31 protein-coding genes and 3 pseudogenes are annotated in these 41,779 nt (G+C 68.2%); 12 read left to right on the forward strand and 22 right to left on the reverse strand.

From position 1 onward, the window contains the following. Positions 1-31 precede the first annotated feature (31 nt). Together HMPREF0975_RS15955 and HMPREF0975_RS01075 are read right to left on the reverse strand one after the other, a co-directional pair. The gene (locus HMPREF0975_RS15955) at positions 32-730 is read right to left on the reverse strand and encodes a hypothetical protein (RefSeq protein WP_009232234.1); all 699 of its coding nucleotides are present in this window, start codon (positions 728-730) and stop codon (positions 32-34) included. Positions 731-889: 159 nt separating this feature from the next. After that, the gene (locus tag HMPREF0975_RS01075; RefSeq protein ID WP_009232235.1) at positions 890-1,672 is read right to left on the reverse strand and encodes an SDR family oxidoreductase; all 783 of its coding nucleotides are present in this window, start codon (positions 1,670-1,672) and stop codon (positions 890-892) included. Positions 1,673-1,789: 117 nt separating this feature from the next. Between HMPREF0975_RS01075 and HMPREF0975_RS01080 the strand changes: the two genes are divergently transcribed. The 10 genes from HMPREF0975_RS01080 to HMPREF0975_RS01120 all read left to right on the forward strand — a co-directional run bounded on the left by HMPREF0975_RS01080 (position 1,790) and on the right by HMPREF0975_RS01120 (position 11,993). After that, positions 1,790-3,157: a Na+/H+ antiporter family protein gene (locus HMPREF0975_RS01080; RefSeq protein ID WP_009232236.1), complete on the forward strand. Its 1,368-nt coding sequence runs from the start codon at positions 1,790-1,792 to the stop codon at positions 3,155-3,157. A 138-nt stretch (positions 3,158-3,295) separates the two neighbouring features. Continuing rightward, positions 3,296-4,120 (forward strand): pyrroline-5-carboxylate reductase, encoded by an 825-nt coding sequence (gene proC, locus HMPREF0975_RS01085; protein WP_009232237.1) that lies wholly within the window; start codon positions 3,296-3,298, stop codon positions 4,118-4,120. Between the two features lie 470 nt (positions 4,121-4,590). Next, the gene (locus HMPREF0975_RS17220) at positions 4,591-5,592 is read left to right on the forward strand and encodes a nitrite/sulfite reductase (RefSeq protein WP_009232238.1); all 1,002 of its coding nucleotides are present in this window, start codon (positions 4,591-4,593) and stop codon (positions 5,590-5,592) included. A 61-nt stretch (positions 5,593-5,653) separates the two neighbouring features. After that, positions 5,654-6,295: a nitrite/sulfite reductase gene (locus HMPREF0975_RS17225; RefSeq protein WP_009232239.1), complete on the forward strand. Its 642-nt coding sequence runs from the start codon at positions 5,654-5,656 to the stop codon at positions 6,293-6,295. Next, positions 6,292-7,086, forward strand: a complete 795-nt coding sequence (locus HMPREF0975_RS01095; RefSeq protein ID WP_009232240.1) for a phosphoadenylyl-sulfate reductase — start codon at positions 6,292-6,294, stop codon at positions 7,084-7,086. The genes HMPREF0975_RS17225 and HMPREF0975_RS01095 overlap by 4 nt, the downstream gene beginning before the upstream one ends. Beyond that, entirely contained in the window at positions 7,083-8,081 is a 999-nt protein-coding gene (gene cysD / locus HMPREF0975_RS01100) for a sulfate adenylyltransferase subunit CysD (RefSeq protein ID WP_009232241.1), read from the forward strand. Before HMPREF0975_RS01095 ends, cysD begins: the two co-directional genes overlap by 4 nt. Beyond that, positions 8,081-9,439: a sulfate adenylyltransferase subunit 1 gene (locus HMPREF0975_RS01105; protein ID WP_009232242.1), complete on the forward strand. Its 1,359-nt coding sequence runs from the start codon at positions 8,081-8,083 to the stop codon at positions 9,437-9,439. The genes cysD and HMPREF0975_RS01105 overlap by 1 nt, the downstream gene beginning before the upstream one ends. Before the next feature lie 3 nt (positions 9,440-9,442). Beyond that, entirely contained in the window at positions 9,443-10,225 is a 783-nt protein-coding gene (gene cobA / locus HMPREF0975_RS01110; protein WP_009232243.1) for a uroporphyrinogen-III C-methyltransferase, read from the forward strand. A gap of 41 nt (positions 10,226-10,266) precedes the next feature. Then, complete coding sequence (locus tag HMPREF0975_RS01115) at positions 10,267-11,310, forward strand: sulfite exporter TauE/SafE family protein (RefSeq protein WP_009232244.1); 1,044 nt, start codon at positions 10,267-10,269, stop codon at positions 11,308-11,310. Next, positions 11,307-11,993, forward strand: coding sequence for a sirohydrochlorin chelatase (locus HMPREF0975_RS01120; RefSeq protein ID WP_009232245.1), 687 nt, complete (start codon positions 11,307-11,309; stop codon positions 11,991-11,993). The genes HMPREF0975_RS01115 and HMPREF0975_RS01120 overlap by 4 nt, the downstream gene beginning before the upstream one ends. A gap of 101 nt (positions 11,994-12,094) precedes the next feature. On the opposite strand, the gene HMPREF0975_RS01125 is transcribed toward HMPREF0975_RS01120, so the two are convergent. From HMPREF0975_RS01125 to arc, 15 genes and pseudogenes are all read right to left on the reverse strand, one after another. Next, positions 12,095-12,898, reverse strand: a complete 804-nt coding sequence (locus HMPREF0975_RS01125; RefSeq protein WP_009232246.1) for a TetR/AcrR family transcriptional regulator — start codon at positions 12,896-12,898, stop codon at positions 12,095-12,097. Positions 12,899-13,004: 106 nt separating this feature from the next. Continuing rightward, entirely contained in the window at positions 13,005-13,814 is an 810-nt protein-coding gene (locus tag HMPREF0975_RS01130) for an ABC transporter permease (protein WP_009232247.1), read from the reverse strand. A 110-nt stretch (positions 13,815-13,924) separates the two neighbouring features. Then, the gene (locus HMPREF0975_RS01135) at positions 13,925-14,878 is read right to left on the reverse strand and encodes an ABC transporter ATP-binding protein (protein ID WP_009232248.1); all 954 of its coding nucleotides are present in this window, start codon (positions 14,876-14,878) and stop codon (positions 13,925-13,927) included. 219 nt (positions 14,879-15,097) lie between these two features. After that, positions 15,098-16,837 carry an ABC transporter ATP-binding protein gene (locus HMPREF0975_RS01140; protein WP_009232249.1) on the reverse strand — a complete coding sequence of 580 codons (1,740 nt, stop codon included), beginning with the start codon at positions 16,835-16,837 and terminating at the stop codon, positions 15,098-15,100. A gap of 2 nt (positions 16,838-16,839) precedes the next feature. After that, the gene (locus HMPREF0975_RS01145; protein ID WP_009232250.1) at positions 16,840-18,729 is read right to left on the reverse strand and encodes an ABC transporter ATP-binding protein; all 1,890 of its coding nucleotides are present in this window, start codon (positions 18,727-18,729) and stop codon (positions 16,840-16,842) included. A 10-nt stretch (positions 18,730-18,739) separates the two neighbouring features. After that, a complete protein-coding gene (locus HMPREF0975_RS01150) occupies positions 18,740-21,151 on the reverse strand; it encodes an ATP-binding cassette domain-containing protein (protein WP_049939306.1) in 2,412 nt (803 codons plus the stop codon). A 70-nt stretch (positions 21,152-21,221) separates the two neighbouring features. Then, entirely contained in the window at positions 21,222-21,857 is a 636-nt protein-coding gene (locus HMPREF0975_RS01155) for an ECF transporter S component (protein ID WP_009232252.1), read from the reverse strand. A gap of 161 nt (positions 21,858-22,018) precedes the next feature. After that, positions 22,019-23,494 (reverse strand): ABC transporter ATP-binding protein, encoded by a 1,476-nt coding sequence (locus HMPREF0975_RS01160; RefSeq protein ID WP_009232253.1) that lies wholly within the window; start codon positions 23,492-23,494, stop codon positions 22,019-22,021. Then, positions 23,491-24,312, reverse strand: coding sequence for an energy-coupling factor transporter transmembrane component T (locus HMPREF0975_RS01165; protein ID WP_009232254.1), 822 nt, complete (start codon positions 24,310-24,312; stop codon positions 23,491-23,493). The genes HMPREF0975_RS01160 and HMPREF0975_RS01165 overlap by 4 nt, the downstream gene beginning before the upstream one ends. A 2-nt stretch (positions 24,313-24,314) precedes the next feature. Further along, positions 24,315-24,968, reverse strand: coding sequence for an MptD family putative ECF transporter S component (locus tag HMPREF0975_RS01170; RefSeq protein WP_009232255.1), 654 nt, complete (start codon positions 24,966-24,968; stop codon positions 24,315-24,317). 192 nt (positions 24,969-25,160) lie between these two features. Continuing rightward, positions 25,161-26,717, reverse strand: a complete 1,557-nt coding sequence (locus tag HMPREF0975_RS01175) for a proteasome accessory factor PafA2 family protein (RefSeq protein WP_009232256.1) — start codon at positions 26,715-26,717, stop codon at positions 25,161-25,163. Further along, positions 26,714-26,902, reverse strand: a complete 189-nt coding sequence (locus HMPREF0975_RS01180; protein WP_009232257.1) for a ubiquitin-like protein Pup — start codon at positions 26,900-26,902, stop codon at positions 26,714-26,716. Before HMPREF0975_RS01180 ends, HMPREF0975_RS01175 begins: the two co-directional genes overlap by 4 nt. A gap of 3 nt (positions 26,903-26,905) precedes the next feature. After that, complete coding sequence (locus HMPREF0975_RS01185; RefSeq protein WP_009232258.1) at positions 26,906-28,303, reverse strand: proteasome accessory factor PafA2 family protein; 1,398 nt, start codon at positions 28,301-28,303, stop codon at positions 26,906-26,908. A gap of 13 nt (positions 28,304-28,316) precedes the next feature. Further along, positions 28,317-28,628: pseudogene (locus tag HMPREF0975_RS16495) on the reverse strand (proteasome accessory factor PafA2 family protein); the annotation flags it as partial. A gap of 53 nt (positions 28,629-28,681) precedes the next feature. After that, positions 28,682-30,331 (reverse strand): proteasome ATPase, encoded by a 1,650-nt coding sequence (gene arc, locus HMPREF0975_RS01190; RefSeq protein ID WP_009232259.1) that lies wholly within the window; start codon positions 30,329-30,331, stop codon positions 28,682-28,684. A 192-nt stretch (positions 30,332-30,523) separates the two neighbouring features. Between arc and valS the strand changes: the two genes are divergently transcribed. Beyond that, positions 30,524-33,355, forward strand: a complete 2,832-nt coding sequence (valS, locus tag HMPREF0975_RS01195; protein ID WP_009232260.1) for a valine--tRNA ligase — start codon at positions 30,524-30,526, stop codon at positions 33,353-33,355. Between the two features lie 26 nt (positions 33,356-33,381). Here valS and HMPREF0975_RS17230 read toward each other — a convergent pair. The 5 genes and pseudogenes from HMPREF0975_RS17230 to HMPREF0975_RS01215 all read right to left on the reverse strand — a co-directional run. Next, a pseudogene (locus HMPREF0975_RS17230) lies at positions 33,382-33,976 on the reverse strand (IS1634 family transposase); the annotation flags it as partial. 69 nt (positions 33,977-34,045) lie between these two features. After that, positions 34,046-34,174, reverse strand: coding sequence for a hypothetical protein (locus HMPREF0975_RS17070; protein WP_269528410.1), 129 nt, complete (start codon positions 34,172-34,174; stop codon positions 34,046-34,048). Positions 34,175-35,774: 1,600 nt separating this feature from the next. After that, on the reverse strand, positions 35,775-35,957 hold the full coding sequence (locus HMPREF0975_RS01205; RefSeq protein WP_009232263.1) for a transposase: 183 nt from the start codon (positions 35,955-35,957) through the stop codon (positions 35,775-35,777). A 118-nt stretch (positions 35,958-36,075) separates the two neighbouring features. Next, the gene (locus HMPREF0975_RS01210) at positions 36,076-36,996 is read right to left on the reverse strand and encodes a glycyl-radical enzyme activating protein (protein WP_009232264.1); all 921 of its coding nucleotides are present in this window, start codon (positions 36,994-36,996) and stop codon (positions 36,076-36,078) included. Then, positions 36,993-39,437 (reverse strand): glycyl radical protein, encoded by a 2,445-nt coding sequence (locus HMPREF0975_RS01215; RefSeq protein WP_009232265.1) that lies wholly within the window; start codon positions 39,435-39,437, stop codon positions 36,993-36,995. The genes HMPREF0975_RS01210 and HMPREF0975_RS01215 overlap by 4 nt, the downstream gene beginning before the upstream one ends. Positions 39,438-40,041: 604 nt before the next feature. Between HMPREF0975_RS01215 and HMPREF0975_RS17235 the strand changes: the two are divergent. Continuing rightward, positions 40,042-41,142 (forward strand): annotated as a pseudogene (locus HMPREF0975_RS17235) (IS1634 family transposase); the annotation flags it as partial. Positions 41,143-41,779: the final 637 nt, after the last annotated feature.

A 41,779-nucleotide genomic window follows, 5' to 3' on the forward strand; every position in this document is an offset into this window, starting at 1 on the left:
TGTGTGCCTTGCCTATCCCCTGTTGCGTGTCTCAGGCACTGCCCTGGCCCCCGGGGCCTCCCTGCCCGCCGGGACCGCCCGGGCCCCCTCCGGGCATGCCCTGCCCGTTGCCAGAGTCCTGCTGAGCGCGGCCGGCGGTACCGTCGTGGCTGTCATTGCCGAGGAGCTCGTTGGTCCCCCAACCGGCCGCGAACGATCCCGCCAGCAATGCGACCCCGGCAGCTCCGACGACGACGCGACGGCGGCACCAGGGCTTGCGATTCTTGGCGCGCGCCTTCTTAGCAGCGTCGGAGGCAGGGCCGCCCACGCCGATGGTCGCGGCGTTCTGAGTATCCGGGGACACCCATGTTCCTGCCAGTCTCGTGTCGACGGTACTACTGCCGGCTCCAGCCGACCGGGCCTTGCCGGCCGACGCATCCGCAGCCGCCCCATCGGAATGATCAGCAGGGATCTGCGCGGTGGCACCGGCGGCATCACCGGCCTGTGCACGTTTCGCTCCGGGTTCCTTGGCGGAGTCCTTCGTGACGTCCTTGACAGAGTCTTTCACCGAGTCTTTCGCGGCGGCGCCCACGGCTTCCTTGGTACCGTCGCCGTTCCGACCGCCGGGGGCGCCCTGCGGAAGGCGATTCTCGGCGTCGTCGGCGGTTCCCCGAGTGGTGAGGCTCTCCGTGGTCGCGTCGCGTTGGGAGGCCGCGGCGTTGTCGTCACCGGAGGAGACGTGCTTGCTCATGGGTGTCCTTTCAGTCTGATTCCCGGCCCGGCCGGGACTGGGACGCACGTTAGGACCCCGCACTGTGCCCGCGGCAGGTCAGACCTGTGGGCCATCTATGTCCGGCAGTCCCTCAGCAGCGCACCGGCGGCTCACCGGCCCTGAGGCAGGCTCTCTCCCCTACTGCTCGCGGGCCACCAGCGTGTTGGAGGCCTGGGCCCGCGGCCGCACCACCATGGAGTCGATGTTGACGTGGGCGGGCAGCTCCAGCGTCCAGACGATGCAGGCGGCGACGTCGTCGGCGCTCAGCGGCTCGGCGACGCCGGCGTAGACCTTCGCGGCGGCCTCGGCGTCACCGTGGAGACGGTTGAGGGAGAACTCCTCGGTGGCCACCATGCCGGGCGCGATCTCGATGACGCGCACCGGCTCGCCCACCAGCTCCAGGCGCAGCGTGTTCGCGATGATCCGCTCGGCGTGCTTGGCGGCCACGTAGCCGCCCCCGCCGGGGTAGGTGTCGTGTGCGGCCGTCGAGGTGAGGAACACCAGGTCCCCGCCCCGCCGGCGCATACCGGGAAGGAAGGCCTGGCTCACGCGCAGGGCGGCGAGCGCGTTGCGCTCGTACATGGTGGCCCACTCCTGGGCACTGCCCTCGGCGACCGGGTCGACCCCCAGCGCGCCACCGGCATTGTTGACGACCGCGTCGACCGGGCCACCGTCGAGCACTTCGCGGGCTAGGCGCTCGACGTCGTCCGGCTCCTGGAGGTCGGCGGCCACCCAGGTGCAGCCGGTCTTGGCGGCGAGGGCCTCGAGGCGCTCCACCCGCCGCGCGGTGGCGACGACCTCCCAGCCGTGGGAGCGCAGAAGCCTGACGGTTGCGGCGCCGATACCGGTCGAGGCCCCGGTGACGAGGGCGCGGCGGGCCGATGGGATGCTGCTGGTGACATTGTTGCGGTTCTCGCTCATCGGTCCACGATACGTCCCCGTCACGCCCGCCTGGCACAATCGTCCCCGATTCGCAGGGGGCCCGCCCAGGTCCGCTCGCGAAACACAGCACAGCCCGTCCCCATCGGAAGGCTCTCCATGAACGCCGTCATCCTCGCCGTCCTGGTCATGCTCATCTTGGCGACGCTGCGCGTCCATGTGGTGCTCTCACTGTTCGTCGGCGCGCTCGTGGGTGGGCTGAGCGCGGGCCTGGGGATCAGTCAGACGATGGTGGCCTTCCAGAACGGGTTGGCCGACGGCGCCAGGATCGCGCTGTCCTATGCCCTGCTGGGCGCCTTCGCCATGGCGGTGGCGCACTCGGGCCTGCCCCAGCTGCTGGCGAACTGGCTCATCGCCAGGATCGAGACCGAGGACGGCTCCGCTTCCCAGCGGGTCGTGCGCGTGACCACGATGATGGTGCTGGGAGGATTGACGGCTATGGCGATCATGAGCCAGAACCTCATCCCGGTTCATATCGCCTTCATCCCGCTGGTGGTGCCGCCGCTGCTCATCGTCATGAGTCGACTGCAGCTGGACCGCCGTGCGGTGGCCTGCGCCATTACCTTCGGCCTGGTGACCACCTACATGTTCCTACCGTTGGGCTTCGGGCGGGTTTTCCTCCATGACATCCTCTACGCCAATATCAAGGACGCGGGCCTGGATGTCTCTCGCATCTCGGCGACCCACGCCATGGGGATCCCGGCGCTGGGCATGATCACGGGCCTGCTCATCGCCGTGTTCGTCACCTACCGCAAACCCCGTACCTACCGGATCGACACCGGCACCGACTCCGACTCGGGCGAGGAGATCTCCGGTCCCGTCGAGATCGACCGCCGCAAGGTGGCGGTCGCGCTGGTCGCCGTCGTGGCTTGCTTCGCGGTCCAGACCGTTCTGACCTGGACGGGTTCCGAGGCCGACCCGCTGCTGGTCGGGGCGCTCATGGGCCTGCTGCTGTTCATGGCCACCCGGGTCGTCACCATCGCCGAGGCCGACGACGTCTTCACCGGCGGCATGCGAATGATGGCCCTCATCGGGCTCATCATGATCACGGCCCAGGGCTTCGCCAATGTCCTCAAGGAGACCAAGCAGATCGAGCCGCTGGTGAAGTCAGCGGCCTCCCTGTTCGCAGGCTCCAAGCCCGCGGCCGCCTTCGTCATGCTGCTGGTAGGCCTCATCGTGACCATGGGAATCGGCTCATCCTTCTCCACCCTGCCGATCATCTCGGCGATCTACGTGCCACTGTGCCTGTCCCTGGGCTTCTCGCCGGTTGCCACGGTATCCCTCATCGGGACCGCAGGAGCGCTGGGGGACGCCGGCTCACCGGCGTCGGACTCCACGCTGGGTCCCACGGCGGGTCTTAACGCCGACGGACAGCACGACCACATGCGCGACTCGGTCATCCCGACCTTCCTCCACTTCAACATCCCCCTGCTCATCGCCGGGTGGATCGCCGCCATGGTCCTGTAGGACGAGCCGGATGCTGCGCGTGCCGCACGGAGCGAGGTCCCTGCGGCACCAGACACCCGACTCCCCGGAAGTCGCTCCGTCCGGGGCACCGGCGCGGTACCGTGTTGGTCTCACATCACAGACGAGCAGGAGGCCCTCATGCGGATCGGTTTCATCGGTGCCGGCAACATGGTCAGCGCGATCGTGCGGGGGGCGGTGGCCGCGGGAACGCCGGCCGGGCACCTGCTTCTCACCAGCAAGCACGGCTCCGCTGAGCGCCTGGCGGCCCAGGTCGGGGCCGTCCACGTGCCCGACGCCACCGATCTGGTCTTGCGCAGCGACGTCCTCATCCTGGGCCTCAAGCCCTACGTCATCCCCACCGTCCTGACGCGCCTGTCCGAAGCCATCGGCCGCAGCAAACCCCTGGTGGTCTCCATCGCGGCCGGTCTCACGCTCGAGCGCCTCGAGTCGATGCTGCCCGACAGCGCCCGGGTGGTACGCACCATGCCGAATATGGCGGCGGCCGTGGGCGAGTCGATGACGGCGCTGGCCCCGGGGCGCAACGTGGGTGCTCACGACCTAGAGACGGTGCGCACCCTCATGGAGTCCATCGGACGCACCGTGATCCTGGAGGAGAAGGACTTCTCCTCCTTCATCGGTCTGGCGAGCTCCTCCCCCGCCCTGGTGTGCGCCTTCGTCGATGCCTTGGCGCGTGCCGGCGTCATGGGCGGCATCCCAAAGGCCCTGGCCGTCCAGATCGTGGCCCAGGCGGTGCTGGGGACTGCCCGCACCGTACAGACCGAGGCCCAGCGCACCACCGAGGGCGGGCACGGCCGCACCCCGGCCGACCTCATCGACGCGGTCTGCTCCCCCGGCGGCACCTCGGTGGCCGGTATGGTGGCCCTGGAGCGCGCCGGTTTCTCCGACGCCGTCGTACGCGCCTTCGAGGCCATCGTCGAACGGGATCGCGAGCTGGGCGCGTAGCCGCGAACGCGAGCCGGCAGGTCCCACCCCGCATCCCAACCATTTTCGCGCGCCGACGGGACATGTCCCGCGTAGGGCCGCCATTTTTCCGCACCCTTACGCAAGAAAGATCACCCCTGGCAACGACCTCGTGACTGGAAGCACACATCGTTCTTGCTTGCTGTCAGATAAACCCGTCGCTATTGTTTCGGCCATGACCTTCTCTCACGCAGCTCTTTTCAGCGGTGTTTATCCCGCTGGCATTCTGCGTGCTCACGCGGTCATGTGTTGTCGGGCCTGACCAGCGCCTGACACCACGGGGACTTCAACCCCCGCAACGAGGTATCCGGCGCAATGAAGCGTCCGGAAGGCCCCGTTGAGACGGCTGACGCCAACCGAACGGCTCTGCAAACTCTGTGCGCAGCAGCGCGCACCAGGCCGCCCCGGACGCTCCTCACGTGCCAATGACACGCCACCGTCATGGAGGAGCAATGACCACCACCGTCACGCCACCTGCCCGCACCGTGCGCCCGCCGCGCAAGGCCCAGTCAAACGGCCAGTGGGCCCTCGACGGGCGCAAGCCGCTCAATGACAACGAAGCCTTCAAGCAGGACGGGTCCCCGCTGGCGGTACGCGAGCGGATCGTGAACATCTACGGTCCAGGCGGCTACGAGACCATCGCCCCCGACGACCTCAACGGCCGTTTCCGCTGGTGGGGTCTGTACACCCAGCGCAAGCAGGGGATCGACGGCGGCCGTACGGCCCGGCTGGACGCCTCCGAGCTCTCCGACCGCTACTTCCTGCAGCGGGTGCGTCTGGACGGTGGGAGCCTGAGCCGCGAGCAGCTTCGCGTGCTGGGCTCAGTCTCCAATGACTTCGCCCGCGGCACCGCCGACATCACCGATCGCCAGAACATTCAGCTCCACTGGGTGGAGATCGGCAGTGTGCCCGAGCTGTGGCAGCGCCTGGAGTCGGTGGGTCTGACCACGATCGAGGGCTGCGGGGACACGCCCCGGGGGTTCCTGGTCTCCCCGGTGGCCGGCATCGCCAAGGACGAGGTCATCGATCCGACCCCGCTGGCTCGGGCCATCAAGGATACCTACCTAGGCGACCCCGACCTGGCCAATCTGCCCCGCAAGTTCAAGACCGCCATCACCGGCTCCCCCAGCCTCGATATCCTCCACGAGATCAACGACATCTCCTTCGTCGGCGTCAACCACCCCGAGCTCGGTCCCGGCTACGACCTGTGGGCGGCAGGCGCCCTGTCCACCGCCCCACGTCTGGGCCAGCGGCTGGGGGCCTTCGTCACGCCGGAGGACGCCCTCGACGTCTGGTACGGCGTCATCCGCATCTTCCGCGACTACGGATACCGTCGCTTGCGCAACAAGGCCCGACTGAAGTTCCTCATGGCCGAGTGGGGGCCAGAGAGGTTCCGCCAGGTCCTCCAGGAGGACTACCTGGGACGCCCCCTCGCCCGACGGCCCGGCACCTGAGGAGCCAAGCGGGGACTCCGACCACATCGGCGTCCACGAGCAAAAGGACGGCCGCTTCTGGGTGGGGGCCAAGCCACCCGTCGGCCGGTTGAGCGGCGACGTCCTGCTAGGCCTGGCCGACCTGGCCGGCAGGGTCGGCTCAGACCGGGTGCGCACTACCCCGCTGCAGAACCTGCTGCTCCTGGACGTGCCGGCTGACAGAGTCGACGACGCCGTCGCCGGCCTGCGAGAGCTGGGGCTCGATCCCGATCCGGGCGCTTTCACCCGCTCGACCCTGGCCTGCACCGGGCTGGAGTTCTGCAAGTTCGCGATCGTGGAGACCAAGAAGCTGGCGGCGCGCGTATCGTCCGAGCTCGATGCTCGCCTGGCCAACACCGACCTCGAACGGCGCATCACCCTGACCATCAACGGCTGCCCGAACTCCTGCGCCCGCATCCAGATCGCGGACATCGGCCTCAAGGGCCAGATCATCACGGTCGACGGCGAGCAGATGCCCGGCTTCCAGGTGCACCTGGGCGGTGGCCTGGCAGCCGACGGACGCGCCGAGGCCGGCCTGGGCCGTACGGTGCGGGGCCTCAAGGTTCCCGCCTCCGGCCTGACCGACTACGTCGAGCGCCTGGTGCGCCGATACCTGGATCAGCGCATTCCCGAGGAGACCTTCGCCCAGTGGGCGCACCGAGCCGATGAGGAGGCCCTGCAGTGAGCGCCGTAACCGCTAAGGGCACCCGGGTGCACCTGGACCTGCCACGCCGCGATCCTGCTGTCGCCCCAAAGTCTCAGGGCACAGGCCGGGCTCCGCTGCGATCCACGCAGGAGCTGCGTGCCCTGGCCGAGGCCGGCGCCCGCGAGCTCGGTGACGATGCCCCTGTCCTCGACGTCGTCCAGTGGGCGGTCCAGAACTTCCCCGACACACTTGCCGTGGCCTGCTCCATGGCCGACGCCGTCCTGCCTCACGTGGTCTCCCGAGTCCTTCCCGGTGTCGACGTCCTCTTCCTGGATACCGGGTACCACTTCGCGGAGACCATGGGCACCCGCGACGCGGTGGCCGCCACCATGGACGTCACCATCGTCGACGTGACGCCCGAGCTGACCGTGGCCGAGCAGGACGAGCTCTACGGACCGGACTTGTGGTCGCGAGACCCGGCCGCCTGCTGCCGTCTGCGCAAGGTCGAGCCACTGGCCCGGGCCCTGAGCGGCTACGAGGCGTGGGCCACCGGGGTGCGCCGAGAGGACGCCCCCACCCGCACCCACACGCCCCTGGTCGGTTGGGACTCCACTCACGAGATCGTCAAGATCAACCCCCTGGCCGCCTGGAGCATGGAGGACCTGACCGGCTACGCCGACCAGCACGGCGTACTCATCAACCCCCTCCTGTACGACGGATACCCCTCGATCGGCTGCGCCCCGTGCACAGCGCGAGTCAAACCCGGAGACGATCCCCGTTCCGGCCGCTGGGCCGGATTCACCAAGACAGAATGCGGAATCCACCTATGAGCATCACCCTGACCCACACCCAGCCGGCCCCTGTCCCTACTCAGGCGCCGGACCTCGAACCGTCCGGTCTCGCCGACCTTTCCGAGGCCCCTATTGCCGCCGAGGCCCTGGGCATTCTTGACGTCCTGGAGGCCGAGGCCATCCTCGTCATCCGGGAGATCGCCGCCGAATGCCGCCGCCCCGTCCTGCTGTTCTCCGGAGGCAAGGACTCCGTGGTCATGCTGCACCTGGCGCGCAAGGCCTTCTGGCCCGCTCCGATCCCCTTCCCCGTCCTGCACGTGGACACCGGCCACAACTTCCCCGAGGTGCTGGCCTACCGTGACCAGACGGTCGAAGACCTCGGTCTGCGGCTGGTGGTGGCCCGCGTCCAGGACTACATCGACGACGGCCGTCTGCGCGAGCGCACCGACGGCACCCGCAACCCTCTCCAGACAATCCCGCTTCTCGACGCCATTGAGGAGGGCGGCTTCGACGGCGTCTTCGGCGGCGGACGCCGCGACGAGGAGAAGGCCCGGGCCAAGGAGCGCATCGTCTCCCTGCGCGACGAGTTCGGCCAGTGGGACCCGCGTAATCAGCGTCCCGAGCTGTGGAATCTGCTCAATCCCCGTCACCGTCCCGGGGAGCACGTGCGGGTCTTCCCCTTGAGCAACTGGACCGAGCTCGACGTGTGGCGCTACATCGAGCGCGAGGACATCGCACTGCCCGACCTCTACTACGCCCATGAGCGCGAGGTCTTCCTGCGTGACGGGATGTGGCTGGCGGCCGGCGGCGTCAACGCGCTGCGCGCCGGTGAGCAGGTGGTTACTCGCACGGTGCGATACCGCACCGTGGGCGACATGTCCTGCACGGGCGCCGTCGAGTCCGACGCCGCCACCAACCACGACATCGTCCTGGAGGTCGCCGCCTCCACCCTGACCGAGCGGGGAGCCACCCGCGCCGATGACCGCCTGAGCGAGGCGGCCATGGAGGACCGCAAGAAGGAGGGCTACTTCTGATGAGCACCCTCACCCTCACCGATATCCCCGCCGAGGCCGAGGCGCGCGCCGCCGCCACCGGCTCGCTGCTGCGACTGGCCACGGCCGGCAGCGTCGACGACGGCAAGTCCACGCTCGTGGGCCGCCTGCTGTTCGACTCCAAGTCCGTCCTGCGAGACCAGCTGGCCGCCGTCGAGCAGGTCAGCCTGGATAGGGGCCTGACCAGTGCCGATCTCGCACTGCTGACCGACGGGCTGAGGGCCGAGCGGGAGCAGGGCATCACGATCGACGTCGCCTACCGCTACTTCGCCACCCCGCAGCGCTCCTTCATCCTGGCCGACTGCCCCGGACACGTGCAGTACACCCGCAACACGGTCACCGGCTGCTCCACGGCCGACGTCGTCGTGCTGCTGGTGGACGCCCGCAACGGGGTCCTGGAGCAGACACGCCGCCACCTAGCGGTCGCCGCCCTCCTGCGGGTCCCGCACGTCATCGTCGCGGTCAACAAGATCGACCTGGTGGACTTCTCCGCCGAGGTCTATACCGCCATCGAGACCGATATCCGCGCCGTGGCCGCGGAGCTGGGTGTGGCCGAGATCCATGTCCTGCCGACCTCCGCGCTCCTGGGGGACAACATCGTCGAGGCCTCGGCCGGCACGCCCTTCTACGAGGGACCGACCCTGCTGGGGCTTCTGGAGTCCCTGCCCACCGCCCGCGATGAGGGCTCCTTCCGTCTCCCGGTCCAGCTGGTCATCCGCCCCCAGGGTGCGGCGCCAACACCTGAACTGCGCGACTACCGCGGCTACGCCGGGCAGATCACCTCAGGCACGGTGCGCGTCGGCGACCCCATCGTGGTCCTGCCCTCGGGCAGGCGATCGCGCGTGACCGGCATCGACCTGGGCGAGCGCAGCCTGGAGGAGGCCGTCGAGGGCCAGTCGGTGACGGTTCGTCTGGCCGACGACGTCGACGTTGCCCGCGGCGACACCCTGGCCGCGGCGGGCGACGCGCCCCAAGTGCTCACCGAGGTCTCCGCCCGCGTGTCCTGGCTGAGCGAGGAGCCCCTGCGCCCCCGGGCGCGGGTGCTGCTCAAGCACGGCGCCCAGACGGTCCAGGCGATCGTACGCACCATCGAAGGCCGCCTCGACCTGGACGACCTGACCACGGTGCCGGCAGATGCTCTTGAGCTCAACGACATCGGCCTGGTGCGGCTGCGTCTGGCCTCGCCGGTGCCGTTGGCCGACTATTCGGTCTCACGGTCCGACGGCGCCTTCCTCCTCATCGACGCCCACGAGGGCGGCACACTCGGGGCGGGCATGGTGCAGCTGGCGGGCGCTGGCAGCAGTGAACCGGGTGCGGCCGCTTCCCCAGGCAGGAGCTGAGGCATGCCCCGCGAGATCTCCCCCCACGCCGCCACCGCCGGCTGGGTGGCGCTGGTGGGCGGTGGCCCGGGCAGCAGCGGTCTCATCACCGCCCGCGGCCTGGAGCTGTTGGGCCAGGCGGACGTGGTCGTCGTCGACGCGCTGGCGCCCCGGGACCTCCTGGAGGACATTGGGCCCGACACCGAGGTCATCGACGCTTCCAAGCGGCGCGGCCGGCACGTCATGAGCCAGGAGGAGATCGATGCGCTCCTGGTCGACCTGGCCGGCCGCGGCAAAGGGGTGGTCCGTCTCAAGGGCGGTGATCCCTATGTGCTCGGGCGCGGCGGAGAGGAGGCCGCCGCCTGCCGCAAGGCCGGTGTCGCCGTCGAGGTCGTTCCGGGGATCACCAGTGCCATCGCCGTGCCCGCCGCGGCAGGGATCCCCGTCACCCACCGGGGGCTGTCGCGCGGTTTCTCGGTCATCACGGCCCATGCGGATCTCGGGGTGCTCCCCCAGCGCCGCGATCACACCCTCATCCTGCTCATGGGGGTCTCCCGGCTGCGGGACTCGGTCGCCTCCCTGCTGGAGGCCGGCAGCGACGCGGCCACTCCGGCGGCGATCATCGAGCGCGGCTACCACCCCGACCAGCGTGTGACCACCACCGAGCTGCGATGTCTGGCCGACGTCGCCGCCCGGTACGGCGTGACCGCCCCCGCGGTCATCGTCATCGGCGACGTCGTCACCCTGAGCCCGTACTGGGCCGACCGAGTCGTCGAGGTGACCCGGCCGGCGAATCCCGCCGCCTAACCCGCCTCGGCGCATGCAGACCGAACGTCCTGGAGTCACTGATGCGCAAGCTTGTTCTTCTCGCCCTCGTCGGTTTGGCCGCTCAGCTGGTCGACGGCGCCCTCGGGATGGGGTACGGCATGACCTCGTCCTCCCTGCTGCTTCTGGCCGGGCTGAGTCCGGCACTGGCCTCGGCCTCGGTGCACCTGGCTGAGATCGGCACGACCCTGGCCTCGGGGGCCTCCCACTGGCGGTTGGGCAACACCGACCCCCGCCTGGTGGTCCGGCTGGGGCTGCCCGGTGCGGTGGGGGCCTTCAGCGGCGCCACAGTCCTGTCACACCTGTCGACCCGCGCGGCGACCCCGGTGACGGCGAGCCTGCTGATCCTGCTGGGGGCCTATGTTCTGGGGCGTTTCGCCCTGCGCCCGCCCCGAGGCTCTGGCAGCCGGCGCTCCCCGCACGGCAGGCGGTTCCTGGTTCCCCTGGGGCTGGTGGGCGGTTTCGTCGACGCCACCGGCGGTGGCGGCTGGGGTCCGGTGGTGACAACAACCCTGCTCACTGGCGGTCGCACGGCACCGCGCACGGTGGTCGGCTCGGTGGGGGCCTCGGAGTTCCTCGTGACAGTGGCCGCCTCGACCGGTTTCCTCACCGGCCTGGGAACGGCGGGCATCAGCCTCGGGATCGTCCTGGCCCTGCTGGCCGGCGGGCTGGTGGCTGCACCGGTCGCCGCTTGGCTGGTCTCCCGTCTGCCCGGAACGGTGCTGGGCACTGCCGTCGGCGGTCTGATCCTGGCCACGAACCTGCGTGTCCTGCTGTCTTGGGCCGGGGCCTCAGCCCGGATTGGGGTCCTGTTGTACGGCGCACTCGGGGCGGTCTGGGCGGCCTTCCTGGCTCTGGCGGTCCGCAAGGCGCGGACTACCGCCAAGGACGTCCGCGAGGAGACCGATCAGGCGCTTGAGGAGGTCCGATCCCCCCATCGGCACGACCTCGCACCTGGGGCCGCCGCACCGGACGATCCGATCACCGCCGGTGGTCCCGTCGGGCCGACGCCGGTCGAGCCGGCCCGTTCTCGCAGGCACGCAGATCTGGTGGTGGAGCCGGTATGAGTACTCGTCCTCTGGTACTGCTCGCCCACGGCTCGCGCCGACCCGGGCCGTCCTCAGTCATGTTCAGTACCGCCGAGCGCGTCCGCACGATCCTGCCGGGAGTGGAGGTGCGCACCGGCTACATCGAATTCCAGCCCCCGGACCCGGCCACGGCGCTGGAGGGGCTGGTGGATCCGGTGGTGCTGCCCTTCTTCCTGGCCCGCGGCTATCACGTCCTCAATGACGTACCGGCCGCGGTGGACCGGCACGGATCGGGGACCGTCACCGAACACCTGGGGGTAGAGGAGCACCTGGTGGAGGCCGTCGCGCAGCGGCTTCACGAGGCATCCACTCCCCTGGGCGGAATCGCAGGGCTAGATCATGTCGTCCTGGGCGCGGCCGGGTCGCGTCAGGCGGCAGCGCTGGAGGAGGTTGAGGCCATCACCCGTTTGCTCGAGGCGCGTCTGGGGCACAGAGTTACGCCCGCCTACCTCTCGGGTGCGCGCCCCGGCGTCCGTGACGCGGTGAGCACGGCCCGGGCCCGGGGTGCCAGGCGGGTGGGCGTGGCCACCTACCTGCTGGCGGAGGGGCGTTTCCACCGGGCCCTGCACTCCACGGGCGCCGATGTCGTGGCCGCTCCCATCGGCGACCACCCGGCGGTCGCCGAGCTGGTGGTCCACCGCTACCGGGAGATGGTCGCCTGACCGCGAGGCCCTCCCTCCACCGAGAAAAACACTTTTCGCGAAGGGCAACTGTTTTTCCGTGCCCCTACGCAAAACATGTCGCTCTCGGCGGAGGAGGAACGTCAGTTACCGCCACCCTCAAGGAGACGCTCGGACAGGCGCTGGATGATGGGTTCGACCTCCTGCGAGGTGGTGACGGCGGCGCTCACGCGGCCGAAGATGCCCACCGCAAGGAGTCCGAATGCCGTCTCCTCGTCCTGCTGGCTCGACTCCTGGCGTCCGTGGGAACGGGCCACCATGAGAGAGGTCTCTCTCAGCCAGCGGCGCCAGGAGCCGGCCAGTCGGTCCCGGGAGTCCTCGTGGCGTATCGCGTAGAGCCAGGTCTCCAGGTGCAGGACAACATCCTCCATGGGAAGCTCCTGGAGCTGCTCGCCCCACTGGTCGGGGCTCGCCGTCTCCCGCGCGGCCTCATCCGAGCTCTCCTCACCACAGGTGACGACCTCCAGGAACAGCGCCTCCTTGGAGGGGAAGGAGGAGTAGAAAGCGCCCTTGGTGAACCCGGCGGCCGAGGCGATGTCGCTGACCGAGGCGCCCTCGTAGCCCTCGGCGGCGAATACCTCTCTGGCAGCGGCAAGAATCCGAGCCCTGGTCTCCTCACTCCGACGGCGTCCACCGCCCCGCCCCGGGGCAGCGCCGCTGACTGCGGTGGAGGCGGAGGCCAACTTCCGGGAGGCGAGGTCCAGGGAAGCCGCTACGGCATTCTCACTGCTCTGCCTCGCTCCCTGGCCGGCCGCCCCCACCGCACGGGAGAAGGCGCTGATCGCCTCATTGAGGGCGCGCGTCGCCTCCCTGATGTTATCGGAGGCGGAGGCCCCGGAGTCATCACTGTCACTGTTCGGCCCGCGGGCGGAGCTCCTGGCGGTCATGTCCCCACTGTAGAGGAGGTCCCTCAAGAAGGGTTTTACAGCGCTCCCTCCCCCGCATCCGCCACTTCCTCCACCGGGCCCCGACCATGCGGGCATCCCGGCCGGCTCAGGGCCGCCTTCCCAGGGCCCATGACGCTCCGGCGACGGCCACCAGGCACCATCCGCCCAGCAGAATCCAGGAACGGATGGGCATGGTGGCGTCGTGGGAGAACAGACCGGCGCGCACCACCTGCGCCATGGGCTCGAAGGGCAGCCAGCGATGGATCTCCTGGGCCCAGTCGGGGAGCCTGTCGGCGGGGAAGCTGACAGGTGAGAACAGCATGATGCCGAAGGCGAGCACCTGGGAGAGGATCTGGGCCAGGGCCGGAGCCAGGAGGGTGGCGATGGCGTAGCCGATGCAGGCTGCTGTCAGGGCGACCAGCACGGCGCCGGGTACCAGCCACCACTGCGGGGCGAGGTCGACGTCGAAGCGGGTATTGGCGACGAGGACGCCCACGACCAGACCGGGTAGCGCGAGAGCGGTCCAGATCGCGAGGTCAGCCAGGAGGAAGGCGACTCTGGGGACGGGCAGGGTACGCATCCAGTCCAGGCTGCCCTCGGTGCGCGACTGGGAGACCCACTGGGGCGTCATGATGAGACCCACCGAGATGAGCGCGACCGCCGGGCCGCCGCCGGCCAGGTAGAGACTCGCCTCGCGGCCGGGGTGGCCCACTATGAGCCCGTATCCCAGGACCATCGAGACGGACAGCAGCGTCTGGACGATGATGAAGAGAGGAAGCATGGGCAGGCTGCGGCGGAACTGCCACTGAACAAGCAGGCCGAGCTGGCGCCAGAGCGGAGTCGTCCGGGACACCGCCCTGAGGCCGGTACCACCGGCCTGGTCCGGATCAGCAGTCGTGCTGGTTGGAGTAGACATCGGGTTCTCCTTCATTTCCTGATTCTGTGGGGACGGAGGTCATGCCCGCGCAACAGCGAGGAGCCGGTGAGCACGACGTGGCTTCGGGTTGGACCGGGGCTTGTTCCGCTTCACGCGGCACGACGGCGCGCCTCCTCACCCGCGCCCCCGGTAAGGTCTACGTAGACGTCCTCCAGTGAGATCGGCGCCAGCTCGTAGCGCTCGATCACTCCGTCCTTGAGGGCGTGAGCGGCCCACTCCACGGCCTGCGCCGTACGGTCAGAGGGCACTGCTACGGATGCGCGCACGGCATCGTGCTGTGTCAGCGTCATTCCCGCGGGCGACTCGAACCGCCGACCGTGAGCCCGGCTGACCTCCAGGACGAAGGGCGATCCGTGACCGGCGACGAGCGCTGCGGGAGTTCCCTCAGCGAGGACGTGGCCGTGGTCCAGGACGGTGAGCCGGTCGACAGCCCGTTCGGCCTCCCGCACGTTGTGGGTCACGAGGAGGACTGCGGATCCGGCATCGGCCAGGAGGCGGATCTGGTCCCACAGCAGACGGCGGCGCACCGGGTCGACGTCGTTGGTGGGCTCGTCGAGGATGACCAGGCGCCCGGGGACGACGGCGCACATGGCGAAGGCCGTCAGGCGGGCGATACCGCCGGAGACTTTCTGCGCGGGAGTCATCGCCCACTCCCCCAGGTCGAGAGCCTCGATGAGCTCCTCGGCGCGCCTGCGCGTCTGGCGCGGACGCCCTCCTCGCATGCGCCCTACCAGGTCGATGGCCAGCAGCGGCGTGAGCCCCGTGATGGGGACATTGGCCTGTGCCTGGACGTTGGTGAGGCGGCGGGCGAGAGCGGGGTCGGCAACGGCGTCGACGCCGTCGAGCCGAATGCTTCCGGAGGTTGGACGCAACAGCCCCACCACCTGGTTGACCAGCGTGGTCTTGCCCGCGCCGTTGTGCCCGAGGAGCCCAACCACCTCGCCGGCCCCTACCTGCATGGTGACACCGGCGTTGGCTCTCACGGTGTGCGCCCCGCTTCCGAAGTGCTTGTGAAGGTCCTCGATGGCTAGTACGTCGGCCATGAAGTCCTCTCCTTTCGTTCTGCTAACCGAAACCGAGTACCCGACCAGACCACCAATCTGATCCGTACCGGTCGGTATTCACGATACCATACAGTATTTCAATAAGGTTTCATAGAGCCTTGAGGGCTCTCATAGCAACAGAAACGCTGTCTCATACCGTTCGGTATGAGACAGCGTCAGTCCGTGAATCTGTCGTATCCGAGATGACCGGCCTACGCATCACTCCTGGCGGATGTGCCAGCGCGAGGAGGCCGTGGAGGCCTCGATGAACTCGCGGAAGGGGCCGGGGACGGCAGCCAGCTCCTGGGGCGTACCGCACTGGACCACGCGGGCGCCGGCCTGACTCGGTTCGAGGAAGACGACTTCGTCGGCCTGGCGGACGGTGGACAGGCGGTGGGCCACCACGATGACGGTTCGGCCCTCGGAGAGCTCGCGCACCACCTCGGTGATGGCGGACTCGTTCTCCCCGTCCAAGGCCGAGGTGATCTCGTCGAGCAGGAGGATCGGGGCGTCCTTGACGAAGGCCCGGGCGATGGCGACGCGCTGACGCTCCCCACCGGACAGGCTCAGCCCGCCGGGACCGACCTGTGTGTCCCACCCGTGCGGCAGTGCCTCGATGACGCGGTCCAGGCGGGCGCGCCTGGCGGCCTCGGCCAGCTCGGCGTCGGTGGCCTCGGGCCGGGCGATGCGCAGGTTCTCCCGGATGGTGGTGTCGAACAGGTAGACGTCCTGGAAGACCATGGAAGTCATGCCCATGATCGTCGAGGTCCGCATGGAGCGCACCGGTGCGCCGCCGATGGTGACCGTCCCGTCGTCGACGTCCCAGAACCGGGCGGCCAGGCGCAGGATCGTGGACTTGCCTGCCCCTGAGGGCCCCACCAGGGCGGTCACTCGTCCCTGCGGTGCGCTCAGGCAGACGCCCGCCAGGACGGGACGGCCGGCGTCGTAGGAGAAGGAGACGTCGTTCAGGGCGATCGTGGTCCCCCGGGGCTCGATCTCCTGGCCGGGCTCGGGGTCGGGCAGGGGACGGGCGTTGAGGATATCCCCCACGGCCCGCAGGGCGACCTTCGCGTTGTCGGCCTCGGCGCCGTACATGGCGGCCTTGGTCAGTGGCAGGAGCGTGCGCGCGGTGACGGCCATGATCGCCAGGTATGCGACGACGTCGAGCCGGTGCCCGCTCACACGTGACAGTCCCACCGCCATGACCAGGGCAAAGGCGATGTTGACGATGAGGTTGAAGTACTGCCCGGGCCTGCCCTTGACCCGTAAGCCGTCCAGGGTGGCGGTGGAGTCGGCCTCCAGGGCGGTTCGCACCGGCGCCCAGCCCGTCTTGGTGACGCCGGTGGCGCGCAGCACGGGCTGGAGCCGGGCGAACTCCACGAGGCGTCCGGCCGCGGCGCTCGAGGTGCGGTCCTCCATCTCGTTGGCGCGGGTGGTTGCGGCTCCCATGAGCCGCCACGTCAGGACCAGCGGGACGATGGCGGCGGCCATGATGAGCGCCAGGGGCCACTCGACGACGGCGGTGGCCCCGAGCATGACCAGCGGGACAATGAAGGCGTTGCACAGGTTGGGGATCACCATGGAGGCCAGGTGGGAGAGGGTGTTGACCTCCTTGGAGGTGGCGTTGACGACGACGGCCTCACGCTCGGCGCTGAACCAGCCCAGGGGCAGGGTCAGGACGTGATCGGCGACGCGGTCGATCATCGTGTCGCAGACCTCGAAGACACTGACCCGGTAGGAGCGGTGCATGGCGATGGTGTCGACGACGACGCTCACCACCCCCAGGACCACGACTGCGATCAGCCAACCGGTCAGGGACTCCGAGCGCGAGTAGAGGGCGCGCAGGAAGGGGATCATGAGGGCCAGGGTGAGGCCCTGAAGGACTGCGGAGGCTGCGAACCAGGCGGTGATGGTCCGCATCTCGGCGGCGTTGACGACTCGCGTCAGCAGCTTCCACATGGCTACTCCTCCTGCCCTGCGGTCTTGGCTCCGGGCTGATCGACCTGGGCGGTCAGCGCCGCGGCGTCGGTCTCCTCGCTCAGGTCCTGACTGCTCCACATGGCGGCGTAGCGGCCGCCTGCGGCCAGCAGCTCCTCATGCGTGCCGCGCTCGGTGATGCGTCCTGCGTCGACGACGAGGATCTGGTCGGCATCGCGGATCGTGGACAGGCGGTGGGCGATGATGATGACGGTCCGCCCGGCCGCCAGTCGGGACAGGGCTTGGTGGATGTCGCGCTCGGAGGCGGGGTCGGCCTGGGCGGTGGCCTCGTCCAGGACGAGGACGGGGGCGTCCTGGAGGTAGGCGCGCGCCAGGGTCACTCGCTGGCGCTCTCCGCCGGAGAGGAACCCGCCCGTATCTCCCAGGATCGTGTCGTAGCCGTGGGGCAGACGCGTGATGCGCTCGTGGATGCAGGCCGCGCGGGCGGCCGCCTCGACCTGCTCCCGGGTCGCGTCGGGGCGTCCCAGGGCGATGTTGTCGTGGACGGACTCGTGGGCCAGGGCGACGTCCTGCAGGACGATCGCCACGCGCGAGAGCAGCCAGGGGAAGGTCGCTTCGCGCACATCGATGCCGCTGATGCGCACAGCACCGTCGTCGACGTCGTAGAAGCGGGCGATGAGGCGGGCCAGGGTCGACTTGCCACCCCCGGAGGGGCCGACGAGCGCCGTCACGCTTCCCGGTTCAGCGGTGAAGGACACGCCGCGCAGAACCGGAGAGCCCGGCTCGTAGGAGAAGGTGACGTCCTCGACGGCGACGCGCCCGGGCGCCGGCCCCTCACCGTCGTTGTGAGTCCCCTCGGGCATCGGCGACTGGGAGAGCAGCTCTGCGGTGGCCTGGGCGGCCATTCTGGACTCGTACATGTGCTGCATGAGGCCGATGAGGGTCATGAGCCCCTCCGGTAGCCCAAGGGCCACCAGGAAGAAGGGCAGCGTCGCGGACAGCGGCGTCCACCCCTGGGAGGTGAACAGGACGGCCAGGAGCGCGACCGTGGCGAAGACCGTGGAGGGGCGCAGGACCGCCGTCATGGCGCTGATGCTTCGGCCGGACCTGCTCACCCACTCGTATGACAGCCTGGAGAACTTGGTGCGGGCCCGGCTGAAACGGGTGCGGGAGGCGTCGGTGGCCTGGAAGCCCTTGATCTCCTTGATGCCCTCGATCATCTCCACGGTCGCGGCGGCCAGCGAGGTCTGCGCGGCGCCGAAGCGCTTGGTGATACCCGACATGCCGGCCAGGGTCAGGGACATGACCCCCAGGGTTAGTACCCACAGCCCCACCAGCGCGCAGGCCAGGCGCCAGTCGGTCCACAGCAGATAAGCCGCTCCGGCCACTGCCATGACGACGGCGTTGGTGGCGTCGCAGGGGATGTGGGCCACGAGGGTGTGGATGGCGGTAGTGTCGTCGCAGACCATCTTGCGGATGGTGCCGTGCGGGATCTGCGCCACCCGTCCCAGGGGCAAGCCGCTGATAGCCTCGACGACCCGCTGACGCAGGTGGTGTCGCAGCCGGGCCTCGGCCAGATGCGTGATCCCGAGGCCGGCCAGGTAGAGGGCCTGGGAGGCGAACAGGGCCACGACTGCGATCGCCGCCCAGGACCACAGGCTGCCGCGCCACCCCTCCGGTGAGGCCTCGCCCAGCCATATGGCCGCCATGCTGCGCAGAGCTTCGAAGGGGGCGATGGACATCAGCGCTCCGAGCGCGGTCAGCAGGCCGGAGACGATCATGGCCGGGCGCGCCGGCCGGATGAGGTCTCCGACGGTGACGCCGCGCCGGACGGCATCGGCGGTGCCACTGCGCCGGTCGTCCCGCGGTTTGGCAGTGCGTTTCGTCGTCTGGTGAGTCGTCTGGTTGGTCATGATGCTCTCCTCAACGGAGCGTGTTCCAGGTGACGGCGACCAGCGCCCAGGTGAGCACGACGACACCCCAGTCGCGCGCTCTCCAGGGCTCATCGGTCATCTCGGTGCGCCGCCGGTGGGCGCCGAAGGCGCGCGAGTCCATGGACAGGGCGACGCGCTCGGCGTGCTGGATGGCCAGGATCATCAGCGGCAGGACGGATCCGACCCAGCGGACCATGGGGGCCGCGAGCCCCCAGCGCCCTCCGATTCCGCGCAGTGCCCTGGCGGTGCGCAGGAGTACGAAGTCGTCGTGGAATCGGGTGATGAAGGCGATGGCCGCGGTGCCCGCGGCCCCCAGGCGGTAGGGCATGCGGAAGGTGGTGGTCAGGGTGCGGATGAGGGCTTCGGGATCGGTGGAGACTCCGGAGACGAGGACGAGTGCGACGAGCGCACCGATGCCGGTACCTCCTGTCACCGCGTCACCCAGGTCGTAAAGGCGCGCAGCAGTCTCCTGATGGTGGCTTCCGCTGCTGAAGATCCAGATCATGAGCGCAGTGACCGCCCAGGGGGCGATCACCGAGGCCATGGTGCGCCGCAGGGAGGCGCGGGCGGCGATGACCAGGACCGAGGAGGCCAGCAGGACGCCCAGGTTGAGGTGATGGTTGCGCAGAGCGAAGACCATCACCATGACCGGCAGGACCGACGCGAAGAGGGTGAGGGGGTTGAGCGAAGTGAACAGGCCGCGTCGCGGTTGGGGCCGGGGCGGCGCCGGGCGAGGGTCGGATGGGCCGGGAGATGAGGCCGCCGACCCGCTGTCGTCTACCTTCGCCGTTTCGTCTGCGTCGTCGACTGTGGTGACCTGTTGCGCCCGATCGGGGTCCGTGCCGGTTAGCGACGTCGGCCCTGGCAGGGCGATGAGGTGGGTGCAGTGCCTCAGGGCGAGCTCGAGGTCATGGGTGGCCATGATGACCGTGCGCCCCCGGTGACGCAGCTGATCGATGAAGTCCATGAGCTCGCGGGTGTTGTCCCAGTCCTGCCCGTAGGTGGGCTCGTCCAGGACGACGACGTCGCGCTCCTCGCTGACCATGGTGGCCACCGACAGCCTCCGGGCCTGGCCGCCCGAGAGGGTCAAGGGGTGGTGGTTCCGGTGAGCAACCAGGTGGAACTGCTCCAGGAGCTGGTCGACCCGCGCCGGAGAGGTGCCTCCGACGGCGAGCTCGGCCCCGACAGTGGTGGCCACGAACTGGTGCTCCGGATTCTGGAAGACGTAGCCGACCAGGTGCCTGCCCCTGCCCACCTCCCGGCCACCAACCACCGCCTTGCGTGCGGTGGAGCGCACGAGACCGGCCAGGGCGGACAGGATCGAGGACTTGCCCGCGCCGTTGGGGCCGACGAGCGCCACGAGTTCCCCGCCGCCCAGTTGCATGGACACGCTGGGCGAGCGCCCCGGAACCTCGAGGTCGACCAGCTCCACGCTGGTTCTGGGCTCCTGACGAGTCACGCCCGCGAGCGCGTCGCGGGTGTCGATCACCTCGACCTGCTGCCAGCTCTCAGCGGAGTCCCGTGTCTGCTTTTCCAGGTAGCGCACCTCGCCGTCCGCGCACATGTCGGTGAGCCGTGGCACCCGGATTCCGGCTTCGGCGCAGGTCAATGGCATTCCCTGCCCGGAAGAACCCGCGAGGAGGTCATCGTCGAGGTCGCGCAGGGACCGGGGCATCCATACGCCGGCGTCGGTCAGCTCGCCGCGGTGCCCCATGAAGACCTCGCGCGGGGTGCCGATGGCGATGATGCTTCCGGCGGCATCGAGGGCGAGGACCTGGTCGACGATGGGCAGTACCGGGTCGAGGTCATGGTCGATGACGACGACTGCCGTCCCGGAGGCCGTCAGGGAGGAGATGAGTGTGTAGAACTCCTCGCGCCCAGTGGCATCGATGGTGCTGGTGGGCTCGTCGAGGACGAGGAGCTGCGGGCGCATGGCCAGGGCGACAGCGACGGCGAGACGCTGGCGCTGTCCGCCTGAGAGCCTCCAGGGGTCATCCCAGATGCGTTCGATCAGGCCCACGGCGCGCAGGGCCTCGTGAACCCGCGAGGTGATCTCACTGCGGGGCAGGCACAGGTTCTGCAGCGGGAAGGCGACGTCGTCGTGGACGGTGCGGGTGACGACGGCGGCGTCGGGGTTCTGACCGACGTAGGCGACGGTCTCGGCCAGGGCCTGGACGGTGGCATCGGCGACCTCGGTACCGTCCAGGCTCAGGCTGCCGGAGTACTCCGAGGGCAGGCAGTGCGGGATAAGACCACACAAGGCACGCACCAGCGTGGTCTTGCCGCAGCCCGACGGACCGATGACGGCTGTGACCTGGCCGCGCAGGTGGGTGAGGCTCACTGAGTCCAGGACCCAGCTCTCGCGCCCGAGGTAGTGGACGCTGAGCCCCTCGATCCTCACCAGCGCCGGTTCTACCGGCCCGCCATGCGATTGCTCCACCGCGGGCGCATCGGACACGGCGAGCGCTGACTCAGGCACGGCCGGTCGCGCGGTGGTCGATGCCGACACCGGCGCGGTTGAGCAGCCGGGTCAGGACGATGGTGATGGCGCCACCGACAAGTGCCGAAACCACGGCGATGATGACGCCGGCACTCGCGGAGGCGACGCCCGCCGAGGCGCTCATGACGGAGACGTACATGATGCCGTTAAGCAGACCGAAGGTCATCGCCGAGAGCAGGTAGGACCACCAGGTCCACTTCCGGTAGAGCAGGAGAGCCAGGGGTACCTCGACGAAGGCTCCGCCGATGAGGTTGCCGACAATGGCCGCAGGGCCGGTCGGAGTGGTGAAGACACACATGATGCCCATGAGAAGGGCCGCGATCATCACGGCGCCGGGGCGGCGCACGACGGTGGCGGGCAGCAGGTACGGCACGAGCCACAATCCCATGATCGCGCAGCCCAGGAGCACTGCGTCTCGGGAGGCTCCCGCCGCCGGGGCCAGGTAGCTCAGCGGCACGAGGAGAATCATCGAAACTACGGCCAGGGCAGCGATCGTCATGAGATTGCGGGTTCCGAGCGCTGAGTCGGCCAGGCCCGAGCGCGACGACGTGCGCACGGTGGGCCGCTCCTGCCCAGTCGATGTCGCTGTGCGGTTGGTGGGGCTCATGTCTTCTCCTTGTGTGTTCTCGCAGGTCGTGGTGAACAGTCCGACGTCGTACCGGAGTACCGAGGACGCAACACCTCAGGCGCGCCAGCGCGATGACCGCACATCTACTCGAATATCGTCATATTCGCAAATCATTATCATTATCTACCTTCAGTGAGATGTCATTCAATCTCAATGACGTGGTCAGTGCACTCGTTGAGGAACTCGATGTCGTGGCTGATGACGATGACGACGCGCCCCTCGCGCGCCAGGTCCCGCAGCTCAGCGGCGATGGCCACGAGATGTCGGTGGTCGACACCAGAGGTGGGCTCATCCAGGATGAGGACGCGGGCGTCTTGGTCGATCGCGGTGGCGATGACGAGGCGCTGCTTTTGCCCGCCGCTGAGCGAAAGCGGGTGACGGTCGGCCAGATCGGCCAGGTCGAGGCGCTTGAGCTGCGGAAGGCCGGCCTCCCGGGAGACCGACTCGGCGAAGAGCTGGCGGTGGACGTCCTGCATGACGAGGAAGGCCTGCCCGGCGGCGAGCTCCTTGCCGTCCAGGGCGATGCGCACGCCCCTGCGGGCGCGTTGCAGACCGCAGACGGCTCGCGCCAGGGTTGTTTTGCCGATCCCGTTGGCACCCATGACGCCGGTGATCGCACCTGCGGGAAAGAAGAGATCGGGGATGTCGAGGATGAGGCGGCCGCCGCGCTCGACCTTCAGGTTCTCGATGCGCAGACCGCCCTCCTGCGGACCTCCGGGAGTCTCATCGGGCTCGGCCCGCAGTGCGCCACCGGCCACGCGGGAGGGATGCTCGACGCCGCTACTCGCGACGTCGTCGGCCGTCCTATCCGCGTGGCCAGCCCGGGCAGCGACGGGCTCGGGGCTCACGGCCAGGCGGGGCCGCTCCAGGGTGCGCAGGCCCAGCCGCCTGCGCCGCTCGTCCTCGATCCGCCACAGCTCCTCGCCGCTCATCCGGTGCAGGACGCGTCCCCGCCCCATGATGACGGCCTCGTCGACGAGTCCGCGCAGGAAGTAGATGCGGTGCTCGGCCACCACGAGGGTCCGGCCGGACTGTTTGAGCCGTTCGATGGCGGCGCGCACGTCGTCAATCGCCCGCGGGTCCAGGTTGGAGGTGGGCTCGTCCAGGAGGATGACGGGGGTCTGCTGGGCCAGGGCCTGGGCGCAGGCGACCTTCTGGGTCTGTCCGCCGGACAGGCCGCGCAGCTCCCTCGCGGCCAGGTCGGTGATGCCCAGCGTCTCCAGGGCCTCGTTGCGACGTCGCCGGATCTCCGGCGCGGGGACCTGGTAGTTCTGGGGCGCGAAGGCGAGCTCGTCGGCCACGGTGGTCGTGAAGAATTGGGAGGCGGGATTCTGGAAGACCGTGGCGGTGCGCAGGCCGGAGCGCTCGATCGGGGTGTCGCAGACCTCCTCGTCCCCGACGAGGACCCGGCCGGTGAGCTCGCCGTCGTGGAAGTGCGGGATGAGGCCGTTGAGCAGCCGCAGGATCGTGGACTTGCCCGACCCCGAGGCCCCGCACACGAGAGTGAGGCTTCCGGGGGCGACATCCAGATCAACGCCGTCGAGCACCTGCTGGCCGGTGGGATAGGCGTAGGAGACGCCTCTAATGCCCAGCCTCGTCTCATCGAGCGGGGTCACCGCCACACCCCCAGGGCGGGCAGCAGCGCGAGCGCCACCATGGCGGCGCTCAGTGCGAGGAGCACGGCGTCGGCGCTCCCGAAGCGCAGACGATCGACGACGGTGGGGCGGCCGCCGCCTCCCAGACCCCTGATGAGAGCCGCGGCCGAGAGGTCGTCGGCGCTACGGGCCGAGGCGGCCAGGACGGGCACCACGAGCTTCTCGATGCACTGAAGCGGGTGGCGCCACAGGTAGGAGCCGCTGTAGCCGCGCAGCCGCATGGCCTCGATGACGCCCCTGGCCTCATCGACGGCCACCGGCACGAACCGGAAGAGCACCGCCAGCGGAATGGTGAGGAACCGCGGCGCGCGCAGCTGGTTGAGGGCCGCCAGCAGGGTGCTCACGCGGGTGGTGGTGACGAACCATGCCCCCAAAGACAGTGAGATGGCGAAGCGCAGCAGCCAGTAGGCGACGACCCCGAGGAACACCGCGAGCCCGCTCGGCCGCCACTGAGGCAGCTGAGCCAGTCCCCAGAACATCGCGGTGATGGCGCAGTAGCTCATGAGGACGCGCACCGGCTCGTCCAGGGCGATGAGCACCCCCACCAGGACCGCGATGAGTCCGACGGCGCCGGTGGGGGCGACCCCCATCACCAGCACGTTGCACACCAGGAGCAGCAGGAACTTGCTGCGCGGATCGGCGCGAACACGGGCAATAGCGCTGGCACCGGAGCGGGGGCGCGCCCCGAACGGGGCGTCGAGGAGCGAGCGGCTCTGCGGGCGCGGCGCTTCCGGCGCTGCCGGGCCGGCCGGGGACATCGAGATCTGTGGGCGCCGCATGCTCAGACGACGCCTGCGCGCTCGAAGTGCTTGCGCAGCACCTTCATTCCCAGCAGAGCGCTAGCACCGGCCACGAATGCGATGACGAGCATCCACCCAAGAAGGAACTTCATGCTGATCAGCGACTGGAGGTCTCTGGCGTACGTGTCCCCCATGGACTCGCGGATGTCGGCGAAGTAGGCGTCCGAGGCCCATATCACCGGGAGGATCGGGCTGATGGCCCACATGGAGAAGACGGCGAACCCCAGGGCGTTGGTGGCGGTTCTGGCGTATACACCGGCGCGGGTGATGGTGTCGGCAGCGAGTCCCAGGACGGTTGCGACCAGGGGTGTGACCCAGGCGTGTCCGGTGGCGACCATGAGGATGCCGATGATGAGCCCCAGGATGGCGTAGGCGCCGAAGGCCCGGGTCCGGGCCACGTAGAGCATGCAGATGATCGCCTCAACGAGGATGCCGAGGATCCCGCCGATGAAGATCATGATCGGGTGGATCGCCCCGAGCATCCCGGAGGCGAACAGGGCAATGAAGTACAGGGCGGTGAAGACTCCCACGTTGATGAGGTTGCGCGGCGAGGCGATGTTCGTCGCCCGGGCACCACCGTTGCCACTGGCGGGGTTGGTCGCTGCTGTCCTGACTGAACTGGCTGTGCCGGCCATACCGGATCCTCTCGTCAGCACCCCACCGGCTTTGGTGAGGCACACCTAAGTGTGTACTCCTTCTTGGGGGTTCCCGCAAGAGCTGAACAGGCACGGAGCAGCTATAGGACGATCAGGACTAACCGTTGAAAAGACGAGAGAACCGGGTGACGAATGAGCGCCGAAGGACGCCAGCGCGAGGCTCGAGGGAGCCTAACCAGGCGCGCCCAGGCCGCCGCGTCCCACGAGGTCGATGCGGTGCATCTCCTCGGGGCGCAGGTGCTTGACCCGCTCGGTCAGGGCCTCGGCGGCCTCATGAACCGTCGCCAGGGGGTCGGACAGGTCGACCGGTGCGGTGGGCGGCGAGTCCAGGCGCAGGCTCTCCCAGGTCACCGAGAAGTCGGCGCCCACCTCCAGGCAGGCCGCCACGAAAGCTCCGCGCAGGGCGGCGCGCGTCATCGGGGGCACGTGGTGAGCGCGCTCGATCTCCTCCGGTTCGCACAGGCGCGCCATGGCCCCTTGCGCGGTCAGGCGCGGGGCGAGTCCGGTCTCGGCGTTGAGGTCGTGGTAGGCCAGGTCCACCCGCGAGCGCAGGGCCTCCAGCGCCTCACCGGACAGCCGGGGGTGGCGCTCGCGCTGGGCGCGCATGAGGCGGCGCTTAATCGCCCAGTCGATCTCGGTGTCGATGGAACCGGCGTCGTGGTGGCGCAGCGCGGAGATGACACGGGGCGCCAGGTCCTCCAGCAGGTGCTCGGCGCCGCGGAGGAAGTCGGGCACACCGGCGTCATCCAGGTAGGAGGCGAGTCGCTCCAGGAAGGCCTCCTGGATGTCGACGGCGGTCAGGCGGCGGCCGTCGATGGTGGCGGCCGAGACGTCTCCCCAGGGGCTCTCCCCCAGTGCGGACAGCGTGGCCAGCGGGTCGGTCAGGGAGAGGTCGGTGAAGTCCCACCCGGCCTCAAGGGCGTCCAGGAGCAGGAGAGTCACGGCGCTGCGCAGTCCCGTCGTCGGCTCGGCCATGGTGGTGTCAGCGCAGGTGACGTGCAGGCGGCGCAGGCGGGCGGCATCGGCGTGGGGCTCGTCGCGGGTGTTGACCAGGGCTCGCTGCCCGGTCGTGTCGGCGGAGGTCAGGGTCTTGAGGTGCGGGGCGCGCGGAGACAGGCCCCAGGCCGCCTCTTCGTCCCCCGCGCCCGGGCCGTCCATGTTCCCGTTGGCGGCGCCTGCCCCCAGAGGGCGCCCGGAGCCGACCAGGACGGGGCGGGTGGCCAGGAAGGAAGTGAGCACCGCCATGACGGCCTCACCGCTCCCACCGTCGACGCCCTGGGCCCCGGGCGAGTCATCGAGCAGGTGGCGGGGCACGGAGTAGCTCTCGTGGCAGCCGTAGGTGTGACCGGCCGAGTCGGTATTGTTAGCCAGGAGGTGGAGCCGGGCCGGGGTTCCCCGTTGAGCGAGGCTCGCGGCGGCGCGCTGCGCCATGGCGGCCAGGATCGCGCGCCCGGCCTGGTCCTGAGCGATGAGGTCGCGCACGCGCACGCACTCGGCGGTGGCGTACTCGGGGTGGTCACCGATGTCGAGGTAGAGGCGCCCACCGTTGGGCAGGAACAGGTTGGTGCTGCGGTATCCGGCGGGTCGGTGACGGAAGATGAGCGCCGCCGCCCGCTCCACGTCTGGCAGGTCCCCCTTCGCGGCTGCCTGCGGCCCGACGGGGGCGCACAGGACGCCGAACTCGGTCTCCAGGCCGGTGACGCGCGGACCTGGGCCGCTGGCGCTCACTGGCCGCCCTTCTGGACGAAGCCGCGCACGAACTCCTGGGCGTCGACAGCCAGGACGTCGTCGATCATGTCCAGGACCGACTCCAGGCCCTGGCCCCGGGCAGGTCCGGCGGGGGCCGGACCCGGATCGTCGTCGGGGGCGGGGTCGTCCTGACGGCTGCGGGACGGCTGGGCGAACTCACTCATTATCTATTCTCCTGACGGGGTGGCGGGTACGGTCACGGCTTCGGTGGTCGGCGCTAGGCGGTCCAGGCGCTCGCCCGTCAGGCGCGTCAGGACCTCGACGACGTCGGCGGCGCCCTCGACAGCCGGTGACGCGGTGGCGCGGGTGAAGGACAGGGGGTCGGTCAGGGGCAGGCGACGCTGGCCCTTCTCACCGGTCTCCAGAACCATGGAGTGCCAGCCGGCAGCGACCACCTGGCCGGGGAAGGCACTCACGAGCCTACCGCGCAGCCAGGCCCGGGTCGTGGAGGGCGGCTCGGCGAGGGACGCCTCCCCCATCTGCTCGTCGAGCCCACCGCGTGCGTCGACGCCGGCGGGCACCCGCTCGGCCAGGCCTCGTCCGGCCGGGGACAGCTCGGACCAGGCCAGGTCGACGGCGTGGAGGACATCATGCCCGTGCGCATCGGGGTGGCGGCGAGCGGTGGCGTCCAGAAGCTGCTTCTTGGCGACCCACTCCAGGTGCCCGGCGGGGCCTTTCGAATCTCCCGGGCCTTCTGCCCCGTCGCCCCCGGCGCGCAGAGTCTCGAGCTCGCGCAGCGAGGCCTGCCAGAAGGCGAGGATCGCGCCGGTCTCGGCTCCGTCGGTGTCTGCGCCGTCGGTCAGCGCCGACAGGTCCGGGCGCAGGGGGTCGCCCGCCGGCACCGGCGCGGCGCGTCCCTGGTCCCCCAGGTGGCCGCGCACCGTCTCGAGGTATTGCTCCAGGATCTCCAGGGCGCTCAGGCGCCGACCGTCGGCGAGCTCAAGCGCGCCGCGAAGGCGGGTATCGCGGGAGACCTCCCGGGCCTGGGTCACGGGGTCGGCCAGGCGCAGGCGGCGCCAGGCTGCGGGGACGCCGTCGGCCAGGACCTGGAGCACCAGGGAGGTCATGCCGAGCTTGAGCCAGGTCATCGTGTCGAAGCAGTTGGCGTCTCCGGGCACCAGGTGGAGGCGCCGCCAGCGCTCGGGGTCGGCGTGGGGCTCGTCGCGGGTGTTGACCAGGGGGCGGTCCACCGTGGTTCCCAGGCCCACAACCTTCTCCAGGTAGTCGGCCCTCTGACTGATCTGGAAGTTGGCGCCCCGGGCCACGGCCCCGATACCGACCCGACCGGAGCCCACCAGGAGCGGGCGGACCACGAGCAGGGGCACGAGGGCCTGGGTGAGGTCGTCGAAATCGATCGAACGGGGCACGAGGTAGTTCTCGTGGGTGCCGTAGGTGGCGCCCTTGCCGTCGACGTTGTTCTTGAACAGGCGGGCCGCTACGCCGCGACGGCGCAACAGCTCGGCCCCCCGGGCCACCAGGAGGTCCCCGGCCCGGTCGGCCAGGGCGGCCTGCGCGGCCCCGGTGCACGTCGGGGGTGGCGTACTCGGGGTGGCCGTGGTCCACATAGAGGCGCCCGCCACTGGACAGGCAGGTGGCGGTGCCGCGCTGCCAGGCCTCCTCTTGGGCGGTCAGCCGCGCGACGACGGTGGTGCGCAGGCGCCCGGGGACGGGCCCCTCGACGGACGCGGCTCCAGGGACGTCGGTGAGCATGGAGGGGTCGACCGCTGAGCGGTCCACCTCGAAGCCGCGGGCGTCGCGCAGGGGGTACTCCCCCGAGTAGTCCCAGCGCACACCCGGGCAGCGCCCCTGCTCACTCTCGGCCTCCAGACAGGCCGCAACGACGTCCTCGGGCTCAGCACCGAGGATGCCGTACTCGGTCTCCATCCCCATGACCGTCACCTCGCGGCCGGGGGTCCGCCGGGAGCTCGTCGATGCCACTGTCCTCACTCCTCCCGGAGGCGCTGAAGCACGGTCATGGAGGTCACCGGGGCGCCGCGCCGCCCGCTGACGCGGGCCCAGTCGTCGGGGTGGACGGTGGCGGGCAGGCCCTCGTTCTCCATGATCTCCTCGATGACGGCGCGGTGCAGGTGCTCCTGCGTCAGACCGCGCTTCCCGCCGGTGACCAAGTCCTTGACCGCCGCCTTCTTGGCCCGGTCGACGATGTTGGCGAGCATGGCGCCGCTGACGAGGTCGGCGACGTGGAGGATCTCGACCTGTCCGTCGGAGTGGGTGAGCTCAACCATCTCGGTGGCGCGGCGGCGGGTGTAGAGGGCCTCGACCACCTGCTCGATGAGAGCGTCCACCGCTCCCTGCGCGCCGCCGTGGGCGGCCAGGAGCTCCTCGCTGATCGGGAGGTCGGGCGTCAGGTAGGTCGCCAGGATTTCGGCAGCGCCGTCCCGGTCCGGTCGGCCGATGCGGATCTTGACGTCGAGGCGGCCCGGCCGCAGGATCGCCGGGTCGATCATGTCCTCGCGGTTGGTGGCCCCGATGACCACGACGTTGTCAAGCTCGTCGACGCCGTCGATCTCGGCGAGCATCTGCGGGACCACGGTGGTTTCCACGTCCGAGGACCGCCCCGATCCGCGGGTGCGGAACAGGGAGTCCATCTCGTCGAAGAAGACGACGACGGGCACCCCGGTTGCGGCCTTCTCCCGGGCCCGGGCGAAGATGACGCGGATGCGCCGCTCGGTCTCCCCCACGTACTTGTCCAGCAGCTGGGGCCCCTTGATGTTGAGGAAGTAGGCCTCGCCCCGCCCGCCTGCGCTCAGGGAGGCGGCGACCGCCTTGGCGATGAGCGTCTTGCCGCAGCCGGGCGGCCCGTAGAGCAGCACGCCGCGCGGTGGGGTGAGCCGGTGCTCGCGGTAGAGGTCGGGATGCAGGAAGGGCAGCTCGACGGCGTCGCGGATGAGCTCGATCTGCTCGCCCAGCCCGCCGATGTCCTCGTATCCGACGTCGGGCACCTCCTCCAGGACGAGCTCCTCGACCTCGGAGCGCACCACGGGGCGCAGTGCCATGCGCACGGCCAGGTCGGCCACGAGCGCGTCGCCCACCCGGGGGCGACGGTCGGTCAAGGCGGCGGAGAGGGTGAGGACCTGCTCCTCGTCGTGGCGGGCCAGGACGAGGACGGTGCCGTCGTCGTAGGTCTCCTTGACGGTGACGACCTCACCAAAGCGGGGCGAGGGGCAGGTCGCGGTGATGACGAGATGCTCGTTGAGGACGACATCGTCGCCCGGGTGCAGCGAGGAGGACACGACGGCAGGCCCCACACCCACCCGGTGGCGCCTCCCAGCGATGGAGACATCGGCGGTGCGCTCGGTGGCGTCCACGGCCAGGACCGTGGCGTGCGCCAGGGGCGGGAGCTGAAGGGCCTTGACGTCCTCGTGCAAAGCCGCCAGCTCCTGACGCGCCGCCCGCAGGGCGTTGGCCAGGTGGGTGTTCTTGCGACTGAGGACCCCGGCGTGCTCGCTGAGCTCCCGCAGGCGGTCGGTGACGTCCCCTCCGGTCTCGCTGCCAGCCTCCGCTAAGGGGTTCCGGGAGACGCCCGACATCGTCTGCGCCACTGGGTCCTTGTGCTCCACCGGTTCCTCATCCATGCGCGTCCTCCTCGACTGCGGCCCGGGGCCGCTGCGGGGTCCCCTCGATCCGTGTTGGTACAAGCGTACCAATCTGTGCGCGTTTCGTAACCCGGATGCGCGCTTTGGGGGCGACCGACTGCCTCCGAGGCCTGCCGACCTCACACCGGGCCATGTCGAGGCCTGCGGCCGCACCGTGACAGAATCGGCCCTATGTCTGAGACCTCTCCGAGCCCCGCCGCTGCCCCGTCATCGTCCAGCCGTCTGCTGCCCTCCGAGCCTCACAGCCCGCGAGTGCCGGCCAAGGTGTCGACCGACGGCCTGGAGACCGCCTGGGGCGAGCGCTGGGAGTCCGAGGGAACCTACGCCTTCGACCGCAGTGCCGAGCGGGCGGAGGTCTTCTCCATCGACACCCCGCCGCCGACGGTCTCCGGCTCCCTGCACGTGGGGCACGTCTTCTCCTACACCCACACCGACACGGTGGCCCGCTTCCAGCGCATGCGCGGCAAGGCGGTGTTCTACCCCATGGGCTGGGACGACAACGGCCTGCCCACCGAGCGCCGCGTCCAGAACTACTTCGGAGTGCGCTGCGACCCCTCCCTGCCCTACGACCCGGGCTTCACCCCGCCGCACACCGGCGGCGAGGGCAAGTCGATCAAGGCCCGCGACCAGGTGCCAGTCTCACGGCGCAACTTCGTCGAGCTGTGCGAGCGCCTCACGGTCGAGGACGAGAAGCAGTTCGAGGCCCTGTGGCGCAGGCTCGGCCTGAGCGTGGACTGGTCGCACACCTACCAGACCATTGGCAAGCGGGCCCGCAAAGTCGCCCAGACCGCCTTCCTGCACAACCTTGAGCGCGGTGAGGCCTACCAAGCGGCGGCGCCCGGCCTGTGGGACGTCACCTTCCAGACGGCGGTGGCCCAGGCCGAGCTGGAGTCGCGCGAGTACCCCGGCTTCTACCACCGTCTGGCCTTCCATATCGTGGACGAGGAGGCCGCCGCCAAGGCCGAGGCCGCCGGCGCCCCGGTGGAGAACGGCATCGACGTGTGCATCGAGACAACCCGTCCCGAGCTGCTGCCCGCCTGCGTGGCCCTCGTGGCCCACCCCGATGACGAGCGCTACCAGCCCCTGTTCGGCACCACGGTGTCCTCCCCCGTCTTCGGCGTCAAGGTGCCGGTCCTGCCCCACCCGGCCGCGGAGAAGGACAAGGGCGCCGGTATCGCCATGTGCTGCACCTTCGGAGACACCACCGACATCGACTGGTGGCGCGACCTGCAGCTGCCGCTGCGCGCCATCCTGCGCAAGGACGGGCGCATCGAGACCGAGACACCCGAGTGGATCACCTCCGAGGCCGGCCGCGAGGCGTACGGGACCATGGCCGGCAAGACCACCTTCTCCGCCCGCGAGGCCATCGTGGCCCGGCTGGCGCAGACCGGTGAGATGCGCGGCGAGCCCGTCAAGACGGTGCGTCAGACGAACTTCTTCGAGAAGGGCGACAAGCCCCTGGAGATCGTCACCTCCCGCCAGTGGTACATCCGCAACGGCGGTAAGGAGTGGACGAACCCGGCCTCCTGCGCCGATCTGCGCGACGAGCTGCTGGAGCGCGGCCGACAGCTGGAGTTTCACCCGGACTTCATGCGCGTGCGCTACGAGAACTGGGTGCGGGGCCTCAACAACGACTGGCTGGTCTCGCGCCAGCGCTTTTTCGGCGTCCCCTTCCCGCTGTGGTACAAGGTGGGCTCCGACGGCGAGGTCGACTACGACGCGATCCTGACCCCGGACGAGTCCGAGCTGCCGGTGGACCCCTCCTCCGACGTCCCGTCCGGCTACACCGAGGACCAGCGCGGCAAGCCCGGCGGCTTCGTCGGCGAGTTCGACATCATGGACACCTGGGCAACCTCCTCCCTGTCGCCCCAGCTGGCCTCGGGCTGGCTGACCGATGAGGACCTCTTCGGCCGGGTCTACCCGATGGACCTGCGCCCGCAGGGCCAGGACATCATCCGCACCTGGCTGTTCACCTCGGTGGTGCGCGCGGACCTGGAGTTCGCGGCCCTGCCGTGGCAGAACGCCGGCCTGTCCGGCTGGATCCTGGACTCCGACCACAAGAAGATGTCCAAGTCGAAGGGCAACGTCGTCACCCCCATGGGCCTGCTGGAGCAGTACGGCTCCGACGCCGTGCGCTACTGGGCCAGCTCGGCGCGACTGGGCCTGGACGCGGCCTTCGAGGAGACCCAGATCAAAATCGGCCGGCGCCTGGCCATCAAGGTCCTCAACGCCTCCAAGTTCGCCCTGTCCATGGGGATCCCGTGGGACGCGGACGAGGCCACCGTGGCCGCGGCGCCCGCCCCCTGCCTGGACGCCTCGGTGGTCAACGAGCCGATCGACCGGGCGGTCCTGGCCGCACTGGCCGACGTCGTCGACACCGCCACGGCCGCCTTCGAAGGTTTCGGGCACGCCCGCGCCCTAGAGGTCACCGAGTCCTTCTTCTGGACCTTCTGTGATGACTACATCGAGCTGGTCAAGGACCGGGCCAATGACTTCGACGGCTCTCACGAGCCCGCCGCCGTCCACTCGGCGCGGGCAACGCTGGCGATCGCGGTGGACACCTTCGTGCGCCTGCTGGCCCCCTTCCTGCCCTTCGCCACCGAGGAGGTGTGGAGCTGGTACCGCACCGGCTCGGTGCACCGGGCCGCCTGGCCAGAATCGACCGGCCTGCGTGAGGCCTCCGCGGGGGCCGACGCCGAGCTGGTCGCCCGTGCCGGGGCCGCCCTGGCTGCGCTGCGCAAGGTGAAGTCGGAGGCCAAGACGAGCCAGAAGACGCCGATCCTCTCGGTGACGCTGGCCGTCGCCGCAGACCAGCCCGAGTACGCCGAGGCTATTGAGGCGGTGCGTGCGGACCTGACCGAGGCGGCCAAGGTCACCGGCACCTTCACCGTGGAGCAGGCCGCCCAGGCCGCGAACTCCGAGTCGGCCGACGCAGCCGCATCGGTGACTGTCACGGCCGCTGAGCTCGGTGAGGCCCCGGCCAAGCAGGCCAAGAAGAAGTGATCTAAAATTCGGTCTACTAACCTGGTGCCCTGGGGGTTGACGGATCTGAGGATGCCGGTTGCGGTTTGGGTGAGTTGAGGCTGGGCGGTGATCCGGTGGCCGTTGAGGTTGATGGTAGTGTCCTGCAGGCCGTGTAGCTCACGCATGATCCTGGCAATGCTCGGTGGCCTCCTAAAGGTGGTGGGCCACGGCCAGCGCAGCTATCACCACCGTCAGGTGCGCCTCAACGGCCTCGCGGGTCTGGTGGAAGACCAGCCAAGCTCTCAGGTCGTACTTGCTCATGCACATATGAGACCTCCACGTGCCACAGTTCGTGGTAGGAGGGAGCCGACCACGGCGGCATCCATCAGACGGGACGGGATGAGCGGTGGCATACCCCTTGAGATCCACTAGCGACGTGACTCTGGCCAGGGAGGCCTCATCGAGAATCTGATCGCCTTTGTGGGTGGTGACGAACCTGGCGGCTTTGGGGCGTCTCTCGCCGACGATGACGGCCCGAGCCCGGTTCTCCTAGGAGGTCAGGGTCTGGCTATCCCGGGTCGCACACTTCTGGATCGTCCCGGGTTTTGTGGAGGGTGCGTAGTCACGCTGCGGTGGGTGTCGCGGCGTGGGGTTGATCGTAGTAGTGCGTCTCAGCGTTGGCTGGAGAACAGTCGTAGTTGTTGTTGCGGCGAGGGCTGTCGGGTTGTATCAGTCGACCCACTCGGCGACGGCGGCCTCGAGGTCGTCGCAGTCCTTCCAGGATCGGGTCCAGATCAGCTCGCACTTGTAGGACTTGCTCAGGGCCTCGGCCGCGGCGTTGTCGTAGGACGAGCCCACCCGGCCAGTGGAGGTATCGGTCCCCTCCGCCAGGAGCCGGTCGGAGTAGGCGATGGACAGGTACTGCGACCCGTGGTCGCCAGTGGTGTACGAGGCCTGTGAGGCTGCAACCTTGACGGTCCTTGCGCTGCCAGATCGCCTGCTCCAGGGCGCCGAGCGCGAATTCAGTATTCGTCCGGCTGCTGGTGGCCCATCCGACGATTCGACGGGAGAACAGGTCCATAACGAAGGGCGTGTAGCAGAATCCTAAAGGTACGGACCTAGGTGAAGTCCGCCGCCCAGCGCTGGTTGGGTCTGTCTGCGGTGAAGTCGCGTCGGAGCAGGTCGTCGGCCTCGTGGTCCGGATCGACCTTCCCGGCCCGATACCGCACAGTCCCAGGGCTCGCATGCGTCGCTCTACCGTGCAGCGGGCCACCGGTGCCGCTCTTTGCTGGGCATTGGAGCAGTCGCCAGGTCTTGCGCGATCCGAGGACCGCGTTGAACATCTCCTCTCGCAGGGCCAGGATCCGCTCAGTCCGCTATCGCGCACTGAAGGCGCTCCAGCCCTGATGGCGTAATAGGTGCTCGGGGCGATCTTGGTGCCTGAGCCGGACAGGACCCGAAGCGCTCCTTGTACTGGTCGTTGTACTGGCAGATCAACGCAATGGGCGCTCACACTCCGCCGCGAAGAAAGCCGACGCGCTGCACAGGATCTCATTGGCTCTGCGCAGCTCACGGTTCTCAGCCTCCAAGACACGGATACACTCAGCGTCCGCGGTGGTCGTGCCGGGGTGGTCACCGGCATCGACCTGAACCTGGCGGACCCAGCCTCACAGCGTCTCGGAGTTGATGCCGAGCTGGTTGCCCACCCGTTTGAAGCAGCCTCGACTCGCTGGGGAACCTTCAACGCATCCAGGCGCAACCGGACCGCACGCTCCCTGAGCTCATCGGGACACTTCTTAGGTGCCGAACATGGTCATCATCCTTCCGTGGAATCAGACCCTCCACCACACCCAGGATAATCCAGTTCCCGGCGACCTCGACACCGTCCCTACCAGTGATGCTGATCCGCTCACCCCAATTCCTCCCAGAAACCCTGGTTGCCCAGCGCGAACCCGTCACGAACGACCCGCCTCCTTCGCTCCGTTCCCATTACAGGAATATCACCACTACTACGAGTCAGTCCACCAGCACCCCCCCACACGCGCCCAGCAGGCACTAGCACAAGGACCCCTTCTCCTGTTTCACGTAGACGCAGCAGACCAGGCTCACGCCGCCTTCACGCCGGGCACCGTCTGGCCAGCATTACGGACACACCGCCAGACTCATCCCAGGGCACTTTCAACCCCCAGTTCTGATGCCATCCAAGCATTTCAATGCCTCAACAGCGGTTCACTCACGTTCGTCTTCCCGGACCCCACCTGACACCCACCCAAGGACGCCTTTTTCCTTGAACGCTCACCACTACGGTCTTCATCCAACGCAGCACTAGGAGGCTTGAAGCCATCATCCGCACAACGACCTCGAGGGGCCACACCCTCATCATCTACACAACACCATCCAGAAGCTACCGACCTATACCAGAAGCTCCCTTCCGTTCAGGACACACGAAGACGGCTACTTATTTCAGGAACTCGCTCTCCTGACGCAGCCCCCTGTTTTCCGCCTTGATTTTCGCGATCTCGGCCAACTCAGAGGCTTTCTTGCGGTCCGGGTCAGTGGCGCACTCCTTCTTGTACCTGGCGACCCAGTTGCCCACCGTCTGGATCACAAGATCGTATGAGGCGGCCATCGAGGCGATCATACGGTCCTTCACAGGCGACCTCACGCGCCCCCAGACCAAGAAACACCCCGCACCCCACAGGACCTGCGTAAGCGCGCACCATTGGAACGCCTGTGAATAACCCTCATCGGCTCCTGAATCAGGCGTGCATACCGGGATCATAATGCATGTTCAGGCCGAGGTCAGTCCCCAACGCCATCGCCTCTTCGATGAGTCGCTCATCCAGGCGGGGCATGCCGGGCAATGGATAGTCTAGACCGAGCCTCATGTACTTCCCCACCCCTAGCGTATGGTATGCTAATAAATCTACTCTTTTGACGGCGTCTCCGAGTGAGGCAGTGAAGCGAAGGCGCTCCTCCAGGTCTGCGGCGTCGTCGTTCCATCCAGGGATGACGACGAGCCTCACCCACATGGGTCTGTCCGCCTCGGCTAGTCTTCGGGCGTTGTCGAGGATTCGTTTGCTCCCGGCCTCGGTTCCCTGCCTGTGTAGCTGTTCGTCACACGATTTAATGTCGTACAGGAAGAGGTCGGTGTGGTCCAGTACCTTCGTGAAGTAGGCCCACGGAACGTTTCCCGCCGTGTCCACGGTCGTGTGGACGCCGTTGTCCTTGAGTCTTTTCAGGCACTCGGAGACAAAGGCGACCTGGATCATCGCCTCACCTCCGGAGAAGGTCACTCCCCCGTTGGAGGCCGTATAGAACTCCATATTCCGCAGAAGCTTGGCAACGCACTCGTCAACGCTCATCCTTCTGGCGACCGTCTCAAAGATCATCTGGGTGTTGCGTTCGATGAGCTCGTCCGGCTCGGGCAACCGGCTGCGATCAAGACACCACCGTCCACCCTGCCTGGCCAGCGCCCCCTCGTTCTCCCGCACGGCCATATCCGGGTCCGTGATCCGTTCAGAGAAGAAGTAGACCTCCTGATCGTCGAAGGAGATCAGCTCGGGGTTGGCGCACCATTTGCAGGCGAGGGTACAGCCCTTCATGAAGACTGTGGATCGTAGACCGGGCCCATCCTTGGTGCTGTAGTCCTGGATGGACCCGATCAGACCCATGGTCATAATTCGAGTTCCGTTCTGGCGATGATCGCCTCCTGGGCCTCGGGCATCAGGGACACGAACTGGGCACAGTAGCCTGCTACCCGGACGATGAGGTTGCGGTATTTGTCAGGGTCCTTCTGGGCTGCCCGCAGGATCGTGCTGTCGATGACGTTGAACTGGTTGTGGTAGATCCCTTTCTCCAGGGAGGCGTAGAGGAAGCTGACGAACTTGTCGAGGGCCTCCTCCCCCGCAAGCGTCATCGGGGTGAAGCGGGTGTTCAGCAGCTGTCCGGCTGCCACTTTGTCGTTGGGCAGCTTGGAAACGGAGTTGATGAGAGCCATGGGGCCTGAGATGTCCGTGCCCTGGGTCGGGGAGCAGCCCTCGTTCAGGGGTTCGCCCGCGTGGCGCCCGTCGGGGGTGGCCCCGACCACCATGCCATTGGGAACATAGGAGGTGATGTTGGAGGTTGACATCGTGTACCTGCTGACGCGAGGTCCTCTGCCGGTGCGGATGGTGTGGTATCCGGGTAGCAGTTCGAGGTAGGAGTCGAAGACGTCCTTGACGATGAAGTCGACTTCGTCCTCATCGTTGCCGAAGCTGCGGTACCTGGTGACGTCGCGAAGAATCCGCTGCGACTCCGGCGAGGCCCAGTTGTCCGCCAGAGCGGCTTTGAGCTGCTGGAAGGTCCACTTCCCCTCGTCGAAGACGAAGTGCTTGATGACCGCCAGGCTGTTGCCGACGACGCTGGGCCCGATATTGGACTGCGAGACGACGTCGTAACGGCATCCTCCTTCTTTGAGGGTCTTTCCCAGCTCAAGCGCGTCGTCGACGAGGACGCTGGCGAACGGGGAGGTGTCGTAGGTCTCCAGGCTGCGGTCGCAGATGGCGTCGCACTCCACAGCCAGGTCCGAGTAGTAGCGCAGCAACGTCTTCCAGGCGTCCCACACCTCGTCATAGCTGCTGAAGTCGATGTCCGTGCCCGACTCACCAGTCAGGCTGAGGAGCTGGATACCGGAGACGGGATCCGTCCCGTTGTTGAGCAGAACCTCGAGCATCTTGCCCCAGTTGACGTAGGTCATCCCGGTGGCGCGGTGGCCGTACCTGCCCTGGACACCGGTCTCCACGCAGCCGATGGCGGCGTAGTCCAGGGCGTCCTCCTCAGGAATTCCCAGCCCCATGAGTCCCTTGACCGCGACGTGGTCGTTGAACATCGAGGGCATGCCGCAGCCATTACGGATGAGTCGGGCGGCGAGGGTGACCAGGTCACGGGGAGTGTCCCGGTTGTAGCGCATGGAGAAGTTGGGCTCCGCCAGGCGGCACAGGTTCATCGCCTCGACGCACAGGTAGGATAGGGGGTTGGTACCGTCCTGGCCGTCGGGCCTGTAGCCCCCGACCATGAGGTTGCTGTAGAGCGGATAGCCCTGAGAAAACTTGGTATGCCCGATAGCGCGCACCTTGTTCTGGGAGGAGTTCATGATGAAGAAGTGCGTGAGCAGCTCCAGGGCGGACTCCTGCGTGATGCGCCCGGCCTCAAGATCGGCACGGTAGAGATCGTCCATGTACTGGTCGAAACGCCCATAGCAGAACGAGTGGCCATTGGACTCCACCATCTGCAGGACGTGGGTGATGTAGGCAGCCATGACGCCCTCATAGAAGGTCGTCACCGGTCCTTCGAGCAGAGTGAGGCTGAGCTCGGCCATCCGCTCGAGCTCCTGACGACGCTCCGGATCAGCAGTCCGCTCCGCCATCTCCTTCAAGATGGGACGGTAGCGCTTGATGTAGTCAAGAGCGCCCTCCAGACAGACGATGCTGCACTCGTAGAAGAGACGCTGACGGTCCGTAAGTGACTCGTCCAGGAGTCGAAGCTTCATCTCATTGACGAGGCCACGGTAACCGTGACTGAAAAGCTTCTCATGGTTGGGGATGATATGCCCGTCCCCAGAGTTTGAGATTCCTCCCCGGTGGATCAGCCCCTGTTCCTGCGCGTCCAGGATCTCCTGAGTGATGTGAGCATTGACCTCGTCCTCGTGAGTACTGCCGTGCCAGAAGGAGTGGATCGATCGAAGATCGACCTTGACCTCCTCAGACACCTGGAAGGCATCACCCGTGCGCAGGGCGAACTCGTCGAGCTCATCAACGACCCAGTCGATCGAGTACTCGGGGAAGATAGGAGCCGCGAAGTTCCGGGATGCCTGGTTGCCGAAAATGAGAGAGTCGGGCTCGACGTAGACCGTCATCTCCCGCAGGGTCGCGGCGAAGGCGAGGGCCTTGCACTTCATGAACGGCTCGTCGGAGAACTCGCGAAACACTCTGGTATAGATCATCGCTCGCTCACTGCACAGGGACGCCACACGATCCTGCATCTTCCGCCTGAGGCGCTCGATGCGCTCCAGGCCAAGCTTCTCAGGATCCAGGTCCAGCTGCAGCAGCGGCGAGCCCCGTCTGACATCCATTACCGTCATGTAAACAGCCTCCCAGGTCCACCACGATGTGGTTCCAACGCTTTACCAACACCTTCAGCGTAACAAACGCATAACTAACTTGCACGTACGTATGCGGAGACGCCGTCGCGACCCAGGGAGACGAGATCACCGGCGTCGCCAATGATCTCTTTACAGCCCATGGCGATGCCAGCCAGCTCACTGTCCACTATCCAGTGCAGACACGATAGTAGATCGCCGCAAGAATCAGGGGATCGGCAAAGTCGGTTTAGGAGCTTGGTCGGGTCAGTAGATTGATGGCTCGTTCTGGGCGTCTTGACAGGGATCTGGTGGTCGAGGCGATACAGGCGCCAGAGCCGTGGAAGAGGCGGATGAGGCCGGGTGGCCAGGTTCCGTAAGGCGACGAGACAAAACGAGCCGTGAGCGGCGCACAGCTGGTGCCGGTCCTCGCCTGTGACGACGTCAAAGCCCCAGTGGAGCCGGTTCTCGATTGCCCAGTGCCCGCGTATCCAGACCTGAGTTGCACAGTTTGGGTTGGTTTGTGTTTCTGGATGGGGTTTTTCGTTGGAATGGCGGGGGTAGGGTGGTCGTTGTGGGGCACTAAGCTGGCGGTAGGATCGAGGTGGTGAGCCCGTACCCGCGCAAGGTCAAGACCGCCTCGGGGGCCACGGCCGTGCAGGTCGTGATCAAAGACAACGGTGTGCGCCGGATCGTGGAGCACCTGGGATCAGCTCATGACGAGGCCAAGCTGGCCGCGCTGATGCGCCTGGGACACCAGCTCCTGGCGGGCCAGCAGGTCCTGGACCTGCTGGCCGAGGTGGTGATGCGCCCGGTCGGGAGCCGGGTGACGGTAGTGCGGTGCGAAGGCCTGTGATCGCCTCCCGCAGGTCGGGCTGGTTGATCGAGTCCATCAAGACGGCCTACACCCGCCTGGGCCTGGGCGAGGTTATCGGGGAGACCGGACTTTTGAGCAGATGGTCGCCGCTCCTCTGATCGAGCCGATCTCCAAGGCCGCCCCCCCAGAGCCCCTGTCCAAGATCGGCTGGCCGGGACCGGTCCACCGCAACACCCTGCAGGTCTGTCTGGGGCGCTGCGTTGAGCGGGGATACCAGGGGCGCCTCTCCTCAGGCCGCTGTTCGATCACGTCACCGCCACCAGGGGACTGGCGCAGTGCCTGCAGGCGTGACCACGCTGTACTTCGAGACCGAGAAGGAAGACAGTCTCAGGAGGGTGGATGACTGGCAAAGCGCGCCGGGGCGCTCCCCAGGTCATCGTGGGCCTGCTGGTCGACCGGGGCGGGTTCCCTCTCCAAGTCGGGTGCTTTCGAGGGCAACCGGGCCGAGACCTCCACGATCATCCCCGTGGTGGAGGCCTTCCAGGCCGCTGGCGGCATCGCCGAGCTCGCCCGTGGTCGCCGGGCGCCGGCATGCTCTCGGCGGCCAATCTGGCGGCGTTGGATGAGGCGAAGCCGCGGTTCATCGCCCGGGGCCCGCACCACCTGGGCCCTGGGCGACCTTCAGACCCACTCTCTACTGGGCAGGGGACACCCCCGCTGATGGCCAGCTGACCAGGCACCATCACCCCCAGGAGGGGCTCAAGGAGCGAGCGCAACGTCAGCAAACGTCATGAGCCGGTGTGAGACCCGGCCATCCATCCGAGCTCGTGGCCAGCGGTGTGGGCCTACTCCAAGAAGCGCGCCGCCCGGAACACCCAGACCCTCACCGCCTAGGTGTTGTGGGTCATGAGGTTGTAGTCGTGGGTGGGGGCAGTAGGGCTTGGGCTGTTGGGCTGTCAGCATGGGTGATGCTGAATCATCCTTCTGACAGGAGAACGCCCCGCTGCCATGACCCACCGTAACGCTCCGTTGACGCCTCAGGGACGCTACAGGCTCGTGATGCGTGTCCAGGCCGGTCATCCTATTGCCCATGTAGCCGCCGAGGTCGCCTCCTCCTACCACGAGCTGTTACACGTGGGGGGGCGTCTTGAGCCTGTTCAATGGTTTGTGTAAGCCCTTGTGGAAGGACTGACACTGATGACTGCTACTGATGATGACAACAGGGCTTCTGCTGGTGGTCGGGATGTGGTCGGCCAGCTGCGCTCGGCTGGGGCTGTGGATGGCTTGTTTGAGCAGAGCTGGTGCCGGGCAGGTGAGCATGACCGGGACTGATGGTCTGCTGCCGGCCCTGCACCAAGGGAGGCCTTGGAGAGGGGCCTGGCCGCTTGGCTTGAGCGAGCACCTGGGCTACGACAGGGGCGGGCCAACCTCCCAGGCTCGTGGTAACGCCAGAAACGGAACCACGTCCAAGACGGTGGACTCGTCAGGATGGGGCCCTTCGAGACCTGTGGTGCCCCGGGACCGGGCC

The sequence above is a fragment of the Actinomyces sp. oral taxon 849 str. F0330 genome (genome assembly GCF_000239715.1).
In the GTDB taxonomy this organism is placed as follows: domain Bacteria; phylum Actinomycetota; class Actinomycetes; order Actinomycetales; family Actinomycetaceae; genus Actinomyces; species Actinomyces johnsonii.

Bases quoted from the DNA above. Each gene is read 5' to 3' on its own strand.
- HMPREF0975_RS15955 (WP_009232234.1), bottom strand. From the start codon at position 730: ATGAGCAAGCACGTCTCCTCCGGTGACGACAACGCCGCGGCCTCCCAA.
- HMPREF0975_RS01075 (WP_009232235.1), bottom strand. From the start codon at position 1,672: ATGAGCGAGAACCGCAACAATGTCACCAGCAGCATCCCATCGGCCCGC.
- HMPREF0975_RS01080 (WP_009232236.1), top strand. From the start codon at position 1,790: ATGAACGCCGTCATCCTCGCCGTCCTGGTCATGCTCATCTTGGCGACG.
- proC (WP_009232237.1), top strand. From the start codon at position 3,296: ATGCGGATCGGTTTCATCGGTGCCGGCAACATGGTCAGCGCGATCGTG.
- HMPREF0975_RS17220 (WP_009232238.1), top strand. From the start codon at position 4,591: ATGACCACCACCGTCACGCCACCTGCCCGCACCGTGCGCCCGCCGCGC.
- cysD (WP_009232241.1), top strand. From the start codon at position 7,083: ATGAGCATCACCCTGACCCACACCCAGCCGGCCCCTGTCCCTACTCAG.
- HMPREF0975_RS01105 (WP_009232242.1), top strand. From the start codon at position 8,081: ATGAGCACCCTCACCCTCACCGATATCCCCGCCGAGGCCGAGGCGCGC.
- cobA (WP_009232243.1), top strand. From the start codon at position 9,443: ATGCCCCGCGAGATCTCCCCCCACGCCGCCACCGCCGGCTGGGTGGCG.
- HMPREF0975_RS01115 (WP_009232244.1), top strand. From the start codon at position 10,267: ATGCGCAAGCTTGTTCTTCTCGCCCTCGTCGGTTTGGCCGCTCAGCTG.
- HMPREF0975_RS01120 (WP_009232245.1), top strand. From the start codon at position 11,307: ATGAGTACTCGTCCTCTGGTACTGCTCGCCCACGGCTCGCGCCGACCC.
- HMPREF0975_RS01125 (WP_009232246.1), bottom strand. From the start codon at position 12,898: ATGACCGCCAGGAGCTCCGCCCGCGGGCCGAACAGTGACAGTGATGAC.
- HMPREF0975_RS01130 (WP_009232247.1), bottom strand. From the start codon at position 13,814: ATGTCTACTCCAACCAGCACGACTGCTGATCCGGACCAGGCCGGTGGT.
- HMPREF0975_RS01135 (WP_009232248.1), bottom strand. From the start codon at position 14,878: ATGGCCGACGTACTAGCCATCGAGGACCTTCACAAGCACTTCGGAAGC.
- HMPREF0975_RS01140 (WP_009232249.1), bottom strand. From the start codon at position 16,837: ATGTGGAAGCTGCTGACGCGAGTCGTCAACGCCGCCGAGATGCGGACC.
- HMPREF0975_RS01145 (WP_009232250.1), bottom strand. From the start codon at position 18,729: ATGACCAACCAGACGACTCACCAGACGACGAAACGCACTGCCAAACCG.
- HMPREF0975_RS01155 (WP_009232252.1), bottom strand. From the start codon at position 21,857: ATGAGCCCCACCAACCGCACAGCGACATCGACTGGGCAGGAGCGGCCC.
- HMPREF0975_RS01165 (WP_009232254.1), bottom strand. From the start codon at position 24,312: ATGCGGCGCCCACAGATCTCGATGTCCCCGGCCGGCCCGGCAGCGCCG.
- HMPREF0975_RS01170 (WP_009232255.1), bottom strand. From the start codon at position 24,968: ATGGCCGGCACAGCCAGTTCAGTCAGGACAGCAGCGACCAACCCCGCC.
- HMPREF0975_RS01180 (WP_009232257.1), bottom strand. From the start codon at position 26,902: ATGAGTGAGTTCGCCCAGCCGTCCCGCAGCCGTCAGGACGACCCCGCC.
- HMPREF0975_RS01185 (WP_009232258.1), bottom strand. From the start codon at position 28,303: ATGTGGACCACGGCCACCCCGAGTACGCCACCCCCGACGTGCACCGGG.
- arc (WP_009232259.1), bottom strand. From the start codon at position 30,331: ATGGATGAGGAACCGGTGGAGCACAAGGACCCAGTGGCGCAGACGATG.
- valS (WP_009232260.1), top strand. From the start codon at position 30,524: ATGTCTGAGACCTCTCCGAGCCCCGCCGCTGCCCCGTCATCGTCCAGC.
- HMPREF0975_RS01205 (WP_009232263.1), bottom strand. From the start codon at position 35,957: ATGATCGCCTCGATGGCCGCCTCATACGATCTTGTGATCCAGACGGTG.
- HMPREF0975_RS01210 (WP_009232264.1), bottom strand. From the start codon at position 36,996: ATGACCATGGGTCTGATCGGGTCCATCCAGGACTACAGCACCAAGGAT.
- HMPREF0975_RS01215 (WP_009232265.1), bottom strand. From the start codon at position 39,437: ATGACGGTAATGGATGTCAGACGGGGCTCGCCGCTGCTGCAGCTGGAC.